General features: G+C 72.1%; 58 protein-coding genes (2 of these 58 only partly in view). 23 read left to right on the forward strand and 35 right to left on the reverse strand.

What is annotated here, in order from left to right; all coding sequences use genetic code 11:
• The 3 genes from EDM22_RS06435 to EDM22_RS06445 form a co-directional block, all read right to left on the reverse strand.
• Positions 1–671, reverse strand: partial view of an MDR family MFS transporter gene (locus EDM22_RS06435; protein ID WP_122936243.1) — the start only. It extends 823 nt beyond the left edge of the window; only the first 671 of its 1,494 coding nucleotides appear in the window; the start codon lies at positions 669–671; the stop codon falls past the left edge of the window.
• Between the two features lie 144 nt (positions 672–815).
• Complete coding sequence (locus tag EDM22_RS06440; protein ID WP_122936244.1) at positions 816–1,607, reverse strand: hypothetical protein; 792 nt, start codon at positions 1,605–1,607, stop codon at positions 816–818.
• Complete coding sequence (locus EDM22_RS06445; RefSeq protein ID WP_122936245.1) at positions 1,604–2,650, reverse strand: Gfo/Idh/MocA family protein; 1,047 nt, start codon at positions 2,648–2,650, stop codon at positions 1,604–1,606. The genes EDM22_RS06440 and EDM22_RS06445 overlap by 4 nt, the downstream gene beginning before the upstream one ends.
• Positions 2,651–2,781: 131 nt before the next feature.
• On the opposite strand from EDM22_RS06445, the gene EDM22_RS06450 reads away from it, so the two are divergent.
• The 4 genes from EDM22_RS06450 (at position 2,782) to EDM22_RS06470 (ending at position 7,717) form a co-directional block, all read left to right on the forward strand.
• Positions 2,782–4,050, forward strand: a complete 1,269-nt coding sequence (locus tag EDM22_RS06450) for an ROK family protein (protein WP_122936246.1) — start codon at positions 2,782–2,784, stop codon at positions 4,048–4,050.
• A gap of 66 nt (positions 4,051–4,116) precedes the next feature.
• Positions 4,117–4,992, forward strand: coding sequence for a ThuA domain-containing protein (locus tag EDM22_RS06455; protein ID WP_122936247.1), 876 nt, complete (start codon positions 4,117–4,119; stop codon positions 4,990–4,992).
• 7 nt (positions 4,993–4,999) lie between these two features.
• Complete coding sequence (locus EDM22_RS19985) at positions 5,000–6,475, forward strand: hypothetical protein (RefSeq protein ID WP_245989250.1); 1,476 nt, start codon at positions 5,000–5,002, stop codon at positions 6,473–6,475.
• A 309-nt stretch (positions 6,476–6,784) separates the two neighbouring features.
• Positions 6,785–7,717: a LysR family transcriptional regulator gene (locus EDM22_RS06470; protein ID WP_122936248.1), complete on the forward strand. Its 933-nt coding sequence runs from the start codon at positions 6,785–6,787 to the stop codon at positions 7,715–7,717.
• A 42-nt stretch (positions 7,718–7,759) separates the two neighbouring features.
• On the opposite strand, the gene EDM22_RS06475 is transcribed toward EDM22_RS06470, so the two are convergent.
• The 6 genes from EDM22_RS06475 to EDM22_RS06500 form a co-directional block, all read right to left on the reverse strand.
• Positions 7,760–8,743, reverse strand: a complete 984-nt coding sequence (locus EDM22_RS06475) for a fumarylacetoacetate hydrolase family protein (protein ID WP_122936249.1) — start codon at positions 8,741–8,743, stop codon at positions 7,760–7,762.
• Positions 8,740–9,870: an amidohydrolase family protein gene (locus EDM22_RS06480; protein ID WP_122936250.1), complete on the reverse strand. Its 1,131-nt coding sequence runs from the start codon at positions 9,868–9,870 to the stop codon at positions 8,740–8,742. Before EDM22_RS06480 ends, EDM22_RS06475 begins: the two co-directional genes overlap by 4 nt.
• Positions 9,867–11,000 carry an FAD-dependent oxidoreductase gene (locus tag EDM22_RS06485; protein WP_122936251.1) on the reverse strand — a complete coding sequence of 378 codons (1,134 nt, stop codon included), beginning with the start codon at positions 10,998–11,000 and terminating at the stop codon, positions 9,867–9,869. Before EDM22_RS06485 ends, EDM22_RS06480 begins: the two co-directional genes overlap by 4 nt.
• Before the next feature lie 28 nt (positions 11,001–11,028).
• A complete protein-coding gene (locus EDM22_RS06490) occupies positions 11,029–12,039 on the reverse strand; it encodes a cyclase family protein (RefSeq protein WP_122936252.1) in 1,011 nt (336 codons plus the stop codon).
• Positions 12,036–13,022: a fumarylacetoacetate hydrolase family protein gene (locus EDM22_RS06495; protein ID WP_122936253.1), complete on the reverse strand. Its 987-nt coding sequence runs from the start codon at positions 13,020–13,022 to the stop codon at positions 12,036–12,038. Before EDM22_RS06495 ends, EDM22_RS06490 begins: the two co-directional genes overlap by 4 nt.
• A 97-nt stretch (positions 13,023–13,119) precedes the next feature.
• On the reverse strand, positions 13,120–13,890 hold the full coding sequence (locus EDM22_RS06500; protein ID WP_122936254.1) for an SDR family oxidoreductase: 771 nt from the start codon (positions 13,888–13,890) through the stop codon (positions 13,120–13,122).
• Between the two features lie 156 nt (positions 13,891–14,046).
• On the opposite strand from EDM22_RS06500, the gene EDM22_RS06505 reads away from it, so the two are divergent.
• Positions 14,047–14,850 carry an SDR family NAD(P)-dependent oxidoreductase gene (locus EDM22_RS06505; RefSeq protein WP_122936255.1) on the forward strand — a complete coding sequence of 268 codons (804 nt, stop codon included), beginning with the start codon at positions 14,047–14,049 and terminating at the stop codon, positions 14,848–14,850.
• Between the two features lie 210 nt (positions 14,851–15,060).
• Here EDM22_RS06505 and EDM22_RS06510 read toward each other — a convergent pair whose 3' ends face one another.
• The 11 genes from EDM22_RS06510 to EDM22_RS06560 form a co-directional block, all read right to left on the reverse strand.
• A complete protein-coding gene (locus tag EDM22_RS06510) occupies positions 15,061–15,711 on the reverse strand; it encodes a CoA transferase subunit B (protein ID WP_122936256.1) in 651 nt (216 codons plus the stop codon).
• Complete coding sequence (locus tag EDM22_RS06515; protein ID WP_122936257.1) at positions 15,711–16,523, reverse strand: CoA transferase subunit A; 813 nt, start codon at positions 16,521–16,523, stop codon at positions 15,711–15,713. Before EDM22_RS06515 ends, EDM22_RS06510 begins: the two co-directional genes overlap by 1 nt.
• Positions 16,516–17,826, reverse strand: coding sequence for a bifunctional 3-oxoadipate enol-lactonase/4-carboxymuconolactone decarboxylase PcaDC (gene pcaDC / locus EDM22_RS19990; RefSeq protein ID WP_122936258.1), 1,311 nt, complete (start codon positions 17,824–17,826; stop codon positions 16,516–16,518). Before pcaDC ends, EDM22_RS06515 begins: the two co-directional genes overlap by 8 nt.
• Positions 17,823–19,004: a lyase family protein gene (locus tag EDM22_RS06525; protein ID WP_122936259.1), complete on the reverse strand. Its 1,182-nt coding sequence runs from the start codon at positions 19,002–19,004 to the stop codon at positions 17,823–17,825. The genes pcaDC and EDM22_RS06525 overlap by 4 nt, the downstream gene beginning before the upstream one ends.
• On the reverse strand, positions 18,997–19,614 hold the full coding sequence (pcaG, locus tag EDM22_RS06530) for a protocatechuate 3,4-dioxygenase subunit alpha (RefSeq protein WP_122936260.1): 618 nt from the start codon (positions 19,612–19,614) through the stop codon (positions 18,997–18,999). The genes EDM22_RS06525 and pcaG overlap by 8 nt, the downstream gene beginning before the upstream one ends.
• The gene (gene pcaH / locus EDM22_RS06535) at positions 19,607–20,401 is read right to left on the reverse strand and encodes a protocatechuate 3,4-dioxygenase subunit beta (protein WP_122936261.1); all 795 of its coding nucleotides are present in this window, start codon (positions 20,399–20,401) and stop codon (positions 19,607–19,609) included. Before pcaH ends, pcaG begins: the two co-directional genes overlap by 8 nt.
• Before the next feature lie 17 nt (positions 20,402–20,418).
• Positions 20,419–21,603: a 4-hydroxybenzoate 3-monooxygenase gene (locus tag EDM22_RS06540; RefSeq protein WP_212591904.1), complete on the reverse strand. Its 1,185-nt coding sequence runs from the start codon at positions 21,601–21,603 to the stop codon at positions 20,419–20,421.
• 117 nt (positions 21,604–21,720) lie between these two features.
• Positions 21,721–22,476, reverse strand: a complete 756-nt coding sequence (locus EDM22_RS06545; protein WP_122936263.1) for an IclR family transcriptional regulator — start codon at positions 22,474–22,476, stop codon at positions 21,721–21,723.
• Between the two features lie 442 nt (positions 22,477–22,918).
• The gene (locus EDM22_RS06550) at positions 22,919–23,683 is read right to left on the reverse strand and encodes an SDR family NAD(P)-dependent oxidoreductase (protein ID WP_122936264.1); all 765 of its coding nucleotides are present in this window, start codon (positions 23,681–23,683) and stop codon (positions 22,919–22,921) included.
• Complete coding sequence (locus EDM22_RS06555; protein WP_122936265.1) at positions 23,680–24,528, reverse strand: fumarylacetoacetate hydrolase family protein; 849 nt, start codon at positions 24,526–24,528, stop codon at positions 23,680–23,682. The genes EDM22_RS06550 and EDM22_RS06555 overlap by 4 nt, the downstream gene beginning before the upstream one ends.
• Positions 24,525–25,436 carry an amidohydrolase family protein gene (locus EDM22_RS06560; protein WP_122936266.1) on the reverse strand — a complete coding sequence of 304 codons (912 nt, stop codon included), beginning with the start codon at positions 25,434–25,436 and terminating at the stop codon, positions 24,525–24,527. The genes EDM22_RS06555 and EDM22_RS06560 overlap by 4 nt, the downstream gene beginning before the upstream one ends.
• A gap of 65 nt (positions 25,437–25,501) precedes the next feature.
• On the opposite strand from EDM22_RS06560, the gene EDM22_RS06565 reads away from it, so the two are divergent.
• Positions 25,502–26,407 carry a FadR/GntR family transcriptional regulator gene (locus EDM22_RS06565; RefSeq protein WP_122936267.1) on the forward strand — a complete coding sequence of 302 codons (906 nt, stop codon included), beginning with the start codon at positions 25,502–25,504 and terminating at the stop codon, positions 26,405–26,407.
• Here EDM22_RS06565 and EDM22_RS06570 read toward each other — a convergent pair.
• Entirely contained in the window at positions 26,302–27,309 is a 1,008-nt protein-coding gene (locus EDM22_RS06570; protein WP_122936268.1) for an aldo/keto reductase, read from the reverse strand. The two genes, EDM22_RS06565 and EDM22_RS06570, sit on opposite strands and share 106 nt — an antisense overlap.
• 158 nt (positions 27,310–27,467) lie before the next feature.
• On the opposite strand from EDM22_RS06570, the gene EDM22_RS06575 reads away from it, so the two are divergent.
• The 8 genes from EDM22_RS06575 (at position 27,468) to EDM22_RS06610 (ending at position 34,312) form a co-directional block, all read left to right on the forward strand.
• Complete coding sequence (locus EDM22_RS06575) at positions 27,468–28,511, forward strand: zinc-dependent alcohol dehydrogenase (protein ID WP_122936269.1); 1,044 nt, start codon at positions 27,468–27,470, stop codon at positions 28,509–28,511.
• On the forward strand, positions 28,508–29,266 hold the full coding sequence (locus tag EDM22_RS06580; protein WP_122936270.1) for an SDR family oxidoreductase: 759 nt from the start codon (positions 28,508–28,510) through the stop codon (positions 29,264–29,266). The genes EDM22_RS06575 and EDM22_RS06580 overlap by 4 nt, the downstream gene beginning before the upstream one ends.
• The gene (locus tag EDM22_RS06585; RefSeq protein WP_122936271.1) at positions 29,263–29,874 is read left to right on the forward strand and encodes a bifunctional 4-hydroxy-2-oxoglutarate aldolase/2-dehydro-3-deoxy-phosphogluconate aldolase; all 612 of its coding nucleotides are present in this window, start codon (positions 29,263–29,265) and stop codon (positions 29,872–29,874) included. The genes EDM22_RS06580 and EDM22_RS06585 overlap by 4 nt, the downstream gene beginning before the upstream one ends.
• On the forward strand, positions 29,871–30,845 hold the full coding sequence (locus EDM22_RS06590) for a sugar kinase (RefSeq protein ID WP_212591905.1): 975 nt from the start codon (positions 29,871–29,873) through the stop codon (positions 30,843–30,845). Before EDM22_RS06585 ends, EDM22_RS06590 begins: the two co-directional genes overlap by 4 nt.
• A 316-nt stretch (positions 30,846–31,161) precedes the next feature.
• Positions 31,162–32,499 (forward strand): DUF1214 domain-containing protein, encoded by a 1,338-nt coding sequence (locus tag EDM22_RS06595; protein WP_122936272.1) that lies wholly within the window; start codon positions 31,162–31,164, stop codon positions 32,497–32,499.
• Between the two features lie 522 nt (positions 32,500–33,021).
• The gene (locus tag EDM22_RS06600; protein WP_122936273.1) at positions 33,022–33,207 is read left to right on the forward strand and encodes a hypothetical protein; all 186 of its coding nucleotides are present in this window, start codon (positions 33,022–33,024) and stop codon (positions 33,205–33,207) included.
• Between the two features lie 118 nt (positions 33,208–33,325).
• Entirely contained in the window at positions 33,326–33,814 is a 489-nt protein-coding gene (locus EDM22_RS06605) for an adenosine-specific kinase (protein WP_122936274.1), read from the forward strand.
• Between the two features lie 135 nt (positions 33,815–33,949).
• The gene (locus EDM22_RS06610) at positions 33,950–34,312 is read left to right on the forward strand and encodes a DUF952 domain-containing protein (protein ID WP_122936275.1); all 363 of its coding nucleotides are present in this window, start codon (positions 33,950–33,952) and stop codon (positions 34,310–34,312) included.
• A 99-nt stretch (positions 34,313–34,411) separates the two neighbouring features.
• Here EDM22_RS06610 and EDM22_RS06615 read toward each other — a convergent pair whose 3' ends face one another.
• Positions 34,412–34,795 carry a RidA family protein gene (locus EDM22_RS06615; protein WP_122936310.1) on the reverse strand — a complete coding sequence of 128 codons (384 nt, stop codon included), beginning with the start codon at positions 34,793–34,795 and terminating at the stop codon, positions 34,412–34,414.
• 497 nt (positions 34,796–35,292) lie between these two features.
• On the opposite strand from EDM22_RS06615, the gene EDM22_RS06620 reads away from it, so the two are divergent.
• From EDM22_RS06620 to EDM22_RS06645, 6 genes are all read left to right on the forward strand, one after another.
• Positions 35,293–36,027 carry an NYN domain-containing protein gene (locus tag EDM22_RS06620; protein ID WP_122936276.1) on the forward strand — a complete coding sequence of 245 codons (735 nt, stop codon included), beginning with the start codon at positions 35,293–35,295 and terminating at the stop codon, positions 36,025–36,027.
• A gap of 81 nt (positions 36,028–36,108) precedes the next feature.
• Positions 36,109–36,336, forward strand: a complete 228-nt coding sequence (locus tag EDM22_RS06625; protein WP_122936277.1) for an RNA-binding S4 domain-containing protein — start codon at positions 36,109–36,111, stop codon at positions 36,334–36,336.
• 249 nt (positions 36,337–36,585) lie between these two features.
• The gene (locus tag EDM22_RS06630) at positions 36,586–36,942 is read left to right on the forward strand and encodes a YciI family protein (RefSeq protein ID WP_122936278.1); all 357 of its coding nucleotides are present in this window, start codon (positions 36,586–36,588) and stop codon (positions 36,940–36,942) included.
• 140 nt (positions 36,943–37,082) lie between these two features.
• Positions 37,083–37,433, forward strand: a complete 351-nt coding sequence (locus EDM22_RS06635; protein ID WP_122936279.1) for a YciI family protein — start codon at positions 37,083–37,085, stop codon at positions 37,431–37,433.
• Between the two features lie 14 nt (positions 37,434–37,447).
• Positions 37,448–38,695 carry an RNA polymerase sigma factor gene (locus EDM22_RS06640; RefSeq protein WP_122936280.1) on the forward strand — a complete coding sequence of 416 codons (1,248 nt, stop codon included), beginning with the start codon at positions 37,448–37,450 and terminating at the stop codon, positions 38,693–38,695.
• Positions 38,696–38,849: 154 nt separating this feature from the next.
• Positions 38,850–39,263 carry an MmcQ/YjbR family DNA-binding protein gene (locus EDM22_RS06645; RefSeq protein WP_122936281.1) on the forward strand — a complete coding sequence of 138 codons (414 nt, stop codon included), beginning with the start codon at positions 38,850–38,852 and terminating at the stop codon, positions 39,261–39,263.
• On the opposite strand, the gene EDM22_RS06650 is transcribed toward EDM22_RS06645, so the two are convergent.
• Together EDM22_RS06650 and EDM22_RS06655 are read right to left on the reverse strand one after the other, a co-directional pair.
• Positions 39,249–39,917, reverse strand: coding sequence for a Type 1 glutamine amidotransferase-like domain-containing protein (locus tag EDM22_RS06650; RefSeq protein ID WP_122936282.1), 669 nt, complete (start codon positions 39,915–39,917; stop codon positions 39,249–39,251). The two genes, EDM22_RS06645 and EDM22_RS06650, sit on opposite strands and share 15 nt — an antisense overlap.
• Positions 39,918–40,033: 116 nt before the next feature.
• The gene (locus EDM22_RS06655; RefSeq protein ID WP_122936283.1) at positions 40,034–40,819 is read right to left on the reverse strand and encodes a maleylpyruvate isomerase N-terminal domain-containing protein; all 786 of its coding nucleotides are present in this window, start codon (positions 40,817–40,819) and stop codon (positions 40,034–40,036) included.
• A 110-nt stretch (positions 40,820–40,929) separates the two neighbouring features.
• On the opposite strand from EDM22_RS06655, the gene arfB reads away from it, so the two are divergent.
• Positions 40,930–41,367, forward strand: a complete 438-nt coding sequence (gene arfB, locus EDM22_RS06660; RefSeq protein ID WP_122936284.1) for an alternative ribosome rescue aminoacyl-tRNA hydrolase ArfB — start codon at positions 40,930–40,932, stop codon at positions 41,365–41,367.
• Positions 41,368–41,416: 49 nt separating this feature from the next.
• On the opposite strand, the gene EDM22_RS06665 is transcribed toward arfB, so the two are convergent.
• Together EDM22_RS06665 and dinB are read right to left on the reverse strand one after the other, a co-directional pair.
• Positions 41,417–41,755: a VOC family protein gene (locus EDM22_RS06665; protein ID WP_122936285.1), complete on the reverse strand. Its 339-nt coding sequence runs from the start codon at positions 41,753–41,755 to the stop codon at positions 41,417–41,419.
• Positions 41,756–41,779: 24 nt separating this feature from the next.
• Positions 41,780–42,976 (reverse strand): DNA polymerase IV, encoded by a 1,197-nt coding sequence (dinB, locus tag EDM22_RS06670; RefSeq protein WP_122936286.1) that lies wholly within the window; start codon positions 42,974–42,976, stop codon positions 41,780–41,782.
• A 175-nt stretch (positions 42,977–43,151) separates the two neighbouring features.
• On the opposite strand from dinB, the gene EDM22_RS06675 reads away from it, so the two are divergent.
• Both EDM22_RS06675 and EDM22_RS06680 read left to right on the forward strand, forming a co-directional pair.
• Positions 43,152–43,520, forward strand: coding sequence for a PadR family transcriptional regulator (locus tag EDM22_RS06675; RefSeq protein WP_122936287.1), 369 nt, complete (start codon positions 43,152–43,154; stop codon positions 43,518–43,520).
• Between the two features lie 3 nt (positions 43,521–43,523).
• A complete protein-coding gene (locus EDM22_RS06680; RefSeq protein WP_122936288.1) occupies positions 43,524–44,930 on the forward strand; it encodes a permease prefix domain 1-containing protein in 1,407 nt (468 codons plus the stop codon).
• A 6-nt stretch (positions 44,931–44,936) separates the two neighbouring features.
• Here the strand turns inward: EDM22_RS06680 and EDM22_RS06685 are convergent, their stop codons facing one another.
• The 9 genes from EDM22_RS06685 to EDM22_RS06725 form a co-directional block, all read right to left on the reverse strand.
• Entirely contained in the window at positions 44,937–46,457 is a 1,521-nt protein-coding gene (locus EDM22_RS06685) for an aldehyde dehydrogenase family protein (RefSeq protein WP_122936289.1), read from the reverse strand.
• Between the two features lie 60 nt (positions 46,458–46,517).
• Positions 46,518–47,699 carry a fumarylacetoacetate hydrolase family protein gene (locus tag EDM22_RS06690; protein WP_122936290.1) on the reverse strand — a complete coding sequence of 394 codons (1,182 nt, stop codon included), beginning with the start codon at positions 47,697–47,699 and terminating at the stop codon, positions 46,518–46,520.
• Between the two features lie 88 nt (positions 47,700–47,787).
• The gene (locus EDM22_RS06695; protein ID WP_122936291.1) at positions 47,788–48,570 is read right to left on the reverse strand and encodes an enoyl-CoA hydratase/isomerase family protein; all 783 of its coding nucleotides are present in this window, start codon (positions 48,568–48,570) and stop codon (positions 47,788–47,790) included.
• Positions 48,567–49,754 (reverse strand): type 2 periplasmic-binding domain-containing protein, encoded by a 1,188-nt coding sequence (locus tag EDM22_RS06700; RefSeq protein WP_122936292.1) that lies wholly within the window; start codon positions 49,752–49,754, stop codon positions 48,567–48,569. The genes EDM22_RS06695 and EDM22_RS06700 overlap by 4 nt, the downstream gene beginning before the upstream one ends.
• Positions 49,754–50,983, reverse strand: coding sequence for a CaiB/BaiF CoA transferase family protein (locus tag EDM22_RS06705; protein WP_212591907.1), 1,230 nt, complete (start codon positions 50,981–50,983; stop codon positions 49,754–49,756). Before EDM22_RS06705 ends, EDM22_RS06700 begins: the two co-directional genes overlap by 1 nt.
• Positions 50,980–52,053: a Gfo/Idh/MocA family protein gene (locus EDM22_RS06710; RefSeq protein ID WP_122936293.1), complete on the reverse strand. Its 1,074-nt coding sequence runs from the start codon at positions 52,051–52,053 to the stop codon at positions 50,980–50,982. The genes EDM22_RS06705 and EDM22_RS06710 overlap by 4 nt, the downstream gene beginning before the upstream one ends.
• Positions 52,050–53,015 (reverse strand): MBL fold metallo-hydrolase, encoded by a 966-nt coding sequence (locus tag EDM22_RS06715; RefSeq protein WP_122936294.1) that lies wholly within the window; start codon positions 53,013–53,015, stop codon positions 52,050–52,052. Before EDM22_RS06715 ends, EDM22_RS06710 begins: the two co-directional genes overlap by 4 nt.
• 11 nt (positions 53,016–53,026) lie before the next feature.
• A complete protein-coding gene (locus EDM22_RS06720; RefSeq protein ID WP_122936295.1) occupies positions 53,027–54,178 on the reverse strand; it encodes a mandelate racemase/muconate lactonizing enzyme family protein in 1,152 nt (383 codons plus the stop codon).
• A gap of 13 nt (positions 54,179–54,191) precedes the next feature.
• Positions 54,192–54,491, reverse strand: partial view of an L-rhamnose mutarotase gene (locus EDM22_RS06725; protein WP_122936296.1) — the 3' portion only. Its footprint extends 24 nt past the window's final position; the window shows 300 of its 324 coding nt (coding positions 25–324); its start codon lies beyond the right edge, outside the window; it ends in the stop codon at positions 54,192–54,194.

Raw genomic sequence — 54,491 nt, forward strand, 5'->3', positions numbered from 1 at the left:
GATGCGGCGGCCGGGTCGCCGATCCACGTGACCGCCAGCACGAGTGCGACGAACGCGATCGAGAACGAGACGGCGCCGGCGACGTCGAACCGTCGCGGTGCGCCGACCTCGACGTGCGGCACGGCGAAGACCGCGAGCCCGAGGGCCGCGAGGCCGAACGGGATGTTGATCCAGAACACCCACGGCCAGCCCCAGTAGTCGGTGATGAGCCCGCCGAGCACGGGCCCGACGAGGATCGCGATCGGGAACGCGGCGCCGATGACGCCCATGTACTTCGGGCGCTGCCGCGGCGTCGTCACGTGCGCGACGATCGTCTGCGACATGAGCTGGATGCCGGCCGAGCTCATGCCCTGCGTGATCCGTGCGACCACGAGCCACGTCATGTCCTGCGCGAAGCCGCAGGCGACGGATGCCGCGAGGAACACGACGAGCGAGGTGAGGAATACGAGCCGGGGCCCGACGAGGTCGCCGAGCTTGCCGAGCACCGGCAGGAGCACGGTGCTCGCGAGCGTGTAGCCGACGACCACCCAGCTCATGTGCTCGAGCGCGCCGAGTTCGCCCGCGACGGTGGCGAGCGAGGTCGCGACGATGGTGTGGTCGAGCGCGCCGAGGAAGGAGACGGTGAGCAGCGACGCGATGAGGAGGCGCAGCCGGAGAGGAGAGAGGGTCATTCGATGATCGCCCGAACGATCGGACAGTCGACGCGACCGAGTGTGCCCTCTCCGCACCGTCACGGCGAGGAACGGATCCGAGCGGATCCCAACGTCAGGTCGATTCTATGCGTTCTTCCGTCTGAAATCAACCAAAGGTCGCGATCAGGTGCGGGCCGCGGCGATGGCGGATGCCGCGTGCGCGTCCTGCAGCAGGGCGGCGAGGTCGCCCGGCATCCGCTGCTCGGCCAGCGCGTCGATCGCGCGACGCAGGGACGCACGCTCACCCGCCTCGAACACGGCGGGCGCCACGAGTCGGCCGCGCGCCGTGCTCGTCGTGAGCTCGCACCGGCCGATCGGCTCGTCGAGCTCGAACTCGGTGGTCGTCTCGCCGAGCGCCTGCACGCGCAGCAGCGAGCCCTCCGGGCGGGTCACGGCGCTCAGCATCGACCCGACGACACGACCGTCGGCGCTCGAGCGCAGCAGCGCGGTGCCGCCATCGGCCGTGTGCGCCGCCGACGCGACGACCAGGTCGGTGTCGGCGAGTGCGCGCATCCAGCCGACCGCGTCGCGAAGGGTCGCAGCGAGGTCGCCCGCGGACGCCCGGCACTCCGCGACGATGACCCGCGGGGGCACGCCCTCGCGGTGCGCGACCGCGAGGGCGACGAGGTCCTCGCGCAGCCGCGCACGGTGCACGACGACGGGCACGCCGACCTCGGCGGCGAGGTCGGCGAGTGCGGCGACCGCGTCGAGCGGCACGTCGTGCGGCTCGGCCGCCACGATCGCGGCGGCGCCGGCGTCGATCGCGCCCGCCGCGGCATCCCACCAGCGGGCCGCCCCGTCGACCACGACGATCGCCCCGGCCGCCTCGTCGGCGGCCTGGGCGCTCAGCGGCAGGCCCGCGACGGCGACGCGGTACCCGGCGAGCTCCGCGACGACGGGGATGCGGCGCGTCACGACCGTGCCCCCGCCCGGATCGCGTCCGCCGCGGCATCCGCGAGGCCGACCGCGAAGAGGGCGTCATCGAGCACCTCGTGGTACTCCATCGTCGCCGAGCCGTCGAGCAGGTCGGCGAGCACCCGCCACTCGCGCAGGTAGCCGTCGTCGGCATCGCGCCGATAGGTGGTGGTGCGCAGGTCGCCGCGGCGCACGCGCACCGTCGCGCTGCCCGCGTGCACGAACGAGGGCGGGAACTCGACGTCCACCCGGTCGGTCGACGTGCCGATCGTGAGCCGCCACACCGGATCGGGGCCGTCGGGGAGCATGACGGCGGTCAGCAGCACGCGCACGCCGCTCGAGCGGAAGCCCACGGTGTAGCCGATGGGCGGAACGGCCGCGGCGAAGTCGACGCCCTCGAAGTCGGGGGCCAGGTCGCGCACGGCGGGCAGGTCGTGCACGGCGAGGCCGAGCACGAGCTGGCGCACGACCGCGGCCGCCACGTGCGGATCGGCGAGGTCGGGCGCCCCGCGGGATGATGCGCCGGCCGGCCCGGGAGCGAGTTCCGTGACGGCGGCGTGGAAGCGGCCGTTCGGCGGCAGGGCCACGGTGGCCGAGATCGTGCGCACGTCGGACTCGAGGGCGACGAGGTGGTGCTTGGCGCGATCCCAGGCCTCGTCGTAGAAGTGATTGGTGGCGACGAGGAGCGGGATGCCCGCCTGCCGGCAGGCATCGACCACCGATCGCGCCTCCTCCGCCGTGGTCGCGAGCGGCTTCTCGCACAGGATCGCGCGCACGCCCGCGGCGATGCTCTCGTGGATCTGCCGTGCGTGCTCGGCCGGCGGGCTGCAGATCGCGACGACCTCGACAGCGGGATCGGCGAGGAGCGCGGCGGTGCCCTGCGAGGTCGCGGCGCCGACGCCGGCGGCGAGCGCGGCGGCGCGGCCGCTGCCGTGGTCGGCGACGTGCACCACGGTGAAGCGATCGCCCAGCCTCGCCAGCGTGGGCAGGTGCAGTGCACCGACCCCCGGCCCGGCCCCGATGATCCCGACGCCCCACGGCATCCGACCACCTCCACGCGTCATCGCCCGAAACTTGCTACTTCCGCCTCGACTATACAAAAGTTGGAGCGCTTCGTGGCTATAGTCGGCACGAAATCGGCCTCGAATCGAGCTCGTTGTGTCAGAATCGGTGCATGACACGCGAGTCAACCCTCCGATTCGGGGCCCAGACCGACGAGGTGACGAGCCTCCTGCGCATCGTCAACATGGTGCGCACCGGCGAGGCCGCCACCCGGCCCGAGATCGGGCGGGTCACCGGCCTCGGCCGCGGCGTCGTGACGCAGCGCGTCGACCAGGCGATCGAGATGGGCTTCCTCGCCGACGGCGAGTACGGTCCGTCCTCCGGCGGGCGCGCGCCGCGCACGCTCCGGTTCCGCTCGGAGCAGGGCCGCATCATCGTGTGCGCGCTCGGCGCCCTGCACATCCGCGTCGGCATCGCCTCGCTCGACGGCGACATCGTCGAGCATGCGCATCGCGCGTGGGACATCGCGCACGGGCCCGCCCAGACGATCGACACGGCGCTCGAGATGCTCGACGAACTCCTGGCCCGCCACGAGGACGTGCCCGTCTGGGGCGTGGCCGTCGGCATCCCGGGACCCGTCGACTTCGAGACCGGGCGCCCCGTCGCCCCGCCCATCATGCCCGGCTGGAACGGCTTCGACGTGCGCCGCCGCTTCGAGCAGCGCTTCGACGCCCCCACCTGGGTCGACAACGACGTGAACCTGCTCGCGTTCAGCGAGCGCTCCCACCGCCACGAGGAGGCGCTCGACCTCATCTTCTGCAAGGTCGGCTCCGGCATCGGCGCCGGCCTGCTCTCGCACGGGCGCATCCACCGCGGGGCCAACGGTGCGGCCGGCGACATCGGCCACGTGCGCGTGCGCGACTCCGAGACCGTGTGCCGGTGCGGCAAGATCGGATGCCTCGAGGCCGAGGCCGGCGGCTGGGCGCTCGTGCGCGACGCCGAGCAGGCCGTGTCCGAGGGCGCGGGCGGTGCGCTCGCCCGGCTGGTGGAGTCGGGCGAGCAGATCACGCCCGAGGCGATCTCGCTCGCCGCGGTCGACGGCGACGCCCTCGCGATCTCGCTCATCCAGCGTTCCGCGCGGCTCGTCGGCGAGTCGATCGCGGCGCTCGTCAACATGTTCAACCCCGCGGTCATCGTGATCGGCGGCGCGGTGTCGGCGGCGGGCGAGGTCTTCCTCGCCGAGGTGCGGCAGCGCGTCTACGAGCTCTCGCTGCCGCTCGCCACGCGCGACCTCAGCATCGTGCGGTCGCACGGCGACGAGAAGGAGCCACTGCGGGGCGGTGCCGAGATGGTGCGCGAGCAGCTCTTCGAGACGACGTTCCCGCGCTGGTTCGCCGAGGGCCGGCCGCTCATCCGCGACGTGATGCCCGAGGCATCCTGAATCACTTCTTCCTCTTTTCGACTTAAGCGCGTATCTTTTCGTCTGAACACGACGCGAAGGAGCGCCATGCCCGACTCCAAGATCCCGACGCTCATCATCACCGGGATGACCGACGTGCACCATGACTGGCGGTCGACCACGCCCGCGCTGAAGGAGCTGCTCGAGGGCACCGGCCGCTTCGACGTGCGCGTCACCGAGGAGTTCCGCGGCGCGACATCCGCCACCCTGGAGCCGTACGACCTCGTCATCCTGAACTACTACGGCCGGCGCGACCCGTGGCGCGACGTCCCCGAGGAGCGATTCGGCGAGTCCGCCGAGCAGGCGCTGTTCGACTTCGTCGCGAGCGGCAAGGGCCTCATCGCGTACCACCCGACGCTCGCGGGCGGGGTCGGCTGGGACCCGGAGTACGAGCGGCTGCTCGGCGGCGTGATGCGCGAGCGGACCTCGCGGCGCGCGCCGAACAACGACTTCCTCATCCACACCGCTGAGCAGCACCCCATCACCGCGGGGTGGCCGGCGGAGTTCCCGCACTACGGCGACGACCTCTACGTGGGGCTCGAGTGGCCCGAGGGCGTGACGAAGACGATCCTCCTCACCGGATGGGACAACCCGCTGCGCTACACGCAGGTGCCGTCGCAGTGGCGCGCGCTCCCCGGCATGGGCGAGGAGCACCCCGTCGCCTGGACCGTCGAGTACGGCGCCGGACGCGCGGTGTCGATCGGCATCGGCCACAACGTCGCGGCGATCGGCCACCCCGCGTTCCGGGCGCTGTTCCCGCGCAGCGCCGAGTGGGCCGCGACCGGCGAGGTCACGATCGCGACACCCGACGACCTCGGCGAGCCGGTCGAGGGCGGCGACTGGTGGCCGACGACGCTCGAGCCGATGGTGCGGCAGATGTTCGACGAGTGGGTCGCGGCCGGCGAGCCTGCGGCGCAGAAGTGAGCCGCGCATGACCCTCAGCGCGCTGCGCGACGACGCGCTCTCGGCCACTGCCGACGGGTTCGAGCTGCGGCTCGGCCTCCCGTGGATCCGGTCGCTGCCCCTCGACTGCGTCGACTCGCTCGAGGTGGCGGTCGATGGCGAGCGGGTCGATCCGCTCGCCGTCGTGCTCGGCGACCGCGTGGTCGATCCCGGTGCCCTCGCGCACGAGGGCGGCTGGTGGTTCCTGCAAGACCGTCTGGTGCTCCGGGGCGAGCGGATGCTGCAGCCCGGCGCGCACGACGTGGCCGTCTCGTTCCGGCTCCGCATCCCGTACCTGCAGGCCGGCCCCGACGGCCCGCTCACCCTGCCCTTCCTCGTCGAGCGCACCCTCGAGCTCGGTGCGACGCCTGCGGGTCGAGGAGCCCGCAGCGCGCCTCGAGACCCCCACGAAGCGGGACTTCAGCACGCGGATGCTGCGGCCACCGCCGCCGTCTCGCCTGCTGCTCTCCCCTCGACCTGGACCCTCGCAGCGAGCGCCTTCAACTGGACCCCCGAGGTGATCCGCGCCGAGCAGCCGGCGCCCGACATCGCCGTCGGCATCGTGACGGCCGGGGTCGCACCCGTCATCGAGGTCGAACCGGGCCAGTTGTGGCGCTCCTTCCCCGTGCCGGCCGACGCAGAGGTCGACGCCCTGCGGCGCGGACTCGACGCCGCCGGCGGCAGGGTGAGCATCGTCGGGGCGAGCCTCGACGACTGGGTCGGTCCGACGCAGCGACGCAGTGACGACGACCGACTCGCGTTCCTGCTCCCCCAACTGCACGCCGCACGTCGCGTCGGCGCGGCGGGCGTGCGCCTGCCGATCGGCCAGGCGGGCGAGCCGCTCCTGCGGCGGGTCGTGCCGACACTGCACGAACTCGACCTCGTGCTCTTCGAGGAGATCCAGGGCCAGCAGACCCCTGATTCCACGCCCACCGCGGCGGCCGTCGACACGATCGCCGGCCTCGACGACCCGCGCGTTCGCGTGCTCGTCGACATCAGCATGCTCATGCCCGCGCTGCCGTCGAGCTACCTCGAGCAGCTCGCGGGCGCAGGCCTGCCGGGCGATCTGCTGGCCCGCCTCACCGACGAGTGGCGCGACCCCGCGACGACGGGCGTCGTCGTCGACGTGCTCCGGTCGGGCGCCGTGCCGCCCGCCATCCACACGATGTACATGAACCTGCTGGTGCGCTTCGGACGCTCCGACGCGGGCGTGCTGCGCGACATCCTGCCCTTGGTCGGCGCGTTCCACCTCAAGTTCTGGGATCTCGACGACACCGACGGTCGCGTCTCCGCGCCCATCCGCGACCTCGGCGCACTCCTCGCGCCCACCGGCTTCGCCGGCACGCTGTGCAGCGAATGGGGCGGCCACGAGTGGCTCCTCGACGCGGATGCCGCGGACATGACCCGGCGGCATCTCGCTCTCGCGCGTCAGGCCCTCGCCGAGGGTGCGGCCGCCGCGGCCTGAGCGAGTGTTGCTCCCTCGAACCCGGTCGCGAAGTATCCGCGGGATACCTTTCCACCGCGGTTCAGGGAAGGAAGATCGTCAGGCCGCGGCCTGAGCGAGTGGTGCTCCCTCGAACCCGGTCGCGAAGTATCCGCGGGATACCTTTCCACCGCGGTTCAGGGAGGGAACATCGTCGCGTCCGACGGAGGGACCGCGGGTGGCGGCGGGAATTACGAGCGCGAGGGCATCACGCCGCGCGATGCTCTCGCGCTCGGAATCGACGTCGTTGATAGACTGGAGGCCCGTCCTCACCCGAAGGAACACAACGACGTGTCCGACCAGGCTCCGCTCTCCCGGCTCGACCTCAACCTGCTCGTGTCGCTCGACGCGCTGCTCACCGAGCGCAGCGTCACACGCGCGGCCGAGCGCCTGCACCTCAGCCAACCGGCGCTGAGCGCCTCGCTCGCTCGCCTCCGCACGCACTTCAACGACCCGATCCTCGCGCGCACCGGCAACAGCTACGAGCTCACGCCGCTCGCGTCGCGCCTGTCGGAGCACACGGCCGCGGCGCTGGATGCCGCACGGCGGGTCTTCGAGAGCCAGGCCGAATGGGATCCGAGCCAGTCGACGCGCGAGTTCGCGCTCTACGGCTCGGACTACAGCTTCGCGACCACGGGCCGGGCCCTGTCGGGGCTCGCGGCCGAACGGGCGCCCGGCGTTCGCTTCCGGTTCATGCTCCACAACCCGCAGATCGTCGAGGATGCCGTGAACCGCCTCCGCGGCGCCGACGGTCTGCTCATGCCGCACGGCTTCCTGAGCGACCTGCCGTTCACCGACCTCTGGAACGACACCTGGGTCATCGTGGCCGCCGAGGACAACCCCGACATCGGCGAGACGGTCACGCTCGACGATGTCGCGCGGTCGCCATGGGTGTTCACCTACCAGTCGCGATCGGCGTTCACCTCGGCCACCCGCCAGATCCAGCAGCTCGGCATCGAGCCGCACGTCGAGACGGTCGTCGAGAGCTTCCTGTCGCTGCCGATGTTCATCGCGGGAACCCGCCGGCTGGGTCTGATCCAGGCCGGTCTCGCCGACTACGCGCGCAAGGCGGGCGGGGTGCGCGTGTTCGAGCCGCCGTTCGATGCGACGCCCATACACAACGCGATGTGGTGGCATCCGGTGCACCGCCGCGACCCCGAGCACGAGTGGCTGCGCACGCTGGCGGTCGAGGCCGCGAGCGGCCTGCACGCCGAAGCGCCCTGAGCTCGCGGCATCCGCCCACCGGCAGGAGTGAGGCCGAGAGCGTCAGGCGCGCTCGCGGGCGCGAGGGCGGCGCCGGGCGGCCGGGATCTCGGGCACCGGCCGCGCACGACCGACGACGTTCCGGATCTCGCCGATGCCCTCGACCCGCATGACCACCTCGTCGCCCGCGGTGAGCGGCAGGGGCGTGAGCTCACCCGCGCGACCCCACAGCTCCGCGAGGCAGCCGCCGTTGCCCGCGGTGCCCGAGCCGAGCACGTCGCCCGGCACCACTCGGGAGTCGCGGGACGCGTAGGCGATCAGGTCTCCGAACGGCCAGCCCATGTTCGAGAGCAGGTCGCGGCCGATGCGCTCGCCGTTCACGAAGACCTCCATGACGATCGGCAGGAACCCCTCGTCGTCGACGAGCCCGTCGAACTCGTCGGCCGTGACGATCCACGGGCCGAGCGTCGTGCCGAAGTCCTTGCCCTTCGCCGGTCCGAGCCGCACCTTCATCTCGCGGCCCTGGATGTCGCGCGCCGACCAGTCGTTGAAGATCGTGTAGCCGAAGATGTGCCGCGCGGCTTCGGCGGGCGACAGGTCGCGGCCGTCGGAGCCCGCGACGCCGCCGATCACGGCACCCACCTCGAGCTCGAAGTCGAGCCGCTCGGTCGTGGGCGGCCGCAGCTCGTCGCCGGTCGCGATGATCGAGTGCGGGTTGGTGAAGTAGAACGTCGGGAACTCGTACCACTCGTCGGCGACGTGGCTCTTGCCGTCGATCGAGGCGGTGACGCCCTCGACGTGCTCCTCGAACGCCACGAAGTCGCGCACGCTCGCGGGCACGAGCGGCGCGAGCAGCCGCACCTCGGCGAGGGGTACGGCGGATGCCGCGGCGTCGCCCTCCGCCTCCGCGGCGAGCGCGGGCAACGCCGCGAGCCCGGCCGCGAGCACGTCGGCCACGGTCAGGCCGCGCGGGAACGACACGACGCCGTCCCCGATGACGAACCCCTCGTGCACGGTGTCGCCGCGCGTCCACCTGGCGATCCTCATGCGGTCCCTCCGACGGAGGCGGCAGCGGCAGTGGACGCAGCGCTCATCGCTGCCCGTGACGGCAGCCGCGCCCCGAGCAGCTCCGCCGCGTTCCCCGAGAGGATCGCGCGCTCGTCGGCCTCGGCGAGCGCCGCCTCGCGCACGCGCTCGATCGGGTCGTCGACGCCCATGTCGAACGGGTAGTCCGTGCCGAGCAGCACCCGGTCCGCGCCCGCGGCGTCGACGAGGGCCCGCAGCGCGCCCGGCGTGTGCACGAGCGAGTCGAACCGCAGGCGCCGCAGGTACGACGACGGGAGCTCGCGGCATCCGTGGGCCTCGGGTCGCACCTGCCACGCGTGGTCGGAGCGTCCGAGGAACGTGGGCAGGTAGCCGCCGCCGTGGGCCGCGACGAGCTTCAGCCGAGGGTGCCGGTCGAGCACGCCCGAGAAGATGAGGTGCGACAGCGCGACCGCGTTCTCGACCGGCTGGCCGACCGTGTTCGAGAGGTAGTAGCGGTCGAGCCGCTCGTCGAGGCTGCAGCCGAACGGGTGCAGGAACACGACCGCGTCGAGCTCCTCGGCGCGCGCCCAGAACGCCTCGAGCCGCTCGTCGCTGAGCTCAACCTCGCCCGCGAACGACGAGATCTCGACCCCAGCGAGGCCGCTCGCGACCACGGCGTCGTCGAGCGCGTCGACCACGAGGTGCGGATGCTGCAGCGGTACGAGCCCGAGGCCGAGCAGCCGGTCGGGCGCCCCCGCCACGTGCTCCGCGATCGCGCGATTCGCCTCGCGAGCGGCCCACGCGGCGAGCTCCTCGCCCGCCCAGGGGTAGTAGTGCGACGGCGACGGCGACACGAGCTGCACGTCGACGCCCTGGTGGTCCATCTCCGCGAGCCGGGCGTCGAGCCGGGTGAGCAGCGGGATCCGCTCGCCGATCATGCGACCGGATGCCGAGAGGCTCTCGGGTCCGTTGCGGCGCGCCTCGAGGGCCTGCGCCGCCGCGAAGCCCTCGGCGTCGCGCGCGGCGACCGCCTGCTGCAGCGCGGGAAGCAGCAGGTGGGCGTGCACGTCGACGACGGGGGCGCCGTGATCGCCCGGCCCCGCGGCATCCGTCGGCTGCGCCTCGTTCACGTGGGTGTGCTCGCTCATGCGGGCTGGCTCACGAGCATGGCGATGCGGCGCATGAGGCCGGGCACGTCGGCGTCGCGCACGTGGTCGATCTGCCACTGGCCGAGCTGCACGGATGCCTCGACGACCTCGGTCGCCCGCGGCACGCGTCGTGCGTGGAACTCGTCCCACAGGGCCTGGTCGACGGCGTCGTGCGAGAGCAGCAGCTCGGACAGCACGAGCGCGTCCTCGCCGGCCTGCGCGGCGCCCTGCGCGATCGTGGGCGGGCAGCTGTGCGCAGCCTCGCCGATGATGACGACCCGGCCGCGGTTCCACGCGTCGGGCACGACGTGCTTCGTGAACCACGTGTAGTTGACGCGCGACGCGTCGTCGAGGGACTCGCGGATCTCGTTCCACGGCCCGCCGTACGCCTGCGACAGCTCCTTCATCACCTGCACCCCCTCCTCGGGCGAGAGCAGGTGGCGGTCCTGGGCGGGTTCGACGAGGTAGGCGTACATCATCTCCTCGCTCGTCGGGCAGTAGCCCGCGATGTAGACCGGACCGCCGTAGTAGAGGTCCGTCTGCGTGACGTCCTTCGGGCGCGGCACGAAGGCGCGCCAGATGCCCATGCCCGTGCGCTCCGGCTCCGTCTCGATGCCCATCTGCGCGCGGATCGACGAGTGCAGGCCGTCGGCGCCGATGAGCAGGTCGTAGCGGCCGCTCGAGCCGTCGGTGAGCGTCACGTCGACGCCGTCGGCGTCCTGGGTGAAGCTCGTGACGGTCGTGCCGTAGTGGATGCGGGCGCCGAGCTCGGTGGCGCGGTCGGCGAGGATCCGCGCGAGGTCGGGGCGGTACATCCCCGCGACCGCCGGGTACTCGGGGCCGCCCGTTCGCGCGTCCGGGATCTGCGCGATGAACGGCGCGTCGGGGCCGGGGGCGCGCAGGCCCGTCTGGTCGAACGAGTAGCCGGCCGCCTTCACCTGCTCCCACACGCCGAGCCGGTCGAACACGCGCAGCGCGTTGCCCTGCAGGGTGATGCCGGAGCCGAGGGCGGTGAGGTCGGGCTTCTGCTCGAAGACGTCGACCTCGACGCCGCCCTCGGCGAGCAGGATGGCGGCGGCGGTGCCGGCGACGCCGGAGCCGACGATCGCGACGCGGGAGACAGCGGACATCAGGGGATCCCTTCGTTGGGTTCGGGTCTTACTTCAGGGCGATGGGGTTCACGGGCGAGCCCACGGCGCCGGTGATCGGCAGGGGGGATGCCACGAGCAGGAACTCGTAGCATCCGTCGGCCGCGCAGTCGGCAGCGAGCGCCTCGAGGTCCCACATCTCGCCGATCGTCAGCCCGAGGTTGGGGATGACGACCTGGTGCAGCGGCTGGAAGGCGTCGTCGAACTCGTTCGGCCGCACCTCGAAGCCCCAGGTGTCGGTCGCGATCGCCGCGATCTCGGTGCGGTGCAGCCAGCCGGCCGTCGTGAACGAGAGTCCGGCGCTGGGGCCGCCGGCGTAGCCGTTCCAGCCCTCGCGCAGGGCGCGGGCGTAGCGGCCGGTGCGCACGAGCACCAGGTCGCCGCGGCCGACCGCGCTCGTGGCGCCCTGGGCTTCGATGCAGGCCTCGAGCTCGGCGGTCGTGATGGCGTAGCCGTCGGGCAGCTCACCCGGCGTGGCGTCAGCGGATGCCTCGGGCCGCAGGAACCGGCCCAGGTCGAGCAGCACGCCGCGACCCACGATGGCGGATGCCGCGTGCTCGATGCCCGTGACGAGGTCGCCGTCGCTCGTGACGACCGAGCCGGCGGGGCGCCCGTTCCACGCCATGCCGCGGTCGAAGATGTGGCCGAGGCCGTCCCACTGCGTGGAGCACTGCAGCGGCATGGCGATGACGTCGTCGGCCCCGCCGATGCCGTGCGGGAAGCCCTGGGTGCCGGCCGCGGCATCCGTGCCCGTGTCGAGCATGGTGTGCACGGGGTTCGTGCGCCGGCGCCAGCCCTGCTGCGGACCGTTCATGTCGAACGGCTGCGAGAGCGAGAAGCTCGCGCCGCGGCGCACGAGGGCGGCGGCGCGGGCGCGCTCGGCGTCGCCGATGAAGTTGAGGGTGCCGAGGCGGTCGTCGTCGCCCCAGCGGCCCCAGTTGCGGAAGGCTTCGGCGGCCTCGGCGATGTGGCGCTCGGGGGCCGTGCGGTCGAGGTCGGCGGGGTTCTCGGTCGGGCTCATCGGCGCTCCTCGGCGACGGCGCGCACGGTCTGGGCGCCGAGGCCCTCGATGGCGCCGACCATCACGTCGCCGTCGCGCAGCATCCGCCCGTGCACGATGCCGTTACCGGCCGGGCTGCCGGTGAGGAGCAGGTCGCCCGGCAGCAGCGGCATGTTCTGCGAGGCGCCCGCGATGAGCGCGGGGATGTCGAAGAGCAGGTCGGAGGTCGTGGCATCCTGCATCGTGTCGCCGTTGAGGGTGAGCTGCAGGTGCAGGTCGCCGGGGTTCGCGACGAACGGCGACGGCACGAGGAAGGGCCCCGTCGGCAGGAAGCCCGGCGCGTTCTTGCCGCGGTACCAGTCGGTGCCGATCTCCTTCATGTCCTCGCGGAACACGAGGTCGCGCGTCGTCACGTCGTTCACGATCGTGTAGCCCGCGACGTGTTCCATCGCGTGCTCGCGGTCGACGCGGAACGCCTCGCGGCCGATCACGATCGCGAGCTCGAGCTCCCAGTCGTGCTGGTCGCTGTACGACGGCAGCACGAGGTCGACGTCGTCGCCGACGACCGCGGCCGGCAGGCCGATGAAGAAGTAGGGAATGCCCTCGCGCGCACGGCGGTCCATCATGTCGGCCGCCCACTCGCGCAGTTCCTCGATGGGGCGCGGGTCGTTCTTCGCGCGGCCCGCCGCGACGAGGTCGATGACGTGGGTGCGGTAGTTGGCGCCCGTCTGCAGCACCTGGCGGGGAGTCACCGGCGCGGAGAGGGTGACGTCGGCGAGCGGATGCCACGCGGCATCCGTCTGCTCGGCCACCGCCGTCAGGCGCCCCCACGACGCCGGCGCCTCGGCGAGGAACGCGTTGAGGTCGGCAGCGCCCAGCTCGTCGGGCCCGATCTCGCGCACCCGGTCGCCCGCGACGAGTCCGAGCCGCGCCTCGGCTCCGTCGCCCGTGCGGAAGCGGACGAGGGCGTAGGGGGCGGTCAGGCCGGCGGACGACGATGTCACGGGTGGATCTCCAATCACGCGCGCAGCGGTGCGGGGCGCAGCACCAGTCAACCGCGTCGACGGGTATCAGTGAAGCGTCGATCGATGATGGACTCCATCACTCCTGTGGATGCGCCGAGCCCATCGCCCGCGCGATCGGCAGGCCGCCGCCGTGGCCCGTGAGCCCGCCGTCGACGGCGATCTCGGCGCCGGTCACGAACGAGGCATCCGATGACAGCAGGGTGACGATCACGGCGGCGACCTCGTCGACGCGGCCGGTGCGGCCGAGCGGGCTCGCCTCGAGGTTGACCGCGCGGAACGCGTCGGGCGCGCTCGCGGTCATGGGCGTCTCGATGAACCCGGGGCTCACGAGGTTGACGCGGATGCCACGGGGTCCGAGTTCCATCGCCGCCGTCTTCGTGATGCCGCGCAGTGCCCACTTGCTCGCGCCGTAGGCGATGCCGTAGTGCGCCATCACGCCCGCCGCCGAGCCGACGTTGACGATCGAGCCGCCGTCGCGCAGGAGCGGCGCGAGCGCCTGGATGCCGAGCGCCGGTCCGACGGCGTTCACGGCGAAGGCCTGCTGGAAGTCGTCGACCGTCGCGTCGTGCAAGCGGGCGCGCCGGGTGATGCCGGCGGCGTTGACGAGGCCGTGCAGGCCGCGCGCATCGTCGCGTGCGGCGAGCCGCGCCGCGAGCTCGCGCCACTGCGCGGCATCGGTCACGTCGAGACGCACCCGCTCGACGCGGTCGGGCGGCTCCTCGTCATCCCACGCGAGGTCGGCGGCGATCACGTGCGCGCCGGCGGCGGCGAGTGCAGCGACGGTCGCCGCTCCGATCCCCGACGCGGCACCCGTGACGACGTCGGTGCGTTCCTCGAGCGACGGCATGGTCCACCCTTCCCGCGTCGGCGACGCTGTTTCCATCGTGCGCCCGGATGCCGCGTGCGGCACACCCTCACTCGTGATGCCGGGCATCACGAACCGCGATGACGGGGGCGGCGCGGCATCCCTAGGCTCGACGACATCGCACTCGAGGAGGAGCGCATGACGAACGACCTCGGCGAATCGGGATCGCCCTTGCACCCCTCACGGCTCTTCTCGTGCGCCGGCCAGGTGGCGATCGTCACCGGTGGCACGTCGGGCATCGGGCTCGCGACCGTCGAAGCGCTGGCGGCCGCGGGCGCCCGGGTGCTGCTCGCGGGCGTCGACGCGGGCGATCCGGTGGGCGTCGCCGAGTCGCTGGCCGCCCGCGGACTCGAGGTCGCCGGCGTCGTGAGCGACGTGACGTCGTCGGAATCGCCGGCCGCGCTGGTCACCGCTGCCGTCGGACTCTGGGGCCGTCTCGACACGGTGGTCTGCAACGCCGGTGCCGCGCTCGATCCGCCCGACGGTTCGATGGACGTCGACGCGCTCGACCGGATGTTCGACCTGCACGTGCGGTCGGTCTGGCGGCTCGCGGATGCCGCGGCGCCCGCCATCGCGCGCTCCGGCGGCGGCTCGTTCATCGTGATCTCGAGCATCGCCGGGCTGCGCGGCAATCGGGTCCTGGCCGGGTACGGCGTCACGAAGGCCGCGAACGCACAGCTCGCACGGAACCTCGCGGTGCAGTGGGGCGAGCACGGCCTGCGTGCGAACGCGATCTCGCCCGGCGTGATCGAGACCGCGTTCGCCCGGCCGACCACCGAGGACGCGGGCGCCGCGGCCACACGGCTCGCAGGCACGCCGCTGCGCCGGTTCGGCCGCCCCGAGGAGGTCGCCGGCGCCGTCGTCTGGCTCGCGTCTGCCGCGGGCGCCTTCGTCTCGGGCCAGAACATCGTCATCGACGGCGGCACCCTCATCGCCGACTGACCGCCTGTGCGGGTTGAGTAGCGGACGGCGGAGCCGCCCGCGTATCGAAACCACTCGCCGGTTGAGTAGCGGACGGCGAAGCCGCCCGCGTATCGAAACCCAGGCACGTCAGAGGTCTCGATACGCGTCGGGCTCCGCCCGGCGCTACTCGACCGGCACAGCTGGCTCCGCCCGGCGCTACTCGACCGGCACAGCTGGCTCCGCCCGGCGCTACTCGACCGGCACAGAGGGCCCCACCGCGAGCGGCGCCCCCGTGGCATCCGTCACCTGCTCGATGCTCACGCCAGGCGCGAGCTCGCGCAGCACCAACCCGTCGTCGGTCACGTCGATGACCGCGAGGTCGGTGATGATGCGGTCGACGCAGCGGCGGCCGGTGAGGGGGAGCGTGCACTCGGGCACGATCTTCGCCGAGCCGTCCTTCGCGACGTGCTCCATCACGACGATCACGCGTTCGGCGCCGTTCACGAGGTCCATCGCGCCGCCCATGCCCTTCACCATCTTGCCGGGCACGGCCCAGTTGGCGATGTCGCCGTGCGCCGAGACCTGCATGGCGCCGAGCACGGCCGTGGCGATGCGTCCGCCGCGGATCATGCCGAAGCTCGCGGCCGAGTCGAAGTAGCTCGCGCCGGGCAGCACCGTCACGGTCTCCTTGCCCGCGTTGATGACCTTGGCGTCCTCCTCGCCCTCCCACGGGTACGGTCCGACACCGAGTATGCCGTTCTCGGAATGCAGCACCACGTGCGTGCCCTCGGGCAGGTGGTTCGGGATGAGCGTCGGCAGGCCGATGCCGAGGTTGACGTAGGAGCCGTCCTCGAGCTCGGCGGCGGCGCGGGCGGCCATCTCGTCGCGCGTGCGCGGCATCAGCGGTCCTCTCCTGCGGGGGCGGCGGTGTCGGATGCCGCGGGCCGCGGCCGCACGGTGACCTTCTCGATCGGCAGCTCGGTCGCCTGCTCGTGCGTCAGCTGCACGACCCGATCGACGTAGATCCCGGGCAGGTGGATGTCGTCGGGATCGAGCTCGCCCGGCTCGACGAGCTCGTCGACCTCGGCGATCGTGATGCGGCCGGCCATGCCTGCGAGCGGGTTGAAGTTGCGCGTCGACTTCTCGAACCGCAGGTTGCCGTGCCGGTCGCCGACCGCCGCGCGTACGAGGCCGTAATCGGTGCGGATCGCCTGCTCGAGCACGTACTCGCGCGTGCGCCCGAACGCCGCGAACGGGCGCAGCTCCTTCGGCTCGCTCGCGAACGCGACCGAACCGTCGGGCGCGTAACGGATCGGCATGCCGCCGTCGGAGACCGCGGTGCCCGCGCCCGTCGCCGTGTAGAACGCCGGGATGCCCACGCCGCCGGCGCGCAGCCGCTCGGCGAGGGTGCCCTGCGGGGTCAGCTCCACCTCGACCTCGCCGCCGAGGTACTGGCGAGCGAACTCCTTGTTCTCGCCGATGTACGACGCGATCACCCGACGGATGCGGCCCGCCGCGAGCAGCTCGCCGAGCCCCCACCCGTCGACCCCGCAGTTGTTCGAGACGACCTCGAGGCCGCCCGTGCCCTGGGCGAGCAGCGCCCGGATGAGCACGATCGGCACGCCCGAGAGACCGAAGCCGCCCACGGCGAGCGAGGCTCCGTCGGGTATGTCGGCGACCGCCCAGGCCGCGCTCGCGTACGTCTTATCCATCGTGCTCCTCGGGGGTGGGGGCGTCGTGCGGAGGGGTGTCGGCAGTGGTGGCGGGGGCGGCAGGGGCAGCGGATGCCGCGGGCTCGGCGTCGGGCCCTCCGTCCGCGTCGAGCTCGGCGAACACACCGCGCGCGATCCCGAGCGCCGTGTTGGCCGCGGGCAGTCCGGCGTAGAGCGCGGTGTGCAGCATGACCTCGGCGATCTCGCCGCGGGACAGCCCATTCCGCAGCGCGGCGCGCACGTGCATCCGCGTCTCGGCCTCGTGGCCGCCGGTCACGAGCGAGGCGAGCGTCGCGATCGACCGCTCGCGACGGGAGAGCTCCTCGCGGGCCCAGATCTCGCCCCACGCGTACCGCGTGATGAAGTCCTGGAACACGGCCGTCTCGGGGGTGATCGCGGCGTTCGCCGCGTCGACGTGGGCGTCGCCGAGCACGGCTCGCCGCACGGCCATGCCGCGCGTCGCCGGGTCGGCCGGCTGGGCCTGGACCGCCGAGGCCGCGGCCGCCTGCGACGCCCCGGCGATGTGGCCGGCGAGCAGCGCGGCGCTCTCGGCCGGCCGTTCGAGGGGTGGCAGGTGCGCGGCATCCGCGATCTCGGCGAAGCGCGCGCCGGGCACGGATGACGCGAGCTCGCGCATCGCCGCGGTGGTGGTCACCCCGTCGTGGCCGCCGCCCACGAAGAGGCTCGGCGCCGTGATCGACCCGGCGGTGGCGCGCCGATCGAACGAACCGAGCGCCTCGCAGCATCGTGCGTACGACTCGTCGTCGACCTCGACGAGGAGCTTGAGCGCCCGCCCGCCGGGCCCGTCGGGGTTCGCGGCGAGGTAGTCGGGCGCGAACCACCGCGACGCGCTGCCGACGACGAGCGACGCCGTGCCGCTCGCGCGTACCGCGGCAGCCCGGTCGGCCCAGCCCGACGGCTCGCCGATGCGCGCGCCGCTCGCGAACGCCGTGAGGCTCTGCACCCGCTCGGGCGCGCTCGCGGCGAGCTCGATCGCGACGGAGCCGCCGAGCGAGACGCCCGCGACGTGGAAGCGTCCGCCGCCGAGTTCGTCGACGAGGCGCAGCACCCCCTCGGCGAGCTCGCCCATCGTGAACGGCTCGCGGGCGGCCGGGCTGGCGCCGTGGCCGGGCAGGTCGACCCGCAGGATGCGGAACCCGGGCAGCGCGGCGCGCAACGGCGGCAGCGCGGCATCCCACAGTTCGGTCGTCGTGCCGAGCGAGGGCAGCAGCACGAGGGTCTCGACCGCGACCGCGTCGGGCGCGGCCGGCGTCACCGAGCCGAGCAGGCGGGGGATGGTCATGGTGCCTCCAGCAGTGCCACGGCACTGAATCGTTCGGTCGCCGCGGCGACGATGCGGGCGGATGCCGCGAGCGTCGGCTCGGCATCGCGCTCGAGCTCGGGGCTGAGCGCACGGTTCCGCGCCACCGCCGTGCGGTCGACGTCGAGGGTCGCGACGAGCCCGGACGCGGCCTCCGCGCTCTCGAGGGCGAGCCGCGCGAGCCCCCGCAGCGCCTGCCACTCGGCGTGCCACTCCCCCGCGGGCCGGGCGTCCTGCGACACGGATGCCGCGTGCACGGTCGAGAGCAGGCCCGGCGCCCGCAGGGCGTTGGCGGTGAGCAGCACGGCGTCGACGGGATTGCGCTTGTGCGGCATCGCCGACGAGCCGCCCGTCGAGCCGAGCACGACCTCGCCGATCTCGGTGCGCGCGAGGAACGCGATGTCGCGGCCGATGCGGCCGAGCGCCGCCGTCACGAGGGCTGCCGTGGCGGCGATGCGCAGGATCGGCGTGCGCTCGGTGTGCCAGCTGCGCCGTAGGTCTGCGAGGCCGAGCTCCGCGGCGAGCGCGGCACGCAGGTCGCCCGTCGCATCGGGCCGGTCGGCGATCCGGTCGAACGCCTCGCCCGTGCCGACGGCTCCCCCGAGCTGCACGGGGAACTCCGTCGCGTCGATCGCCTCGACCGCCGAGCTCACGCCGTCCAGCCAGCCCGCGACGGTGACGCCGATCGTGCTCGGTGCGGCGTGCTGCCCGAGCGTGCGTGCGATCGACACCGTCTCGCGCTCCGACTCGGCGAGCGCCGCGAGCGCGGAGCCCGCGGCGACGAGGTCGTCGCGCGCCTCGACGAGCGCCGTGAGGCACACGAGCACGAGGGCCGAGTCGAGGATGTCCTGGCTGGTCGCGCCGGCGTGCACGCGGGGGCCCGATCCTGCGACGGCCGCCTCGGCCTGCGCGCGCAGCTGCTCGACGAGCGGGATCACGGGCACGCCGCCGGCGTGCGTTCCCGCGACGAGCGCCGCCCGGTCGAGGGTCTCCTCGTCGAGCGCGTCCGCGATGGCCGCGGCGTCGCCGTCGCCCACGCGCGCCCACGCGCGCAGCAGCGCGCGCTCGACCTCGACCAGCGCGGCGAGCATCGCGTCGTCGCCCGTCGTCGCGGTGGCGGCGCTGCCGAGCGGCTCGAGCAGTCCCCAGTCGTCAGCCATCGCGCTCCGAGTCGGTGCGGTCCGGGTCGGTGCGGTCCGGGTCGTCGATGCGGTCGAAGTCGAGGAACACCGTCTCGCCCTCGCCCTGCAGGCGGATGTCGAACCGGTAGCTCGCGTCGCCGTCGGCCTGCGCGATGAGCGTCGCGCGCCGGGCGGGGTCGATGTCGCCGAGCAGGCGATCGCCGGCGTTGCGCTCGGGCTCGTCGCCGAAGTAGGCGCGCGTGAAGAGGTGGTGCATGAGCCCGCGGGCGAAGACCGTGACCAGGAGGTAGGGCGCGGCATCCGCTCGGGTCGGCCCGGGCTTGATCGTCGTGAAGGAGTAGTGGCCGTCGCGGTCGGCCGCCGCCCGGCCGAAGCCCGTGACGGTGTGGCCGTCGCGCGCGAAGCTGCCGCGTTCGGCGATGACCCGCCCCGCGGCATCCGCGCCCCAGATCTCAACGAAGGCGTCGGGCACGCCCACGCCGGCGCCGTCGATCACGGTGCCGTGGAAGCGGATGGCCGACGGATGCCACGGCGGTGCCACCTCGGGGCCGCCCGCGTACGGCAGCGCGAACCCGAAGAACGGGCCGACGGTCTGCGACGGGGTCTGCAGGAAGGGGGTCTCAGGCATGGTCGGCGTCCTCCGGCTCCATCCACGTCGACTTCGGTCCGGTGAGCACGACGTCCCAGCGGTAGCCGAGCGCCCACTCGGGCTCGCTCACGTCGTGATCGTACGTCGCGATGAGCCGTGCGCGCGCGGCGGGATCGACGATCGACTGGGAGATCGGGTCGAGGGCGAAGAGCGGATCGCCCGGGAAGTACATCTGGGTGACGAGCCGCTGCGTGAACGCGGACCCGAAGAACGAGAAGTGGATGTGGGCGGGCCGCCACGCGTTGCGGTGGTTCTTCCACGGGTACGCGCCGGGCTTGATCGTCGTCAGCCGGTACGACCCGTCGTCGCCCGTGATGAGCCGGCCGACGCCCGTGAAGTTCGGGTCGAGCGGCGCGGGGTGCTGGTCGCGCTTGTGCACGTACCGGCCCGAGGCGTTGGCCTGCCAGATCTCCACGAGCTGGTTGCGCACCGGGCGACCCTCGCCGTCGAGCACGCGCCCCGTCACGACGATGCGCTCCCCGAGGGGCTCGCCGACGTGCTGGATCGTGAGGTCGCTCTCCTCGGCGGCGACGTCGGTGTGGCCGAACGCCGGCGAGACGAGCTCGATCTCCTCGGGGTCGGCGCGCACGAGCTCGTGCGTCGGATGCCGCAGCGCCGACGAGCGGTACGGCAGGAAGTCGCGCGGCGGGTGCACCGGGAGCGGGCGGCCCGTGGCATCCGCTCGCCGCCGGTAGTCGTCGTGGATCGTCGCGATCTCGTCGGAGATCTGCCGCTGCGTGAGTTCGGGTTGGGGGTCGGGTCGCATGTGGTTTCCTGTCGGACTCAGAACGGAAGGCCGGCGTACTGCTCGGCGAGGCTGCGCTTCGCGTGCACGGAGCCGGTGACGTACTCGAGTTGGCCCACCTGGCTGCGGTAGCGGAACGCCCGCGCCGAGGCATCCGGCACCTCGTGGTGCACGTGCAGCATCTCGGTCATCCACTGCGAGAAGTGCTGCACCTGCCACTGGCGGGCGAGCGCGCGGTCGCTGTAGGTGTCGAGGCCGCTCGAGTCGCCGGCGCGGTGGTCGAGCAGGGCACGGCCGAGGATCGCGACGTCGGCGATCGCCGAGTTGAGGCCCTTGGCGCCCGTCGGCGGCACGATGTGGCCGGCGTCGCCCACGAGGAACATGCGCCCGCTCGCCATCGTCGACACCACGAAGCTGCGCATGGGCGTGATCGACTTCTCGGTGATCGGGCCCTCCTGCAACCGCCAGCCGTCGACGCCGAGCCGGGTCTGCAGCGCGTCCCAGATGCGGGCGTCGCTCCAGTCGTCGATCGACTCGTCGGGCGCGACCTGCAGGTAGAGGCGCGACACCTCGAGCGAGCGCATGGAGTGCATGCCGAAGCCGTCGGCGTGCAACGCGTAGATGAGGTCGTCGGTCGACGGCGCGACATCCGCGAGGATGCCGAGCCAGCCGAACGGGTAGCCGCGCTCGAAGACCTGCAGCTCGGCGGAGGGGATGCGCTGCCGGCAGATACCGTGGTAGCCGTCGGCGCCGACCACGAAGTCGCACTCGAGCTCGTGCACCTCGCCGTCCTTCGTGTAGATGACCTCGGGGCGGCGGCCGGCGATCCCCACGGGCTCGACGTCCTCGGCTTCGAAGACGATGTTCGAGCCGATGCGCTCATGCTCTTCGAGCAGGTCGGTCACGAGGGCCTGCTGCCCGTACACGGTCACCGTGCGGCCGACGAGCTCGCGGAAGTCGAGGTGGTGGCGCTCGCCCTCGAACTGCAGGTAGATGCCGCCGTGCGTGAGCCCGCGTTCGCGGAGGCGCCTGTCGAGGCCGAGTTCGGCGAGGATGTCGACCGACCCCTGCTCGAGCACGCCGGCGCGGATGCGGCCGAGCACGTACTCGCGCGAGCGCTGCTCGAGGATCGTGAAGGGCACGCCCGCCTGCCCGAGGATGTGGCCGAGAAGGAGGCCGGCGGGCCCCGCCCCGATGATCGCCACTCCGGTGGTCTGGTGCACGGATGCCGCCTCTCGCGTCGCTGGGAAGGTGGCTCGACTCTCGCCCATCGGCCCGCGCCGCGGTGGGACGTTTCCACTGAGTGGAAGGATGCGCGGATTCGCCCGAGCGGTGCGGGCTCAGGGCCGCCAGCCGAGCGCGGTCGAGATGCCGCGCGCCGCCATCCGCACGCCGAGGGCGAACTGCGGCTCGCCGCGCCGCTCGACGTGCGCGATGATCGACACCGCCGCGACCACCTCGCCCGAGGCATCCCGCACGGGCGCCGCCACCGAGAACGCCCCCCGGGTGAGCTCCTCGACCGCCTGGGACAGGCCGAGCGAACGGATCTCGGCGAGACGGATGCGCAGCTCACGCTCCTCAGTGAGCGTGTTGGGCAGGTACTTCCGCGGATTCGACGCGAGCACCTCGTGCAGCACGTCCTCGCCCGCGTGCGCGAGCAGCACGAGGCCGACGCCGGTCGCGTGCAGCGGCAGCCGCGATCCGACCTCGGAGATCACGGGCACGGCGTCGCGCCCCGACAGGCGCTCGAGGTAGACGGCGCCGAGCCCGTCGCGCACGGCGAGGTGCACGTGCTCGCGCGTCGACTCGAGCAGGTCCTCGAGGTAGGGCAGCGCGGCGCTCCGCAGGCGTCGCGCCGTGGGCTGGCGCACCCCGAGCCGCCACAGCTTCATGCCGAGGCGGTATCGGCCGTCGTCGCCGCGCACGAGGCCGCCCCACTCGACCCACTCGCCGAGCAACCGGTGCGCCGTCGAGAGCGGCAGCCGCGCACGGGCGGCGACCTCGCTCAGCGTGAGCTCCTCGCCCGCCGCGAACGCGTCGGCGATCGCGAACAGCTTGTCCGCCACGCTCCGCTCGTCGCGCGCTCCTCCCGCCATGCGCTCAGCCTAGGACGGTGCATCCGCGTCGCCGCCGGTCACGAGAGCAGGAGAACGCAGCGCGCATCGGTCTGCCAGTCCTGTTCTGGTGCCGGATGCCGCGTGGCGTCCTGCTTCCGCGACGGATGCCCCGTGGCGGGCACGGCGTGGCGTCCCGCTTCCGTGACGATCGCCGCGATCGTGGCCTGCGCGGCATCCGCATCGCCGCCGTCATCACCACCGCCACCCCGCCGCCATCGCCACCGCCACCCCGCCGCCGCGAGAACAGGAGCACGCGGCGCGCATCGGTCTGCCAGTCCTGTTCTGGTGCCGGATGCGGCGTGGCGCCCCGCTTCCGTGACGGATGCCGCGGGGCGGGCTGGGCGCGGCGGGCTGGGCGTGGCGGGCGCGACCCGGCGGGCGCGACCTGCAGGCCCGTCGACCCGGCGGGACGCGGACGCCGCTACTTCGGCGGCGCGGGCCGCATCCGCAGGTGGGTCACCCCGCCGTCGACCTCGAGCGACGTGCCCGTCGTCGAACGCGAGAGCGGACTCGCGAGGTAGGCGATGGCCGCGGCGACCTCGCCGGGGTCGACCATGCGGCCCGTGGCCTGGCGGGCGTCGAGCGCGGCGCGCTCCGCGACGGGATCCGGGAAGTTCTGCAGCATCCGATCGACGAACGCCGTGGCAACGGTGCCCGGGCTCACGCAGTTGACGCGGATGCCCTCGCGCACGTGGTCGGTCGCCATCGCGAAGGTGAGCGCGAGCACGGCGCCCTTCGACGCGCTGTACAGGGCGCGCTCGGGCAGGCCGTTGAGCGCGGCGATCGAGCACACGTTCACGATCGCGGCTGACGACGACCGTCGCAGCCACGGCAGCGCGGCGGCGCTCACTCGGGCCATGCCGACGACGTTGACGTCGAGCACCCGGGCCCACTCGGCGTCGTCGTTCGCCTCGACCGTGCCGATCGCGCTGATGCCCGCGTTGTTCACGACGACGTCGATGCCGCCGAGCTCCGCGCCGATGCGCTCGATCGCGGCGTTCACCGATGCACGGTCGGTCACGTCGGCCTCGACGGCGAACAGGTCGTCGGGTGCTCCCTCCACCGACCGGTCGATGATCGCCGCGCGTGCCCCGCGTCGCGCGAGCTCCTGCGCGGCGGCCAGGCCGATGCCCGATGCGCCGCCGGTCACCACGGCCACGAGTCCCGCGAACTCCCCGGCGCTCATGCCTGCACCATCCGCTGGCGCGCGCTGCCGAGGCCGTCGATCTCGAGCTCGACCACGTCGCCCTCGCGCAGGTACGGCGTGCCCGGAAGTCCGAGCGCGACGCCCGCGGGCGTGCCCGTGTTGATGAGGTCGCCCGGGCGCAGCACCATGAACTGGCTGAGGTACCAGATCACGTGGGCGACGGGGAAGATCATGGTCGCGGTCGAGCCGTCCTGGCGCATCGTGCCGTTGACGCTCAGCCTCATGCCGAGTCGCTGCGGGTCGGCGACCTCGTCGGCGGTCACGAGCACCGGCCCCAGCGGGTTGAACGTCTCGCAGCTCTTGCCCTTGTCCCACTGGCCGCCGCGCTCGAGCTGGAACTCGCGCTCGGAGACGTCGTGCGACACGACGTAGCCGGCCACGTGAGCGAGCGCGTCATCCGCCGACTCGAGGTAGCGCGCCTCACGGCCGATCACGACGCCGAGCTCGACCTCCCAGTCGGTCTTCACCGAGCGGCGCGGGATGCGCACGTCGTCGTACGGTCCGACGACGGTCGACGGGTCCTTCATGAAGACCACGGGCTCGGCCGGGAGCGCCGCGCCCGTCTCCTCCGCGTGGTCGCGGTAGTTGAGCCCGATGCAGACGATCTTGCCGGGCGCGACGATGGGCGCCCCGACCCGCAGGCCCGCGTCGTCGAGGCGCGGGAGGGTGCCCGCGTCGAGGGCGGCGCGGGTGCGGGCGATGCCGTCGCCGGCGAGGAAGGCTCCGTCGATGTCGGCGGTGAGGGGCCGCAGGTCGAAGACGGCGTCGCTCGTCTCGACGACGGGGATCTCCGCGCCGGCCGGGCCGCGTCGGGCGAATCTCATGGGTGCTCCGTTCGGTAGAAGTCGCGGGCGGTGCCCGAGAGGATGCGTTCGCGGTCGCGGGGGTCGAGACCGTCGAGCAGTGGCGTGAGCGAGGCGAGGACCGCCCGGTACCCGCCGGCGAGCAGCGAGATCGGCCAGTCTCCGCCGTACATGAGCCGGTCGGGGCCGAAGACCTCGACGGCGCAGTCGAAGACGGGTCGCAGTGCGTCGGATGCCGCGGGGCCGGCCGCGCCCGCAAGGCCGCCCGGCGGGTAGAGCCCCGAGACCTTGCCGAACACGAGGGGGTTCGCGGCGACCTCTGCGATGAGGCCGTGCCAGTCCCAGTCGTGCCGATCGTGCGGGCCGCCGCCCTGGCCGCCACCCTGGCCGCCGCCGCCGCCCCCACCGCCCAGCGGCGGCTTGCCGAGGTGGTCGATCACCATGCGCAAACCCGGATGCCGCTCCGACACGACGAGCACCGCCTCGAGGTGCTCGGGCAGCACGGCGACCACGTCGAACGGTACGCCGGCGTCCTCGAGCAGCCCGAGCCCCGCGTCGACGTCGGGGCGCAGCAACCAGTGCGGGTCGTCGCGGGTGTGGATGAGCGAGCGGATGCCGCACACGATCGGGTCGGCTCGGAGCTCCGCCAGCCGCTCGGCCGCCCGCGCGGGCTCGTCGAGCGGCACCCACGCGACGACCCCCCGCACCCGCGCCGACGCGCGCGCGGCCTCGAGCATGAACTCGGTGTCCTCGTCGTTGTCGGCCGACTGCACGAGGATCGTGCCGTCGACGCCCGCGTCGTCGAGCACGGCGAGCGCCTCGGGCAGGTCGAAGTCGCGGAAGATCGGGCCGGCATCGGGGCCGAGCCAGTCGTACGCCGCGCGCGACCGGTTCCAGATGTGCTGGTGCGCATCGAGGATGCCGCTCACGCCGCCACCCCAACTGGTCTGATGAATCCGGCGGTCAGGGCCGCCCGCCGACCTAGGATGTGCCCATGAGCACTCCTCCCGCCGCACGCGAGTCGCGTTCGCAGCCCGAGGTCGTCATCGACGGCATCCGCGACCTGATCACCGACGGCACCCTCGTGGCGGGCTCGCGCCTGCCCGTCGAGCGCGACCTGTGCACGCAGCTCGGCGTCTCCCGCGGCTCGCTGCGCGAGGGCATCCGCGCGCTCGTGATCCTCGGGGTGCTCGAGACCCGCCAGGGCGACGGTACCTACGTGACGAGCCTCGACGCCACCACCCTGTTCGGCCCGCTCGGGTTCCTCGCCGAGCTGCAGAGTCCCGAGAACAGCGTGCACCTGCTCGCCGTGCGCCGTGTGCTCGAGCCCGAGGCGGCGGCCAAGGCCGCGGTGCTCATCTCCGACGAGGACCTCGCCGAGGCCGAGCGCGTGCTCGACCGGGGCGACGCGCTGCTCGACGCGCCCGAGGGCGAGGTCGACCTCGAGGCGACGATCGACGTCGACACCGACTTCCACCGGGTCGTGGCACGTGCGAGCGGCAACCCCGCGTTCGCCGCGATCATCGAGGCGCTCATCGGCCGCACTGCGCGGGCGCGGCTGTGGCGCGCGATCCACGACGAGGGTGCGGTGCGCCGCACCCAGGCCGAGCACCGCGCCGTGCTCGACGCGCTGCGCGACCACGACCCCGACCGGGCGCGCATCCGCATGAGCGTGCATGTGCTCGGGGTCGAGGAGTACACCGCGGGCCACGCCGACGGCACGAGCTCCGGCGGCGCCGGCCTCGCCGACGGGAGCGCCGCCGCTCCAGGCGCCGCGGGCGCGGCATCCGCCGGTCATGCCGGGGCCCCGCCCGCCGCGGCCGCCGGCAGCGCATCGGCACGCAGGAGGCCGCGTTCGACCAGCGCCGGCCAGAAGTCCGCGGGCACCGCGGCCTCGTAGCGCTCGATCGTGCTCTCGACGTGCGCCGCCGTGCGCGTGCCGACGACGACCGAGGCGACGACGGGGTTCAGCAGCGGGAACGCGATCGCGGCCTGCGGCAGGGTGATGCCGAACTCGTCGCACACGTCGGCGATCGCATCCGCCCGCTCGAGCACCGCGGGCGGCACCGGCGCATAGTCGTACTTCGCATCGGCGGCGGGCCTCGGGTTCGACAGCAGCCCCGAGTTGTAGACGGCGGCGGCCACCACGGCGACGCCGGCCGCCTCGGCCGCGGGCAGCAGGTCGTCGAGCGCGCCCTGCTCGAGCAGCGTGTACCGGCCCGCGACCATCACGACGTCGATGTCGTGGCCGCGCACGAAGTCGGCGAGCATGGCCGACTGGTTCATGCCCGCCCCGATCGCCCGCACCACGCCCTCGTCGCGCAGCTCGATGAGCGCGGGGATGCCCTCGCGGGAGGCCACGTCGAAGTGGTCGTCGGGGTCGTGCAGGTAGGCGATGTCGATGCGGTCGAGGCCGAGCCGCTCGAGGCTCGCGTCGATCGAGCGGCGGATGCCGTCGCGCGTGAAGTCCCATTCGCGTCGCGTGGTCGCTGGTACGACGAATCCCTGGTCGTCGAGTCGGCCGGCGCCGCTGGGATCCGGCACCAGCAGCCGACCCACCTTCGTCGAGACCACGTAGTCGGCGCGCGGGCGTCCGGCGAGCGCGGCGCCCAGGCGGCGCTCCGAGAGCCCCAGCCCGTAGTGCGGCGCGGTGTCGAAGTAGCGGATGCCGGCGGCCCACGCGCGGTCGACGGCATCCGTCGAGGCCTCGTCGCTCGTCTCGCGGTAGAGGTTGCCGAACTGGGCGACCCCGAGGCCGATCTCGGTCGTGGACACGCCACGGCCCACCGTGCGACTCAGCATCGAGGATCCTCCACGTTCGCGAACATTGCCCTCAAAGGTTAGACCAATATGGGCTACCATGCCACTTGTACCGTCGGTAGCCGCCGATCGCCACTGATTGGTTCAGTGAATCGACCTCAGCGAGCGGATGCCGCAGACTCACGAACCCTGGAGGCTCGATGCTGACCGCCGCCTACACCGGCAACGCCACGATCGACATCGCCGAGGCGGAGCCCACGCCGCCGGCGCCGGGCCAGGTGCAGCTCGAGGTCGCCTACGTCGGCCTCTGCGGCACCGACCTGCACATCCTCCACGGCAGCATGGACGCCCGCGTGCAGACGCCTCTGGTCTTCGGGCACGAGATGAGCGGCACGATCGCCTCGGTCGGCGACGGCGTCGAGGGCTGGGCGCCGGGGGACCGCGTCACCGTCATGCCGCTCGCGTGGGACGGCACGTGCCCGGCCTGCCTCGCCGGCAACCAGCACATCTGCCAGAACCTCGACTTCATCGGCATCGACTCCCCCGGCGCGCTGCAGGCGCGATGGAACGTGCCGGCCGACACGCTCGTCGCGCTTCCCGCCGACATCGCGATGGATGCCGCGGCGCTCGTCGAGCCCGTCGCGGTCGCCGTGCACGACGTGCGGCGCTCCGAGCTCACGCCGGGCGACCGGGTCGTGGTCATCGGCGGCGGTCCCATCGGCGTGCTCATCGCCACGGTGGCCCGCGCCTTCGGCGCCGAGGTCGCGGTGATCGAGCTCGACCCTGCCCGCCGCGCGCAGATCGGCGCGCTCGGGTTCGAGGCCCTCGACCCGCGCGAGACCGATCAGGTCGCCTGGGTCGAGCAGTGGACGGGTGGCGCGGGCGCGGACGTCGTCTTCGAGGTGTCGGGCGCCGCGGCGGCCGTGCTCGGCGCCACCGACCTCGCCAAGGTGCGCGGCACGATCGTGGTGGTCGCCATCCACCCGACCCCCCGCGAGATCAACCTGCAGCGCGTGTTCTGGCGGGAGCTGCGCATCCTCGGCGCCCGCGTCTACCAGCGCACCGACTTCGAGCGGGCCGTCGAGCTCATCGCCGACGGCACCATTCCCACGTCGGTGCTCATCACGAAGGTGGTACCGCTCGCCGAGACGCGTGCGGCATTCGACGACCTCGAGGGCGGCCGCGCGATGAAGGTGCTCGTCGACGTGCAGGCGGGGCAGCCGGCCGAGGAGGCCGCCGCATGAGCGCGCTCTTCGACCTCACCGGCACCCTGGCCGTGGTGACCGGCGCGCGGCGCGGCATCGGGTTCGCGATGGTCGAGGCGCTCGCCACGGCCGGCGCCGACATCATCGGCGTCAGCGCCACCCTCGAGCCCAAGGGCAGCGCGATCGCCGCCGCCGTCGAGCGGCAGGGCCGCCGCTTCGAGGCGCGCGCCGTCGACTTCGCGGATCGCGCCGCCGTCGTGTCCCTCGCAGAGGAGCTCGCCGACCGCGAGGTCGACATCCTCGTCAACAACGCCGGCACGATCGAGCGGGCGCCGGCGGCGCAGCATCCGCTCGAGCTCTGGGACCGCGTGATCGAGGTCGACCTGTCGAGCCAGTTCGTGCTCACGCAGGCGCTCGGCCGCGGGATGCTCGCGCGCGGGCGCGGCAAGGTGATCTTCACGGCGAGCCTGCTGAGCTTCCAGGGCGGCATCAACGTGCCGGGCTACGCGGCGGCGAAGTCGGGCATCGCGGGGCTCGTGCGCGCGCTGTCGAACGAGTGGGCGGGCTCGGGTGTCACGGTCAACGCGATCGCGCCCGGGTACATCGCCACCGACAACACGCAGGCGCTGCGCGACGACCCGGATCGGTCGCGGTCGATCCTCGACCGCATCCCCGCCGGCCGCTGGGGCCGGGCAGACGACCTCGGCGGCGCGACGGTGTTCTTGGCGTCGCGCGCGTCCGACTACGTCTCGGGCGTCGTGCTCCCCGTCGACGGCGGGTGGCTGGGCCGATGATCCTCGAGGGCCACCCCATCGTGCCCGTCGTCGTGGTCGACGATGCGGCGCAGGTCGCCGGCCTCGTCGACGCACTCGCGGCCGGCGGCATCCGCTGCGCCGAGATCACCCTGCGCACGCCCGCCGCGGTCGCGGCGCTCCGCATCGCCGGCGCCGTCGGCGGCTTCGTCGCGGGGGCGGGCACGGTGCTCACGGCCGACGACGTCGACCGGGTCGTCGACGCGGGGGCGCGGTTCGTGGTCTCGCCCGGGCTCGACGACGACGTGGTCGCCCGGTGCCGCCACCACGGCGTCGACGTCGTGCCGGGCGTCGCGACCGCGACCGAGGTGCAGCGCGCGCTGCGGCTCGGACTCGACCGCCTCAAGTTCTTCCCCGCCGCCCAGCTCGGCGCCCTCGCCGCGATCGAGGCGCTGAGCGGCCCCTTCCCCGGCGTGCGCTTCCTGCCGAGCGGCGGGGTTTCCCCCGAGAACGCCGCCGCCTACATCGCGTCGCCGTCGGTCTTCGCCGTGAGCGGCAGCTGGATGGCGACGCGCGCGATGATCCGCGACGGCGACGTCGCGACCATCGAGCGGGTGAGCCGCGAGGCCGTCGCGCTGGTGACGCCGTGACCGTGCTCCGGCGTGTGCTCACGGTCGGCGAGGGACTCGGCGTGCTGCGGGCCCGCGACCTCGGGTCGCTCGCCACGGTCTCGGAGTTCACGCTCTCGACGGGCGGCGCCGAGGGCAACGTCGCGATCGGCCTCGCCCGGCTCGGCGTGCCGGTCACCTGGGTCGGCCGCGTCGGCGACGACGACCTCGGCCGCCGGGTCGTGCGCGAGCTGCGCGCCGAGGGGGTCGACGTGATCGCCCCGACGGATGCCGCGGCCACGGGCCTGCTCGTGAAGTCGACGCCCGCCCCCGGCCGCACCTCGGTCGCGTACTATCGCGCCGGCAGCGCCGGCAGTCGTCTCGCCCCCGCCGACGTCGAGCACGTTCCGCTCGACGACGTCGCGCTCGTGCACGTCACCGGCATCACGCCCGCGCTCTCCGCGACGGCGGCCGAGGCGATCGACGTGCTCGTCGCCCGCGCCCGGGCCGGCGGCATCCCCGTCTCGTTCGACGTGAACCACCGGTCGACCCTGTGGGCGTCGGCCGACGCTGCTGTGTCATCGCACCGTCGCTTGGCGAGGCTCGCCGACGTCGTGTTCGCGGGCCAGGACGAGGCGGCGCTGCTCGTGGACGACGCACGGCAGCCGCCGGCGAGCGCCTCCGGTGACCCCGAGGAGCTCGCGCGCCGCATCGCCGCACTCGGGCCTCGCGAAGTCGTCGTGAAGCTCGGCGAGTACGGCGCGCTCTCGCTGCGCGACGGCGTCGTCGAGCGCCGCGCAGCGATCCCGGTCGACGTCATCGACACGGTCGGCGCGGGCGACGCCTTCGTGGCCGGTTACCTCGCCGAACTCGTCGCCGGTCAGCCGCTCGGTGAGCGGCTCGACACGGGCGTGCGCGCCGGAGCAGCCGCGTGCACGCACCCCGGCGACTGGGAGGGCTCCCCCACCAAAGCCGAGCTCGCGCGCGTCGGCGGCGACCCCGTCCGCCGCTGACCTCGCTCCCTCGGCCGCGCCTCTCCACGCACGAACTGCTGGCGCGATCGACTCCGGTCGTGCGGACGCGCCCGTTGCGCTCAACGCCCCCTCAGCGGGACTCGTCAACGGGCGGGTCTTGCGGGAAATCGCCGATCGAACGGATGCGACCGACCGCACGTCGGACTGGTGGTGCCGGCGCGTGCCGCGGTGACGGACCGGCTCTCGGGCACAGCATTCCTCCGCCGGGGGTCTCTAGACGGCTCTCGACGTGGGGGTGCGCTCGTGGCTAGGCTGCGCCGCAGGAGCCTGGGGGGATTGCGATGGGGAGGCTGCGATGACGATGTCGAGCGAAGAGATCCGCGACCGGGGTATCGGACGCCGGGCCGTCGAGGCCGCCGTATGGGGGATGGCCGCGGTGAACTACGAGGTGATGCGCTCGGTGATGGCCGGCGAGGGCCGCACCGAGTTCGTGTACTGGTCGAAGCTCCTCGATTGGCGGAACCAGACCCTGACCCCGAATCCCGACCTCATCTACTACATGGCGTTCATGGACCCCGGACGTGACGGCCCGATCGTGGTCGACATCCCGCCGGGCACCGACGACCACGTGCTGAACGGCAGTCTCTGCAACATCTGGCAGGTGCCGCTCGAAGACGTCGGACGGTTCGGGGCGGACGAGGGGCGGGGCGCGCGGTACCTGTTGCTGCCGCCTGGCTACGACGGTGACGTGCCCGACGGCTACCTGGTTCTGCAGTGCGACACGCGGCGCGTGTACGCCCTGCTCAGGTCGGTCCTGCCCGAGCGCACGCAAGAGGCGCTCGACGCGGGACTGGAATACTGCCGCGGCATCCGGATCTACCCGCTCGCGCAGGCGAACGACCCGCCCGACACGCCGCGCCGCGACCTCGCGGGTGAGCTCGTCGACACGCGAATCCCGTACGACATCCGCTTCTGGGAGGCGCTCGACCGGGTGGTGCAGGCCGAGCCGTGGCTGCCGCGGGATCGGCCGTTCGCGGAGATGCTCGCCACGCTGGGGATCGTGAAGGGTCAGCCGTTCGAGCCCGACCAGCGGCGCGTGAAGCTGCTCGAAGCGGCCGTGCAGGAGGCGCACGAGTGGCTGCGCGAGCTGTACGTGAACGAGCCTGATTGGGTCGACGGAGCGCGGTGGTTCTTCCCAGCCGGGCGGGACTTCACCGAGGGGCAGAGCCAGAACTTCGCGAACGGGGAGGTGTACCCGTACACCGATCGCGGCGTGATCTACCACATGGCGTTCATCGGGTTGAAGCGCCTCGGGATCGGCCAGTTCTACCTCGTCTGCGTGCGCGACAGCGACGGGGATCTGCTCGACTCGGGTATGAGCTACCGGTTGCGGGTCCCGTCCGGCGTGCCGGTGTCGCAGTACTGGTCAGTCACGATGTACGACGGCGACGACCACACGTTCATCCGCGGCAACGAGAAGTACTCCGTCTCGTCGCAGACGCCGGGGCTGGCGGTGAACGACGACGGCTCGGTCGACGTCTTCTTCGGGCGGGAGCCGCAGCCCGGTCTCGAGGCGAACACCGTGTCGACGGGCGAGTCCCGCACGTTCGAGCTCATGTTCCGCTTCTACGGCGTCGGACCCGACGTGATGGCGAAACGGTGGACGCTTCCCAACGTCGAGAAGCTCCCATAGATCAACCCGCCGTTCAATGCCAGAACGGACCGCTGAGGGATGCGCTAGGGGCGGCATTCCGTCACGCTCAAGCACCGAGCGTGACTGAGATCCGCCGACCGATCCCTCGCCCAGTAGCCGCGGTAAGGGATCCCGTTAGGACTGGTGCTTACCGCTTCTGACCCACATGGCCAGAGCCACGATCCCTGCCGCTGCGACTGCAGCACCTCCGACGACCAAGGTGTTCCACACAACGAAAGAGTCCACGCCCGACGGTCTTACGCAGGAAGCGCGAGCGCAACGATCACCGCGTCGGTCGCGGAGGCCCGATGAGGGATCCGCTTGCGGACGTCCTCTGACGGACCGGCTTACCGGCAGAGTGGACTGCTGGTGCTGCAGCGTGGCAACCGCGTCATCGGAAGGGGTCACTTGGTGACTCGGTTCTTGTCCGCTGTCGAGGCATCCGTCGCCCGTCTCGCCTGAGTCTCGCGGCGCTGATGCGACCGGACTAAAGTGGCGCGCGTCGAGCGAAGGAGCCTCCAGATGAGCGGATCGTTCTGGGCGGGGATCGCCGTCATCGTCGCGCTGGCCGCCGTGTCGCTGCTGGTGCTCATGATCCTGCGGGCACGAGGCAAACGGCTGCCTCCCATGGAGCCCGGGACCGCCGAGGCCGCCGCCGAGGCCCAGCAGCTGAGGGATCAGGGCCGCCGCGACGGTTGGGTGCCGTGATGGCGAGAACGTGCTGGGCCCGCAGGAGCTGGGTCTCGAGCGCAGGGGCTGATCGAAACGACGCCGGCGCGGCGGCACTGGTACGGGTCTATGCTGACGGCGTCGAAGGAGGCTCACCGTGACTGTCGACATCGATGTCGTCCCGCTCGAGAAGCCGGACGACGTGAACGTCATCGTCGGTCAATCTCATTTCATCAAGACGGTCGAAGATCTGCACGAGGCGCTCGCCGGGGTCGGCGGCGCCCTGAAGTTCGGAGTGGCGTTCTGTGAGGCTTCCGGTGCGCGGCTGGTCAGGCGCACCGGCAACGACGATTCACTCGTGGACCTCGCGGTCGCGGCAGCGATGTCCGTCGGTGCCGGGCACTCCTTCGTGATCATGTTGCGTGACGGGTTCCCCGTGAACGTGCTCAACCAGGTCAAAGCGGTGCCAGAGGTGTGCTCGATCTACTGCGCCACGGCGAATCCGGTGCAGATCCTCGTCGCCGTCACCGACACCGGCCGCGGCGTGGCAGGAGTGATCGACGGCGAACCCCCGGTGGGTGTCGAGAACGAGCAGGATGTCGCGGACCGCAAAGACCTACTGCGCGCGATCGGCTACAAGCTCTGACGCGGATCGGACCGACGGGCGCCGAGGGACCGACGTTCGGTCACTGGATCAGCGTTCGAGTCGGGATGACCGCCGCGCAGGTCTGCAACCCCGGGCCGGCTCGTGAGCCATGACAGAGGCGGCGAGGATGGGGTGATGGCGATTCTGCATCTCGCGTCACTGTCGGACTGGCTGGATGCGCTGGTGTCCGGTGAATACCGTGTCTCGACGAAGGGTGCGACGCTCGAGGACGTCGGATTCATCCACGCGTCGCACCCCAGCCAGCTGGCGGGCGTCGCCGCGTTCCTGTACGCCGACATGGAGGAACCGCTCTGCGTGCTCGTCATGGACGAGGAACGGATTGCAGCCGGAGGCGTGCGAGTCGTGGAGGAGAACGGTGGAGGTGGCGAGCTGTACCCGCACATCTATGGGCCGATCCGGCCCGAGTTCGTGGTCGATGTCATCCCGGCCCATCTCGACGACCGAGGGTCATTCACCATGTCCGGCCCGCTCGGGTGAATCAGCGCGTTTGGCCACCGGCTTGCGGGCGAATCGAGATCCTTGATCATCTCGACCGCTGTGAACGTGACCGGCGGCGAGGACTGGATAGGGACGCAGTCAGTTGGCCGTATGCGCCGTCATCATGATCGACACCAGGATGCCTTCCAGCTCAGGTCCGAGCCGGGCGACGGCGCGGGTCGGAAGAGTCTGAGTGAAGACCTCCGAGTATGTCTCGTTCATGCCGACGAAGTCATCAGGTTGCGCCAGCAACACGGTGACCTGGGTCACGTCGGCGAGAGCACTGCCGCCCGCATGGAGGATGGCCTCGCAATTGCGCAACGCCTGCCGGGTCTGATCCTGAATCGATGACCCGGCCAGCTCGCCGGTCGCCGGATCGATCCCGACCATTCCCGACACGTAGAGAATCGAACCCACTCGAACACCCTGGCTGTACAGCGGAGAGCTCGGCGCGTTGTCCGTACGGATGATCTGCCTGTTCATGGACCGGAGCATATGCCCGCCGAGGGCAAGACAACCGAAATGCCGCGTTGGCTCTGACATGCACGAAATCGAGACGGCAGCCCGAACCCGACCGGGACGCCCTCTGGGTAGAGTGGCCGACTGGATCGGCGAGGGGCGGCGGGAGTCATGGGACCGGTGATCGGCGGTAGGGTCTTGGTCGCCGCGGGTGTCCTACTCGTCGCCTTCCGTGAGCGGGCAGCGCGATGGAACCGTCGAGAGTTGATGCGTTCCTTCGGTCGGCTGGCAGCTCAGGTGGTGAGGAACTCGACGCCATCGCGGATGGTTCTCACCGGGCTCATCTGGATCTCGGTTGGGATCTGGCTGGTAAGAGTGCGACCAGGCTCTTGATCGCCGACTGGATCCAGATCTGTCAGCCCGATCGCGGTCGATGCCCGATGGCGGATCCGCTTGCGGCTTCCGCTGCCTGATCCCTGGGCGGGCAGGATGGCTGGGCGCTGACTGCCATGCTTGTTGGTATGTCGCAACCGAACGACCTCCTCGCCGTCCTTGTCGACGCTGACAACGTGCCGCCATGGAAGATCGGTGCAGTCCTCACCGAGGTCGCCCGGTTTGGCACGGCCTCGGTGAAGCGGGTCTACGGTGACTGGACCAAGCCGAACTTGGGCAGCTGGAAGCCGGTCGCCAGCGAGCACGTCATTCAGCCGATGCAGCAGTTCGCCAACACGATCGGCAAGAACGCGACCGACAGCGCCCTGATCATCGACGCCATGGACCTGCTCTACACGCGCCGATTCCACGGGTTCTGCATCGTGTCATCCGACAGCGACTTCACCCGTCTCGCATCACGTATTCGGGAAGAAGGCGTCACGGTCTATGGGTTCGGAGAGCGGAAGACGCCCGAAGCTTTCCGTAACGCGTGCGATCAGTTCACGTACCTGGACGTGCTCGAGGAGCCTGCCGCGGAGAGCACTTCTGCAGCGGTCACACGCGTTCCGCCCCCGAAGCTGCGCGGCGACACCAAGCTCGTCTCAGGGTTGCGGACGAGCGTCACCACCGCATCGGGCGAGGACGGATGGGCGAACCTCTCGGCGGTGGGCGTGCTGATGCGGAAGCAACATCCCGATTTCGACTCACGAAACTGGGGGTACGCGAAACTCTCCGACTTGGTTCGAGCGACGGAACTCTTCCTCATCGAGCCCCGCCCCGCTGGCGGATTGCAGGTGCAACACCGAAAGAAGAACGGCGACTGAGGAGCCGACAGCGGATCCGCTAGCGGACGTCCGATCACCGAGCGGCTATTTGGCCGGCACTTGGTCGACTAACCTTCGGGGATGACGAACCCGCCTCCGATCGACGACGTGTCGATCGGCGGCGAGGTCATTCGCCTCGGCCAGTTCCTGAAGTTCGCTGGGCTCTTCGACTCCGGTGGAAGCGTGAAGGAAGCCATCATCGACGGCTACGTGGCCGTGAACGGCGAGGTTGATCGCCGCCGCGGGCGGCAACTGCAGGTGGGCGACGTCGTCAGCTTCGAGGGACGCCGGGTCCGCGTCAGCGAGTGAGGGCAACCGAGGCGGGCGGAGCTACAAAGCACCAGGCGTCGGGCAGTGCTTCGTGGTCGGGTTCTCGGCTCGCGCGTCCGCCACTCGACGGCGACCAGGGCTTCGCTGCCCGCGACTGGCCCGACAGACCGGGGTGGGATTCGCATGAGACGAGTTTTGGCCTGATTGTCGATTTGGCGGCCATGTGTTCGCTGTCACTGTGACGGAGCCGGACAGGCCGGCCCGCGACCCAGTGCAGGAGGCACTTCCATGTCCCAGTATGCGATCCTCATCTACGAAGACCCGGCGTTCTACGAGACCATGCCGCCCGAGGGGTGGGCCGCGGTGGTCGACGCGCACAACACGTTCACCAAGCAGGTCTCCGAGCTGGGTGGGTCCCTGACGGGCGGAGGGGCGCTCGCGCCCGTGACGACGGCGACCACGATCAAGGGTGGCGGTACGGTGACGGACGGCCCGTTCGTCCAGAGCAAGGAGGCCCTCCTCGGCTACTACGTCGTCGAGGCGCGCGATCTCGACCACGCCGTCGATATCGGCAAGCTGTGCCCGGCCAACGGCGGCGGCGTGGAGGTTCGTCCGATCGTGAACCCGTCGACGAACCCGTTCTGATCGCTCCCAGCGACGAGCCGACCGCGTCCGCCATGCAGGCGGATGCGGTCGCTGCCGCACTGGCGCAGGCCCGGTGTCGAATTCGGGCTTGCCCGTTCGCTGTAGGGATGAAACGGTTCCCATGACGAAAGGACGCGACCGTGAAGTACGTCATCATGTTCACAACCACGCCCGAACTCGACGCAGCGGCGTCGCCTGAGCACGTCGAGCAGGCCTATCGCCGCACCTTCGACTGGTTCGGCATGCACAGCGAGGTGATGACCGAGTCCGGCGCCCAGCTGCAGCCGGTCACCACCGCGACCACGGTCAGGTACGGCGGCGAAGAGCCGGTCGTGGCCGACGGGCCGTTCTCGGAGGCGAGGGAGGTCATCGGCGGATTCCAGGTGATCGACGTGCCCGACCTCGACGCGGCGATCGCCATCGTCAAGACGTGGCCGCTGCTCGAGCTGCCCGGCGTTGCGGTCGAGATCCGCCCGATCGTCGTCTACTAGCGCCACATCGAGCCGTGAACGAGACGGATCCCGCGGCAGCGGAGTCAGGCCGGGCCCACGCCGCGGCATCCGATCAACTCCTCGCGAGGGTGATCCGCGAGGAGTCCGCGCGGATCGTCGCGGCGCTCACGGGATGGCTCGGGAGCCTCGACCTTGCAGAGGAGTCGGTCGCCGAGGCGATCGAGGAGGCCCTGCGCCAGTGGCGTACGCGCGGGGTGCCCCCCAATCCCGGGGGATGGCTGACGCAGGCGGCCCGCCACAACGCCCTCGACCGCTTGCGACGCGAGAAGCGGTACCGCGAGAAGCTGGCCATGCTCGCCGATCCACCCGAGGCCGCACCGCTCACCGGCGAGCCCGACGAGCGACTGCCGCTCCTGTTCGGCTGCTGTCACCCCGCCATCTCCCCGGACGCGCAGCTCGCTCTGACGCTCCGTGCGATCTGCGGCCTCACGACCGCGCAGATCGCGCGAGCCACCCTGGCCCCGGAATCGACAGTCGCGCAGCGGATCGTGCGGGCCAAGCGGAAGATCGGTGCCACCGGCATCCCCCTGCGGATCCCCGAGGGATCCGAACGGGCCGCGCGCCTGGATATAGTCCTGACCGTCGTCTCCGTGATGTACAGCGAGGCCCACCTGGTCGCGGGCGGAGACGCGGCCGCGGACCGCGACCTCGCCGACGACGCCCTGTGGCTCGCGCGCGTCGTCGCACACCAACTGCCGCGCGAGGCGGAGGCGCAGGGACTGCTCGCACTGCTGCTGTTCCATCGAGCACGCGAAGGGGCACGCGCCGTCGATGGAGAGCTCGTCCTGCTCGCCGATCAGGACCGGACGCGGTGGGATCGCCGACTGATCGCCGAGGCACAGGCCGTGCTCGAGGAGGCGGCGATGCTACGACGCCCCGGGCGATGGCAGTTGCACGCGGCGATCGCCGCATGCCACTCCGACACGCGCGACGGCGGCGACACCGACTGGCTCCAGGTGCTCACGCTCTACGACATGCTGCTGGCGTACGACCGCTCGCCGGTCGTACGGCTGAACCGCGCGGTGGCGCTCGCCGAGGTCGACGGACCGCAGGCGGCACTGGACGAGGTGGATGCGCTCGGACGCGCCCTCGCGGGATACCACCTCTGGCACGCCGTGCGCGCGCGGATGCTCCGGCACCTCGGCCGTCGCGACGAGGCGATGGCCGAGGACCTGTGCGCCCTGGAACTCACGGCGAACGACGCCGAACGGCGCCTGCTGGAGGCGCGGGTCGATCGCTGAGCGGGTTCTCCTCCTCACCCGTGCTCAGCAGCGGCGGTTCGGCCGACGGCATCACCATGCAGGTCGCGAAAGCGAGAGGCCGCCTCCGCGGCAAGCGGCCGATCGTCACTTCGCCTCGTGCCTCGCTGTCGGTCGTGCGGCATAGGCTCGCCCCGTGGCCACCCTCGACGACCTGCGTCGCACCACCGCCGGGCTGCCCGGTAGCGAGGAGCGCGCGACGACGGGCGGCGCCGCGTGGTTCGTGCGCGGCAAGCTGTACGCGTGGGAGTGCCATCCTTGGCCGAGCATCCCCTCAGACATACGGGAAACAATCGCGGCCGAGCTCGTCGTCGGGGTGAAGGTCGCCGACCGTCTGGACGCGCTCGCGCTTGTCGCAATGGCGCCCAACGTGTTCCTGCGCACCACGACCACCTGGGGCGAGCCGAAGGTAGCGTTCCGCATGGCCGGCATCGACGAGGACCATCTCGCCGAGCTCGTGACCGACGCGTGGCGCGTACAGGCTCCGAAGTACCTGCGGCGTGAGCTCGACGACGTCAGCTCCCACAAGGATCGATCACTGCGCTCGTGACTCGAGCAATGTCCAGTGTCCCTCTGAGACGACCTCGACTGTGCCGCCGTTCACCGTGATGGCACTCTGGTCGTCGAGGGCGTACGCCTTTCCGCCGATACCGGCCGACCACTGCTCGGCCTCAGCGAGGCTGTTCTCCGGGAAGACGTCCAGGTGCGGGAAGATCGAGAAGTCCACCACGCCGAGCATGCGGTCGTCTGTTGCAGACGGCCACTCCACGAACGTGGAGCCGATTCGCGGGGTCATCACCATGCTGCCCGCACTGACCCCCACCCAGACGGTGTCGACCAGCGAAGGCAGGAGGTCGGCCAACCCTGACTCCCGCATCCAGTGGCACAGGTATGTGGCCTCGCCCCCGGCGACCAGCAGCGCGTCGGCCTCCCGGACCCAGGGCACCCAGCGTTCCGCGCCGATCGTGGTGAGCGCAGTCAACTCGAGAACGCCGAGCGACTTCCACTCCAGGGAGGTCATGCAGCCCCACGCGCGGCCATGCAGGAAGTCCGGCACCGAGACGGGCTGGTGTCGGGGGTAGCCCCACTGCGCCGTCGGGACGCAGAGCGCGATGGAGTCGGAGATCGGCTTACCCAGCAGGTCGACCAGCGCCTGGCTGATGGTCGGGTTGGTGATGCCTCCGGACGTGAGAAGGAGTTTCACGTTGCCATCCTCGAGTGATCATCGGAATCAGCCAACCGATCTTCGCAGCTCGATCAGTGTCTTGGGAGGCGAAGACATGGAAGGCGCCACCTTGGACGAGCGCCTGTCGTCGGTGCTCACACCGACGGGTCCCAAGCTGCGAGCTGATCGAAGACACGACGGTCGCCTTCGAACTTCAGCGAATCCAGCGGTATGCGGTCGTAGAAGAACAGGACCAGGTCGCTGGCCGTTCCGCGGGCAGAGGCGTCGGTCGTGCCGGCATCCTCGCCGGCAGCGGGCGTGAGATGGGCGACCTGTGCGCCATCGTCGGACAGCCGGAGGCGCCAGGAGTGACCCTCGGTGGCGTGGTAATCGACGATGGCGGGGTCGTGCGGCCAGGCGACCGTCGTCGCGCAGAGCGTGAACTGGCAGTCGTCGAAACCGTCGAGGGCGATCTTCTGCGGTATCGGCTGCGGGGCGCCCCCGGCGAGCTGGACGTCGTAGGTGTGCACCGCGATCTCGTGGAGCTGGCGACGCGCCCAGGCCCCGGAGGTCTGCGGTGACGGCGAGTCACCCCACCAAGTCCAGCAGCCGCGATCCGGGCCCGCCTCGCGCAGCACGCTCGCCAGGTGCTCGATGGACTCGACCCACCAGGCCAGCAGCGCCTCGCGCTCCCGAGGCGCACCAGTGCCGCCTCCCCATGCGGACTCCCCCGGCGGAGCGTCCGCGGGCCCGGCGGTGACGATGGCGGCTGCCTTGCGGCGTGCGGTGCCCACGTGTTGCACGTGATCGAACAGCGTCCGCTCGGGATGGGTCGGCATCTGAACGTCGAGGCTGGGTGCCGCGGCGACCGCAGCGCGGAAGGCGGCAGACCGTTCGTCGATCAGCCGCAGCAGATCCGGGAACGGGAGAACCTTGTGCATCCCGCCGTTCTACCACTGTGCCCCGATGATCGGACAGCGATAATCGCATCCAACGCGGCGGCCGCGATCGGGCTGCGGGCGCATCTCGGACGCAGGAGGATGATGGACCCATGCCCGCCGCCCACCGCCCCGGTCTTCGGGTCGACTCCCAACTCACGATCCCGGAGTCCGAGCTGTCTTGGCGGTTCTCGCGGTCATCAGGTCCTGGCGGGCAAGGCGTGAACACTGCCGACTCCCGAGTGGAACTCGTGTGGGATGTGGCAGGCTCGGCCGTCCTCGCTCCGGTCCAGCGGGAGCGACTGCTCGAGCGCCTGAGCAGTCGTCTCGTCGACGGCGTGCTGACGATCGCAGCATCCGAGCACCGCGCGCAATTGCGCAACAGGGAGGCCGCGAGCGCTCGGCTCGCTGCGGTCGTCGCCGACGCCTTGCGGCCGCCGTCACCGTCGCGACGACCCACCAAGCCGAGTCGCGGCGCCAAGGAGCGGCGCTTGGAGGCGAAGAAGCGGCGCACCGACGTCAAGCGACTGCGCCGCCCACCCGGTGATTGACCACCGCGGTGGCACTCATACGTCGCCCGTTCGGCATCGGCGGGCCGGCTCAGCTCCGGCTGGTTCCGCCGAAGGACAGTTCGTTTCCGTCGGGATCCTGGTACACGACTTTGCGCATGCCCTCCTCGTACCGTTCGATGCGGAGTGGTTCGATGCCGCGGTCGGAGATCTCGGCGACGGCTGCGCCGAGGTCCTCGACCATGATCATGCTGAGTGACCCTCCCGCCCGCTCCGGGAGGACCTCGAAGTAGACGAAGCAGTGCTCGCCCACCTCCCACACGGCCTCGCGGTCGTTGGGGTGGAAGCTCGGCTCGCGGCCCAGCAGTTGCCGGTACCACTGCAGCGACCGTTCATAGTCCGTGACAGGAAAGCCCGCGAAGAGATCCATGATGGCGGCGATCCTACGCCCGCTTCACTCGTGTTCGGGCAGCAGCGGGGTCGACCAGCCCGGGTCGCGACCGAGTTGCGCAGCTCGCGAGACGGATGCCGCGCCGAAGCGGTCGCGCACCTGGTCGAGCACCGTGTCGAGGCGCACCCCGTCGTCCCAGTCGAACGGCAGCTCCGGCTGGATGCTGTCGGCGCGCGCCAGCTGCGACAGCGAGACGCCGATCAGGGTGATGCCGCGCTCGTCGATGCGGGGCTGTGCGGCGGCGAGCAGCCCGCGCGCGACGGCGAGCAGCACCGCGGTGCGGTCGGTCGCCGAGCGGAGCGTGCGCGATCGCGTGGCCTTCGCGAAGTCGCCGTAGCGGAGGCGCAGCACGACCGTGCGGCACACCCGCTCCTTGTCGCGCAGACGGCGGCCGAGCCGATCGACGATCTGGGTGAGGATGACGTCGAGCTCCTCGGCCGAGCGCGGGCGGCTGCCGAGCGCGCGCTGGGAGCCGATGGAGCCGCGGCGGCGCGTGCTGTCGACCGGCCGCGGGTCCCGGAGCCGGGCCAGCGCGTGCAGGTGCGCGCCGGCCGCCCGGCCCAGCAGCCGCTCCGTGGCGTCGGCCTCGAGCTCGGCGAGCTGCCCCACTGTGCGGATGCCGAGCCGATGCAGCTTCTCGGCGGTCACCGCACCGACTCCCCACAGCCGCTCGACCGGCAGCGGGAGCAGGAACGCCTCCTCGCGCTCGGGCTCGACCACCAGCAGCCCGTCGGGCTTGCTGACCGCGCTCGCGACCTTCGCGAGGAACTTGGTCCGCGCGATCCCGACCGAGATGGGCAGCCCGACCTCCGCGCGCACCCGCTCACGCAGCCGCACGGCGATCTGCTCGGGCGTGCCGGCGATCCGCCGCAGGCCTCCGACCTCCAGGAACGCCTCGTCGATGGACAGCCCCTCCACGAGCGGCGTCGTGTCGCGGAAGATCGCGAACACGTCCTTGCTCGCCGCCGAGTAGGCGTCCATCCGCGGCGGGACGACCACGGCATCCGGGCACAGGTCGCGCGCCTGCCGGCCGCCCATCGCGGTGCGCACTCCGCGAGCCTTCGCCTCGTAGCTCGCCGCCAGCACGACACCCCCGCCGACGATGACGGGCCGGCCACGCAGCGCGGGGGCGTCTCGCTGCTCGACCGAGGCGTAGAACGCGTCGAGATCCGCGTGCAACACGGTCGCTTCGCCCCGCATCCCGTCCTCCCGCAGATCGTCCCTCGTGCGAATCGTCGCACGCACCGGGGACACGGTATGCCACTGCGTGACCGGGTGCGAAGCGACCCTTCCACCCGGCACGATCCACGTGATACCTTGCAGCTCTAGGTATATAGATGCTCTAGGTATCCACGACCGACGATCGGGGGCGCCCATGCGGATCGGCAAGGACCTGGTGGCGGCGGCCGCCACACCGGTGGTGCTCGGCATCCTCGCCGAGGGCGAGTCGTACGGCTACGCCATCCTGCAGCGGATCACCGCGCTCTCGGGCGGCGAGCTCGAGTGGAGCGACGGCATGCTCTACCCCCTCCTGCACCGGCTCGAGCGGCTCGGCCACGTCGATTCCGAATGGCGGCAGGAGCCGGGCGGACGACCGCGCAAGCACTATCGCCTGAGCGCGCAGGGAGCCGCGACGCTCGCCGACCAGCGCCGGCAGTGGACGGTGATCGGCAGCGTGCTCGACCAGGTCTGGCCCGGCGGGCCCGACGACCGGCAGCCGCGCATCGCACTCGGGCTGGGCTGAACGATGTCGACCGATCCCACGCAGAGCCTCGACGAGCTCATCGCCTCCTGGCGCGACTGGATGGAGCGCCGCGACGCCCTCAGCACCGCCGACATCGACGAACTCGAATCGCACCTCCGCGACCGCGTCGACGCCCTGGCGGGCGCTGGGCTCGCCGACGACGAGGCCTTCCTTATCGGCGTCAAGCGCCTCGGCAGCATGGACGAGCTGTCCCGCGAGTACGCGGTCGAGCACTCCGGCCGCCTCTGGAAGCAGCTCGTGCTCGACGATGGGGCCGCCGAGGGCGCGGATGCCACGGGCGCCACGATCCCCGTCCGGCTCCGGGCGAACGGGCTCGCCGTCGCCCTCGCGCTCGGCGTCGGCGCGGGCGTCGCCCTCAAGGCCACCGAGCTCCTCGCCGGCCCCGACGTCGTCTTCCGGAACATCGCGGTGATCGTGCTCCCGTTCCTCGCGGCGTGGTTCGCGTGGCGGCGCCGGCCGCCGGTCGCCACGCTGATCGGCGTCGCGGCGGCGTTCGTGCTCGTCGGGCTCGCGCTGAACCTCTACCCGTTCGACGGCGGGTCGTCGACGGTGACGGTCGCGATGCAGGACTCCGCGACGGCCGTGCTCGCCACGATCGGCTCGGTCGTCGCACTCTGGCTCGTCACGGGCATCGTCGATGCCGGCGGCGCATGGCGGAGCGATCGCACCCGCATGGACTTCATCCGCTTCAGCGGCGAGTGGCTCGTCTACTACGTGCTCATCGCGATCGTCGGCGGCGCGCTGAGCGGGCTCACCGTCGCGGTGTTCGCGTCGATACAGGTCGACGTCATGCCCTTCGTGGGCGAGTGGGTGCTGCCGTGCGGCGCGGCGGGCGCGGTGCTTGTGGCCGCGTGGCTCGTGGGAGCGAAGCAGCGGGTCATCGAGAACATCGCTCCGGTGCTCACGAAGGTGTTCACCCCGCTCTTCACCCTTATGATGCTCGCGCTCGTCGTCGCGGCCGTCCTGCAATGGAACCTCGTCGACGGCAGCCGAGAGCTGCTCATCGCGTTCGACCTCGTGCTCGTCGTCGCGGTCGGGCTGCTGGTCTACGCGGTCTCGGCACGCGAGCCCGCGCTCCCGCCCGGCTGGTTCGACCGGCTGCAGGTGGTCATGCTCGCCGCCGCACTCGTCGTCGACGTGATCGTGCTCGCCGCCATGCTCGCCCGCACGGGCGAGTTCGGGTTCAGCGCCAACAAGACGGCCTCGCTCGGGCTCAACCTCATCCTGCTCGCGAACCTCGCGTGGGCCGCCTGGCTGCAGGTCGGCTTCGTGCGCCGGCGCGTGCCGTTCGGCCGGGTCGAGCGATGGCAGACCGGATACCTCCCGGTCTACCTCGGCTGGGCCGCGATCCTCGTGTTCCTCTTCCCGCCGGTGTTCGGCTTCGCCTGATCGCCGTCAGCCCAGCTCGAGCCGCCCGTCGACGCGGCGCGGGATGCCCCGGTACCCGTCGCGCAGCTCCTCGGGCAGCACGTACTCGGGCGCGTCCTGGTAGGCGATCGGCCGCAGGAAGCGGCGGATGGCACTCACTCCGACCGAGGTGTGCTGCGAGTTCGTCGACGGCCACGTGCCCCCGTGGTGCTGCCCCCACGAGACCCGCACACCCGTCGGATACCCGTCGAACACGATCCGCCCCGCGCGCGGCGCGAGCTCGCGCACGAGCCGCTCGACCGTGGTCGGCTCGTCGGGCTCGCTGTGGATCGTCGCCGTGAGCGAGTCGGGCACGGCATCGAGCGCCCGCACCACGTCGTCGACCCCGTCGTAGCGCGCGACCACGACGAGGGGGCCGAACGCCTCCTCGGTCACCTCGGGCGTGAGCGACGCGGCGTCGATCGTGAGCACCGTGGGCGCAGCGGCGAAGCCCGCGGCATCCGCTCGGCCGATCGCGGCGACCTCGACGCCGTCGACGGCACCCAGCCGCTCGCGGATCTCGTCGAACGACCCCGCGATGCGATCGTTGAGCAACACCTGGGCGGATGCCGCGTCAGCACGCTCCACGAGACCCGCGACGATGCGATCGCCGTCGGCCCCGCGCGGCACGAACGCGAGCCCGGGCTTGGTGCAGAACTGGCCCGCGCCCAGCGTGAACGACCCGTAGAGCCCCTCGGCGATCGCGTCGCCGCGCGCAGCTGCTGCGCCGGCCGTCACGACGAGCGGGTTGAGGCTCGACAGCTCGCCGTAGAACGGGATGGGCTCGGGGCGCGCGTTGATGATGTCGAGCAGCGCCCGGCCGGCGCCGAGCGACCCCGTGAAGCCGACCGCGGTGATGCGCTCGTCGGCCACGAGCAGCCGGCCCGCCTCGGTGCCGTAGACGATGCCGAGGATGCCCGCGGGTGCGCCGTACCGCGCCGCGGCCGCGGCGAGCACCGCGAACGAACGCGCCGAGGTCTCGACGTGGGAGCCGTGGGCCTTGAGCACCACGGTGTTGCCGCCCGCGAGCGCCGAGGCCGTGTCGCCGCCCGCGACCGAGAAGGCGAACGGGAAGTTGCTCGAGCCGAACACGGCGACCGGGCCGATCGGCACGAGCATGCGCCGGATCTCGGGCCCGCGGCCGAGCGGAGTGTCGCCGGCGTGGTCGATCGTCGCCTCGAGGTAGCCGCCGTCGCGCAGGGCCTCGGCGAACAGCCGGAACTGGAACGCGGCGCGCGACACCTCGCCGTCGAGGCGGCCGGTGCCGAGGCCCGTCTCGCGGTCGGCGACCGCCACGAGTGCCGCGCGGTCGGCGTCGAGCGCGTCGGCGAGCGCGTCGAGCAGTCCGGCGCGCCAGTCGCGCGTGCTCCAGCGGGTCACGGCGAAGGCGGTGGCGGATGCCGCGACGATCTCGGCGAGCGCCGCGGCATCCGTCGGGGCGATGCCCGTGTCGCGCCGCTCGCCGGTGCGCGGGTCGGTGCTGGGAAGGGTGCCGAGGGCGGTGGACATGTGGGGCTCCGTTCGGGACAGGGCGGGCGGGCGGGCGGGCGGGCGGGCGGGCGGGCGGGGTCAGTCGAGCAGGCCGCGCGCGGCGAGGCTGCGGAAGAGCGCGTCGATGCCGAAGGTCCACGGCTCGACCTCCTCCGCGGGGCGCACCCGGTTCACGAGCGCCCCGAGCCGGGGCTCGGCGATGCGCACGACATCGCCCGTCTTGTGGGTGAAGCCGCGGCCGGGCACGTCGCGGTCGTCGACGGGCGCGAACATCGTGCCGAGATAGAGCACGAAGCCGTCGGGGTAGTGGTGGTGCGCGCCGATCACCTGGCCCACGAGGTCCTCGGGGTCGCGGCTGATGCGCGCCAGCTCGCTTCGGCCGTCGAGGTGGAATCCGTCGTCGCCGTCGATCTCGAGCGTCACGACCGAGTCGCGCAGGTCGTCGAGGCCGTAGCCGGCGTCGAAGAAGCGCAGGAACGGGCCGAGCGACGCCGAGGCGTTGTTGTCCTTCGCCTTGCCGAGCAGCAGCGCGCTGCGGCCCTCGACATCACGCAGGTTCACGTCGTTGCCGAGTGTCGCGCCCACGATGCGGCCCGTCGACGACACGACGAGCACCACCTCGGGCTCGGGGTTGTTCCAGTGCGACGCCGAGTGCACGCCCACGTCGACCGCCGGCCCGACCGTCGCGAGCACGGGCGCCTTCGTGAACACCTCCGCGTCGGGGCCGATGCCGACCTCGAGGTACTGGCTCCACCAGCCGCGCTCGATGAGCAGCTCCTTGAGCGCGGCGGCCTCGGGCGACCCCGGCCGCAGGGCGTCGAGCGACCCGCCGATGACGGCGTCGACCTCCGCGCGGATCGCGGCCGCGGCATCCTCGTCGCCCCGGGCCCGCTCCTCGATGACGCGCTCGAGCATCGACACCGGGAACGTCACGCCCGCGGCCTTCACGACCTGCAGGTCGATCGGCGAGAGCAGCCACGGCCGGGTGGTGTCGCGGGCGTCCGGGGCCGTGTTGGCCACGAGCTCGGCGAGGCTGCCGACGAGGGGTCCGGATGCCGCGGCCAGCGCGTCTGCGGGATCCGCCGCCTCGGCGAGCGCCCGCATCGTCGGGAAGGTGGCGCTCACGTCGACCACGCCCTCAGCGCGGATCGCGACGACGCTCGGCCCGGCGTCGGGGATCCAGGCGCGACCGGCGAGGGAGCCCGCGGTGCCGTCGTCGGGGAGGAGGGTCGCGGCGTCGACCGGCCACGGTGTCGTCATGGGGTTCCGTTCTGGTGTTCAGCGTGTTCGGGGGCGGTGGCGCGGGGGGGTGCGATCGGAGGACGCGGGACGCGGGAGGTCCGCGCGGTCAGCGCCGGTGGAACACGCCCGCGCGCTTCTCCGCGAACGCCGCGCGCCCCTCGTCGGCGTCGGCCGTCGCGAACGTGATGGTCTGCAGGTCGCGTTCGTACCGCAGCGCCTCCTCCTGGGTCATGTTGAACGCCGCCCGCAGGTTGGCCTTGGCGGTCTCGGCGGCGATCGGCGGGCGCGTCGCGATGGTCGCCGCGAGTGCTCTGGCCCGCGCGACGAGCGCGTCGGGCTCGACGAGCTCGCTCACGAGCCCCCAGCGCAGCGCCGCGTCGGCGTCGATGGGGTCGCCGGTCATGAGCATGACGGCGGCGTTCGACGGGCCGACCGAATGCGCGAGAAACGTCGCCATGCCGCCGCCGCCGATCCAGCCGAGCTTGATCTCGGGCGCCGCGAACGACGCGGTGGTCGAGGCGAGGCGGATGTCGCAGCTCAGCGCCGTCTCAAGCCCGCCGCCGAACGCGTACCCGTTGACGGCCGCGATCACGGGCTTGCGGGCCGCCCGGATCGCGTCGCAGTAGTCCGTGCGATTGCGGAAGTCCCACGGGGTCGCGTAGGCGTCGAGCGTGCGGATGTCGCTGCCCGCGCAGAACGACCGCGGCCCGTCGCCCGTCAGCACCAGGGCGCGCACCTCATCGACCGAATCGGCCCATTCGATGACCTCGACGAGCGCCTTCGACATCTCGGGCGTCACGGAGTTGAGCTTCTCGGGGCGGGCGATCGTGACGGTCGCCACACACCCGTCGACCTCGAGCCGGATGTGCTCGCTCGACACCTCGATCATCGGTGGTTCCTTCCTGCCGTCGCGGCGACGGGTTCGTGGGCGGATGCCGCGGCGACCGCCGAAGCCGGGCCGAGCTCGTCGAACAGCGCATTCACGCGCTCGATCGCGGCCGCGGCATCCGTTCGGCCGGCGATCGCGTCGCGCAGGATCGCCGACGCGGCCGACTGGAACGGCACGTACCCCGCGACCCGCGGACGCACCCACGCGTCCTCGATGGTCGCGAGCGTGGATCGGTAGAAGCCGCCCGCCGCTGCGTTCACGCCGGCGTCGGTCCACGCGGCGCGCAGGCTCGGCTGCCCCGCATGCGGGGGGATGAAGCCCGTCTGCGCCGCGGGCTCGAGCAGCCATCGCAGGTGCGCGACGAGGTCGGCGTGGGGCCGGCAGCGCGCCGACAGGGCGATGCCCGTGCCCCCGATCGTCGAGCCGCGGCGTCCGCCCGGGGTCGCCGCCGGCGCGTCGTCGAACCGCAGCGCGCCAGGCCCGGTCGCGGCGGTCACGTACCCGTAGACGAGCGGCACGTACGCGATGTCGCGCTCGCGCCGCATCCGATCGAGCAGGCCGATGGGGTTGAGCGTGGCGGACCCGGCCGGTGCGGAGCGCGCGAGCCGCGTCATCCGCTCGAGGGCATCGGCCCCAGTGGCCGCCGAGACGAAGCCGGCACCCGCCACGGTGGCGGGCTCCTCGCCGAGCGCGACGCACAGCGACGCGAACGACAGCAGCGCGTGCGGCCCCGCGAGGCTGAGCGCGACCGGCTGCCGAACGGCGAGCTCGTCGACCTCGCCCCACGTGCGCGGCGCCTCGGGCACGAGCTCGGGCACGCTCGCCGCCACCTGGGTCGCCGCGTCGAGCGGCAGCGCCCACAGCGCGCCGTCGAGCACGTACGAGCGGTGGCTCGGCCCGACGGATGCCGCGGCCAGGCCCTCGAGCCACGACGCCTCGAACACGCCGTCGAGGGGCTGGAGCGCCCCCGCGGCGAGCGCGTCGCCGAGGTGCGGATGGTCGAGCACGATCACGTCGTAGGCGGCCGCGAGCTCCTCGATGGGCGAGGACTCGAACCCCTCGAGCGGATGCACGGCCCACGCGATGAGCGCCTCGCCGCGCGCGTCGACGGCATCGCGGGCGGCCGCCTCGAGCGCGTCGCGCCCGCGCGGATGGTCCCAGGTGAGGCCGCGGTACCGGGCCATCACGCCTCCACTGCCGCGGCGGCGGCACGCGCCGGCTCGGCCGCGGCACCGCCCGCGAGCAACGCGTCGATCCGCTCGGCGTCGAAGCCGGCCTCGGCGAGCACCTCGCGTGTGTGCTCGCCCGCGAGCGGTGCGCCGCGGTAGAGCTGCGGCGGCGTCTTCGAGAACCGGTACGGGAAGCCGGGCGTCTTGACGTGCCCCTCGGTGGGGTGGTCGTACTCGATGAAGGTGCCGTTGTGGGCGATCTGCGGGTCGTCGACGAGCTCCTGGTAGCCGAGCACCGGCCCGATCCAGATGCCGGCGGCGCCGAGCGTCTCGATCCAGTAGCCCGCGGGCTTCTCCCGCAGCTTCGCGGCCGTGCGGGCGTGGATCTCGTCGCGACGCGTCCAGCCCTCGACCTCGCTGTTCCACCCCTCGAAGGCCGGCTCGCCGATGAGGCGGCCGAGCTCGTGCAGGTCGGCGAACGCGAGCGCGACGTAGCCGTCGCTCGTCTCGAAGACGCCGTACGGTGCACGGATGTAGACGTGCGCGTGCGGCTCGGCCGAGCGCTCCTGCGTCTTGCGCCCCACCGTGAACACCGAGAGCTCCTGCATCTGCAGGGTCGTGAGCGCATCGAGCATGTTGACCGTGACGAGCTGGCCCTCGCCGGTGCGCTCGCGGTGCAGCAGCGCGGCGAGCACGCCCTCGAACGCGGTCGACGCGGTGATCGCGTCGGCGAGGTACTGGCCCGCGGGCGACGGCTCATCGCCGTGCCGCCCCGCCGAGAGCATCGCGCCCGACATCGCCTGCAGCAGCAGGTCCTGGCCGGGGCGGTCGCGGTAGGGGCCGCTCTCGCCGTAGCCCGAGATCGACACGTAGACGATCGACGGGTTCAGCTCGCGCAGCGACTCGTAGTCCACGCCGAGTCGCGCGGCGACGCCCGGCCGGTAGTTCTGCAGGAACACGTCGGCACCGCGCACGAGCTCGGCCAGCGCGGCCGTGCCGTCGGCGCTCTTCAGGTCGAGGGCGACCGAGCGCTTGTTGCGGTTGAGGGAGAGGAACGACACGTTGATCTCGTTGCCGGCGGCGCCGCCCGCGGCCGCGTGGCGCTGCCACTCCCCCGTCGTGGGCTCGACCTTGATCACGTCGGCGCCGAGGTCGCCGAGCCGCTGCGCGGCGAACGGCCCGGCCATCGCGATGGAGCAGTCGAGCACGCGGTAGCCCGCGAGCACCCCGGTGGTGTCTGTCACGGTGCGGTCGCCTTTCGTTCGTGCACGGCGACGTCGGCGCCGCCCGCAGCGGCGCTGCGCAGCATCCCGTCGATCAGTTCGACCGATCGGGCGACGACGTCGGCGTCGGAGTTGTTCTCGGTGCTCGCACCGGTGACGAGGTCGATGAACCGGTTGGGCGGCACGATGCACTCGTACGCGCCGGCGCCCGGTTCGATCTCGAGGTCCCACTGCTGCCCGTCGTAGCGGTGCAGCGACACGCGCTCGCGCTCGGTGTCGAGCAGCAGCACCCCCTCGGTGCCGAACACGCGGAGGTCGACCTGGTACGGGTTGCCGTCGGGCAGGGTCGCCGCGCCCGACAGCGCGCCGATCGCGCCCCCGTCGAAGCCGATCACTGCGGCGTCGAAGAGGTCGACCGCGGCACCGCCGTTCGAGACCTTCGCCATGACGGATGCCGCGCGCAGCCCCGTGAGCCAGAACAGCAGGGCGCTCGAGTGCGTCACCTGGCCGTGGGCGTACCCGCCGCCGCGGCTCGGGGACTGCCACGTGCTCGGATCGGGCGCGCTCGTCTCGGAGTCCCACAGCGCGCGCATGTGGTTCGTGTCGCCCGCGAAGAGACCCCGCGTGGGCGAGGCCATGTGGCACAGCACGTGCTGCACCTCGCCGAGGTGACCGGCGTCGACGAGTCGCTTCGCCTCGATCGTGAACGGCTTGTAGTTCCAGCCGTACGGCGCGAGGAAGTGCACGCCCGCGGCGCGCACCCGCTCGGCGAGGTCCCAGCCGGTCTCGGCCGACAGGGTGACGGGCTTCTCGACGAGCACGTGCAGGCCGCGGTCGATCGCCTCGACCGCTTGCGGGTAGTGCAGGTCGTGGGGGGTCGTGATGACGACGGCGTCGAGCCCCTGGTCGAGCAGCTCGGCGTAGTCGGTGGTGGCCATGCCGAACCCGAACTGGTCGCGCACGGTCTCGAGCTCGGGTCCGAGGCCGCAGACGCCGACGAGCTCGACGTCGTCGCGCCCGGCGAGGATCGGGAAGTGGTTGCTCGTCGCCCACCAACCGGCGCCCACGGCGCCGACGCGCACCCGGCTCATCGGCTCGCCTCGGCGGTCCAGTGCCGTACGCCGTCGATGAGCTGCGAGCGGATGCCGCCGGCACGCTCCATGCGCTCGAGGTTCCCGGTCACGGGGAAGATCGCGTAGTCGAGCGCCCCGGGAGCCCACGGCCCGAGGTCGCTTCCCGCCGAGCGGATGAGCTCGAGCGTCGTGAGCGGGCGCCCCGCCGCGGCCAGCTGCTCGGCGATCACGCGGTCGATCGCCCGCGTGTAGGCCTCGCTCTCGTCGAGGAACTCGCCGACGGTCGCGCCTTCGTACACCGGGTAGTGGGCGGTGAGCAGCAGCTCGGGGTCGAGCGAGCGGAACAGCTCGATCGTGGCGAGGTAGGGGTCGACGTCGCGGTACGTCGGCGGGAAGGCCGGCCGACCGTCGGCGGTGGGCACGGTCGCGCCGAGCGTCGCATCGCCGATGAGCACCGTGCGGTTCACCGGATCGTGCACGGCGAGGTGGCCGGGGCTGTGCCCTGGCACGTGCAGGATGCGGATGCGGCGGTCGCCGAGGTCGAGCTCCTCGCCGCCCTGCACGACGCGGTCGACGGGCACGAGGTCCGAGACCGAGCGCAGGTACGCCGTGGTCTCCGGCGGATCGTCGAAGCCATCGGGCTCGCGGAACTCTCCGTACCGCACGTCGATGAGCCGCTGCACGTCCTCGGTGAGCTCGCGGTCGAGCTCGTGCACGAGCAGCTCCACGGTGGGGACCGCCCGCTTGAGCGCCCCGTTGCCGCCCGTGTGGTCGAAGTCGCAGTGCGTGTTGAGCGCCCAGCGCACCGACGCACGGTCGATGCCGTGCTCGTCGAGGTAGGGCAGCAGCGTCTCGGTGATCGACTCGCGGATGCCGGTGTCGACGAGCAGGGCGCCGTCGGGCCCCACGAGCAGGTAGAGCGCGACGAACCGCTCGCCCAGCGGCGCGGGGATGCGGTGGATGCCCGGGCGGATCTCCATGGCGACGGGTCTCACCGCTCGACGCCGTCGAGCACGAGGCGCAGGCCCGCCCGCGTCGGACGCACGTGGGGTCCGGCGGGCTGCAGCCAGCCCTCGCCGGCGGCGGCGGCCTCGATCGCGGACTCGTCGATCGTGATGCCCGAGCCCGGCGTGTCGCCGAGCACGATGCCGCCGTCGGCGAACTCCTGGTCCACGAGCACCCCGGCCGCGAACCGCACGTCCTGCACCTCGGTCGTGAGGTGGTTCGGCACGGCCGTCATCGCCGCGGCCACGGCCGGGTTGGCGTTGTAGCCGACGGGGCTGATCGGCAGATCGCGCGCGGCGGCGACGGTGGCCAGTCGCAGCAGGTGCGTGACGCCCCACACTGCTCCGGCCTGCACGATGTCGGGGGCCCCGGCGTCGAAGAGCGGGCGGAACTGGTCGACGCCGGTGAGGTTCTCGCCCGTGGCGACGGCCGCGCCGATGAGGTTGCTCAGCCGGGCGTGGCCCGCGGCATCCCACCGGCGGAGCGGCTCCTCGACCCAGAGCAGGTCGAGCTGCTCCTCGATCGCGCCCACGTAGCGGGCGGCCTGCTTGACCTGCCACGATTCGTTGGCGTCGAGCATGAGGCCGGGTCGTTCGGTGTTGCGACGCAGCACGTCCTGGATGATCCGGAGCCGGCGCAGGTCGGCGTCGAGGTCGAAGCCGCCCTTGAGCTTGCCGGCGACGTAGCCGCGCTCGGCGAACTCGACGTAGAACGCGGCGAGCTCGTCGTCGTCGAGGGCGATGTCGAGCCCCGACGCGTAGGCGGGCACGAACCGGTCGCGTCCGCCCAGCAGGCGCCAGAGTGGTTCGCCGGCGGCCTTGGCCTTGATGTCCCACAGCGCGGAGTCGATGGTCGCGAGGCCGCCGTAGGTGGCGCCGGCGTGACCGGACTTGAACACCTGCGCCAGCATCCGGTCGAAGAGGGCCGCGACGCTGCGGGGGTCCTCGCCCTCGATCGCCGGGAACAGCCGGTCGATGTCGGCGTGCGAGCCGAGGCCGACGCCGGTGATGCCCTCGTCGGTGTCGATGAGCACGATGGGCACCTCGGTGACCGCGTCGGGGATGTGGCCGTTGATGTCGCCGACGGCGCGGCCCCACTGGTGGCGGGCGGAGAGGGTGCGATACCCGGTGATCTTCATGTCGTCCTCGTCGTCAATCCATGTGCCAGGCGAGGTCCATCTCGCGCCAGAGTGTGCCTGCGGGTGCCGGGCCGAATGCGACCTGGCAGGGGTTCGTACGGGTCCACCATTCGCGGCTCGTCGGATCGGCCTGGATGCGCGCCATGTCGGCCGCGTAGTCCTCCCCGACGTACTCGTAGGTGCCGAAGAGCACGTCGTCGATGATGAAGATCGAGTAGTCGCGGATGTGGTTCTCTCGCATCGCCTGCTCGACCCGCGGCCACACCGCGCGGTGCAGTTCGAGGTACTCCTCGCGCTTCTCGGGTCGCACGCC

The organism is Agromyces tardus (assembly GCF_003710805.1).
Taxonomy (GTDB): domain Bacteria; phylum Actinomycetota; class Actinomycetes; order Actinomycetales; family Microbacteriaceae; genus Agromyces; species Agromyces tardus.

What these genes read in the sequence shown, in the direction of transcription:
- EDM22_RS06445 (WP_122936245.1), bottom strand. Translation starts at nt 2,650, where the DNA reads ATGCCGTGGGGCGTCGGGATCATCGGGGCCGGGCCGGGGGTCGGTGCA.
- EDM22_RS06450 (WP_122936246.1), top strand. Translation starts at nt 2,782, where the DNA reads ATGACACGCGAGTCAACCCTCCGATTCGGGGCCCAGACCGACGAGGTG.
- EDM22_RS06455 (WP_122936247.1), top strand. Translation starts at nt 4,117, where the DNA reads ATGCCCGACTCCAAGATCCCGACGCTCATCATCACCGGGATGACCGAC.
- EDM22_RS19985 (WP_245989250.1), top strand. Translation starts at nt 5,000, where the DNA reads ATGACCCTCAGCGCGCTGCGCGACGACGCGCTCTCGGCCACTGCCGAC.
- EDM22_RS06475 (WP_122936249.1), bottom strand. Translation starts at nt 8,743, where the DNA reads ATGAGGATCGCCAGGTGGACGCGCGGCGACACCGTGCACGAGGGGTTC.
- EDM22_RS06480 (WP_122936250.1), bottom strand. Translation starts at nt 9,870, where the DNA reads ATGAGCGAGCACACCCACGTGAACGAGGCGCAGCCGACGGATGCCGCG.
- EDM22_RS06485 (WP_122936251.1), bottom strand. Translation starts at nt 11,000, where the DNA reads ATGTCCGCTGTCTCCCGCGTCGCGATCGTCGGCTCCGGCGTCGCCGGC.
- EDM22_RS06490 (WP_122936252.1), bottom strand. Translation starts at nt 12,039, where the DNA reads ATGAGCCCGACCGAGAACCCCGCCGACCTCGACCGCACGGCCCCCGAG.
- EDM22_RS06500 (WP_122936254.1), bottom strand. Translation starts at nt 13,890, where the DNA reads ATGCCGTCGCTCGAGGAACGCACCGACGTCGTCACGGGTGCCGCGTCG.
- EDM22_RS06505 (WP_122936255.1), top strand. Translation starts at nt 14,047, where the DNA reads ATGACGAACGACCTCGGCGAATCGGGATCGCCCTTGCACCCCTCACGG.
- EDM22_RS06510 (WP_122936256.1), bottom strand. Translation starts at nt 15,711, where the DNA reads ATGCCGCGCACGCGCGACGAGATGGCCGCCCGCGCCGCCGCCGAGCTC.
- EDM22_RS06515 (WP_122936257.1), bottom strand. Translation starts at nt 16,523, where the DNA reads ATGGATAAGACGTACGCGAGCGCGGCCTGGGCGGTCGCCGACATACCC.
- pcaDC (WP_122936258.1), bottom strand. Translation starts at nt 17,826, where the DNA reads ATGACCATCCCCCGCCTGCTCGGCTCGGTGACGCCGGCCGCGCCCGAC.
- EDM22_RS06525 (WP_122936259.1), bottom strand. Translation starts at nt 19,004, where the DNA reads ATGGCTGACGACTGGGGACTGCTCGAGCCGCTCGGCAGCGCCGCCACC.
- pcaG (WP_122936260.1), bottom strand. Translation starts at nt 19,614, where the DNA reads ATGCCTGAGACCCCCTTCCTGCAGACCCCGTCGCAGACCGTCGGCCCG.
- pcaH (WP_122936261.1), bottom strand. Translation starts at nt 20,401, where the DNA reads ATGCGACCCGACCCCCAACCCGAACTCACGCAGCGGCAGATCTCCGAC.
- EDM22_RS06545 (WP_122936263.1), bottom strand. Translation starts at nt 22,476, where the DNA reads ATGGCGGGAGGAGCGCGCGACGAGCGGAGCGTGGCGGACAAGCTGTTC.
- EDM22_RS06550 (WP_122936264.1), bottom strand. Translation starts at nt 23,683, where the DNA reads ATGAGCGCCGGGGAGTTCGCGGGACTCGTGGCCGTGGTGACCGGCGGC.
- EDM22_RS06555 (WP_122936265.1), bottom strand. Translation starts at nt 24,528, where the DNA reads ATGAGATTCGCCCGACGCGGCCCGGCCGGCGCGGAGATCCCCGTCGTC.
- EDM22_RS06565 (WP_122936267.1), top strand. Translation starts at nt 25,502, where the DNA reads ATGAGCACTCCTCCCGCCGCACGCGAGTCGCGTTCGCAGCCCGAGGTC.
- EDM22_RS06570 (WP_122936268.1), bottom strand. Translation starts at nt 27,309, where the DNA reads ATGCTGAGTCGCACGGTGGGCCGTGGCGTGTCCACGACCGAGATCGGC.
- EDM22_RS06575 (WP_122936269.1), top strand. Translation starts at nt 27,468, where the DNA reads ATGCTGACCGCCGCCTACACCGGCAACGCCACGATCGACATCGCCGAG.
- EDM22_RS06580 (WP_122936270.1), top strand. Translation starts at nt 28,508, where the DNA reads ATGAGCGCGCTCTTCGACCTCACCGGCACCCTGGCCGTGGTGACCGGC.
- EDM22_RS06585 (WP_122936271.1), top strand. Translation starts at nt 29,263, where the DNA reads ATGATCCTCGAGGGCCACCCCATCGTGCCCGTCGTCGTGGTCGACGAT.
- EDM22_RS06595 (WP_122936272.1), top strand. Translation starts at nt 31,162, where the DNA reads ATGACGATGTCGAGCGAAGAGATCCGCGACCGGGGTATCGGACGCCGG.
- EDM22_RS06600 (WP_122936273.1), top strand. Translation starts at nt 33,022, where the DNA reads ATGAGCGGATCGTTCTGGGCGGGGATCGCCGTCATCGTCGCGCTGGCC.
- EDM22_RS06610 (WP_122936275.1), top strand. Translation starts at nt 33,950, where the DNA reads ATGGCGATTCTGCATCTCGCGTCACTGTCGGACTGGCTGGATGCGCTG.
- EDM22_RS06615 (WP_122936310.1), bottom strand. Translation starts at nt 34,795, where the DNA reads ATGAACAGGCAGATCATCCGTACGGACAACGCGCCGAGCTCTCCGCTG.
- EDM22_RS06620 (WP_122936276.1), top strand. Translation starts at nt 35,293, where the DNA reads ATGTCGCAACCGAACGACCTCCTCGCCGTCCTTGTCGACGCTGACAAC.
- EDM22_RS06625 (WP_122936277.1), top strand. Translation starts at nt 36,109, where the DNA reads ATGACGAACCCGCCTCCGATCGACGACGTGTCGATCGGCGGCGAGGTC.
- EDM22_RS06630 (WP_122936278.1), top strand. Translation starts at nt 36,586, where the DNA reads ATGTCCCAGTATGCGATCCTCATCTACGAAGACCCGGCGTTCTACGAG.
- EDM22_RS06655 (WP_122936283.1), bottom strand. Translation starts at nt 40,819, where the DNA reads ATGCACAAGGTTCTCCCGTTCCCGGATCTGCTGCGGCTGATCGACGAA.
- arfB (WP_122936284.1), top strand. Translation starts at nt 40,930, where the DNA reads ATGCCCGCCGCCCACCGCCCCGGTCTTCGGGTCGACTCCCAACTCACG.
- EDM22_RS06665 (WP_122936285.1), bottom strand. Translation starts at nt 41,755, where the DNA reads ATGGATCTCTTCGCGGGCTTTCCTGTCACGGACTATGAACGGTCGCTG.
- dinB (WP_122936286.1), bottom strand. Translation starts at nt 42,976, where the DNA reads ATGCGGGGCGAAGCGACCGTGTTGCACGCGGATCTCGACGCGTTCTAC.
- EDM22_RS06675 (WP_122936287.1), top strand. Translation starts at nt 43,152, where the DNA reads ATGCGGATCGGCAAGGACCTGGTGGCGGCGGCCGCCACACCGGTGGTG.
- EDM22_RS06680 (WP_122936288.1), top strand. Translation starts at nt 43,524, where the DNA reads ATGTCGACCGATCCCACGCAGAGCCTCGACGAGCTCATCGCCTCCTGG.
- EDM22_RS06685 (WP_122936289.1), bottom strand. Translation starts at nt 46,457, where the DNA reads ATGTCCACCGCCCTCGGCACCCTTCCCAGCACCGACCCGCGCACCGGC.
- EDM22_RS06690 (WP_122936290.1), bottom strand. Translation starts at nt 47,699, where the DNA reads ATGACGACACCGTGGCCGGTCGACGCCGCGACCCTCCTCCCCGACGAC.
- EDM22_RS06695 (WP_122936291.1), bottom strand. Translation starts at nt 48,570, where the DNA reads ATGATCGAGGTGTCGAGCGAGCACATCCGGCTCGAGGTCGACGGGTGT.
- EDM22_RS06700 (WP_122936292.1), bottom strand. Translation starts at nt 49,754, where the DNA reads ATGGCCCGGTACCGCGGCCTCACCTGGGACCATCCGCGCGGGCGCGAC.
- EDM22_RS06710 (WP_122936293.1), bottom strand. Translation starts at nt 52,053, where the DNA reads ATGAGCCGGGTGCGCGTCGGCGCCGTGGGCGCCGGTTGGTGGGCGACG.
- EDM22_RS06715 (WP_122936294.1), bottom strand. Translation starts at nt 53,015, where the DNA reads ATGGAGATCCGCCCGGGCATCCACCGCATCCCCGCGCCGCTGGGCGAG.
- EDM22_RS06720 (WP_122936295.1), bottom strand. Translation starts at nt 54,178, where the DNA reads ATGAAGATCACCGGGTATCGCACCCTCTCCGCCCGCCACCAGTGGGGC.